The sequence below is a fragment of the Rothia nasimurium genome, from assembly GCF_928391935.1.
GTDB lineage: Bacteria > Actinomycetota > Actinomycetes > Actinomycetales > Micrococcaceae > Rothia > Rothia nasimurium_D.
The window spans coordinates 1-57,671 of record NZ_CAKMTD010000011.1 but is presented as its reverse complement, the minus strand read 5'-3'; the positions used below and the strand labels follow the sequence as shown (position 1 = coordinate 57,671).

The window sequence follows — 57,671 nt, the reverse complement described above, 5'->3', positions numbered from 1 at the left end:
CAGGGGGTCAGAACCAAGAGCTACGGAGGCCCCAGCTGCCAGGGCCCGGCTGAAGGCTTCTGCAGAGGCGTCAAAGTCTGAGCTGAATCCCAGGGTGACCTGGAGGTCCTTGGCCTGGGCCAGGTGGTCGTCGGAGAGCTGGGTGAGTCCGTCCAGGCGGGGGCTGATTCGGATCCTGCTGATGGGGTCCAGGCTGGCTAGCCGGTTGAGGTAGTCCCCAATAGCTTCGGGGCTTTGCAGGGCAGCTATCAGGTTGAGTCGGAGCGTCGCCAAGTGGGTCAGGACGCCCTCGGTGAGGTCGGCAGGGTCGGTTACGTAGACTCCGCCCACCTGCTCCAGCTCTAGGTGGCCCAGGCCGTCAGGGGCCAGGTCTAGGTCCAGACCTGCAAGGGGCAGGTAGTAGCGCAGCTCAAGGGCTGGGTGCTGGGGGTAGGTGCGCCCAGGTTCGGGCAGGAGCAGGTGAGCTACCCCGTACCCTGCTGCTGCCAGTTGGTCGCAGAGGGCGGGGGCGTCCTGCTCAGTTACTGCCGCCGCAGCCAGCCCAAAGCTGGGGGCAACCAGACGGCCAGCAAGCTCCGTGAGCTGCATGGAATCGTCCAGGATTGAGCGGGCCCCGGCGTCCTGCCCCACCCATTCCACCTGCCCCTCGTTGATCACGAGGGCTGTTGCAAAGGGGTCTGCAGGGCTATACACAGAACCGTCTAGAAATACGTGAGCAGGCACCGGTGCCGTCCTTTCTGAAGTGGGTTAGAGCTGGGTTGCGACGACGCCGCGTCGCACAAGATTGATGGCAGCCTCGCACTGGGTGCGGAGCTGGGCGTCAGCGGAGGCCACATGGGCAATTTGGTCGAGGCTGTCAATGACCTGCTTGGCCCAGCGCACAAAGTCGCCGGCAGCGAGGTCGGTGGCGTCAAGGGCCTGGGCCAGGGACTTACCGCGAGCCCACTTATACATGGGCCAGACCATCCCAAAATCGGGTGAATCGGTCAGGGGCAGGTGGTGAAGTTTTTCAGCCTCGTTGAGCTTGTTCCAGTGCTTGAGCATGCTCATGAGGGCGGCCTCCACCCCCTGACCAGGGTAGCGTGAGAGCAGGCCCAGTTCGTCCCGCTTGGCCTCATAGACCAGGGCTGACACGACGGCGGCGGTGGCAGCCGGGTCAAGACCCGTGAGTACCCCGTCTTCCAGGCAGAGCGAAGTCAGCAGGTCCTTTTCCCCGTAAACCCGGCGGAGAGAAGCCCCCTTAGCGGTCAGCACCCGGCCGCCGCCCTCAACTGTCTCAACATAGCCGTAGGAGGCCAACAGCTGGGAAATCCGGTTGAAGACCTGGGCTATGGTATTGGTTCGCCGCTCAATCTGGCGGCGCAGGCCGTCCGTGTCCCGGCTGAGCCAGTGCCACCGCTCAGCCCAGCGGGCATGGTGCTCCCGGTCAGAGCAGCCGTGGCAGGGGTGGTTGCGAAGGGCCCGGCGCAGCTCCTCAATCTTCTGTTCGTCCCCGCGCTCGCGCTCATTGAAGTACTTCTTCTGGGAGCCAGCCCGGGCAGGAAGACCCTGATAGAGAGCCTCTCGCATGCGGGAAGCCATATCCCGGCGGTCCTTGGGGGTCTTACCCGTAAACTTCTTAGACACCTTAATCTTGGAAACTGGTACGACGGGCCCGTCCAAATCCCGGGGATCAAGGCGGCGCAGCTGGGCGGCCAGGGTGAGAATGGAGGGCCTGGGGTCGTCCAGGGACTCGGCCCTGGCCAGCACCAGGGCCGGGCCCGCGTTGCGTCCGCGCGGAATCTCGATAATATCGCCGGGAAGCAAATCAAGGACGGAGGCCACCGCCTGGGACTGCCGCAGGCGGCTACGGCCCTTCTCGGCTTTCTTCTCTAGGTCAGACAGGTCACGGCGGATCCGGGCGTATTCAGTGAAATCCCCCAGATGGCAGGTCATAGCCTCCTCAAACCCCGCCAGGGCTTTCTCATTCTTCCGCACCCGAGAGGCAACCCCTACCACCGACTTATCCGCCTGGAACTGGGCAAAGGAGCTTTCCAGTATCTTCTGGGTACGCTCAGTACCGAACTGGGCTATCAGGTTGGCGCTCATATTGTAGGTGGGTTTGAAGGAGGAATTGAGCGGGTAGGTGCGCTTGGACGCCAGACCAGCTACCTGCTGGGGCTCTAGCCCCGGGCGCCACATGACCACCGCGTGACCCTCAACATCAATACCGCGGCGGCCCGCGCGTCCGGTCAGCTGGGTGTACTCCCCCGGCGTGATATCAACGTGGGATTCCCCGTTAAACTTGGTGAGCTTCTCAAGCACCACCGAGCGGGCCGGCATATTGATCCCCAAGGCCAGGGTTTCAGTGGCAAAGACCATGCGAATCAGGCCCTCAGAGAAGAGGGTTTCCACCACTTCCTTAAAGATCGGCAGCAAACCAGCATGGTGGGCCGCCACCCCTCGCATGAGCCCCTCCCGCCACTCATAGAAACCGAGCACGGCCAAATCTCCAGTGTCCAGGGAGGCCGTAGCCTCAGCAACATAGGCCCGAATAGTCTGGGCTTCAGCATCTGTGGTCAGACGAATATCAGCGTCAATACACTGGGACACCGCCGCGTCGCACCCCACCCGGGAAAAAATGAAACAGATACCGGGCAGTAGGCCCGCCCGGTCCAGGGTCTGAATCATCTCCGGGCGGCTGATACGCTGGGGACGCACCGGAGCCGACGAATCCGAAAAATCCCGGTTCCAGTCCCGTCCTTTCTCAAACCCCTGGGGCCGGGACCGCTTCCCCTTCCCCAAGCGGGAAAAAGACTTACCGCCAGGGCCCCGCGACGGACGGGGACGTCGCCCCACCCTCACCAGCTCAGGGTTCACCTCAGGCATGTCCCGGGCGTTAGCGGCATCCTCCACCGTCGTATTCCCAGCAAACAGATCCATCAGGTGCTTCCCCACCAGCACATGCTGCCACAGGGGCACCGGGCGGTGCTCAGACACAATAATGTCGGTAGAACCCCTTACCGTATCAAGCCAGGCCCCAAACTCTTCAGCATTAGAAATCGTCGCCGACAGGGCAATAACCGCCACATGCTCCGGCAGGTGGATAATACACTCCTCCCACACAGCCCCCCGCGACCGGTCAGCCAGGTAATGAACCTCATCCATCACCACAAAACCCAAATTAGCGAGGGTAGCCGAATCAGCATAGAGCATATTCCGCAGCACCTCGGTGGTCATCACCACCACCGGAGCCTCAGAATTAATCGAGGTGTCGCCGGTCAACAGACCCACGGCGTCCTCACCGTAAGCGGCCACAAGGTCGTTGTACTTCTGATTACTCAGGGCCTTAATAGGCGTCGTATAAAAGGCCTTCTTCCCCTGGGCAAGAGCCAAGTAAATCGCGAACTCCCCCACAATGGTCTTACCCGCCCCGGTCGGGGCAGCAACCAGCACACCCCGCCCGTCCTCAACCGAAGTACAGGCCTGCCTCTGAAAATCATCGAGGTCAAACCCCAGGGTCTGCTCAAACCGGTAGAGGGCCGTCTTGGATTGGGCGGTGCGCTGCTTAGCGCGTAGGTACTGTTCAGCATAACTAGCCATATACACCATCTTAGGCGCTCGCACCGAAGTGCCCCTACCGCACCTGGCTTTTCAGTGCCGGGCGAACAACCCCTCCCGATGAAGACAAAAGCCCCGCACCTCATCTGGTGCGGGGCTCTAGCCAGAAAGCATTAGTTCCGGCCGAGTTTGTCTAGCTCTTCGAGGCTGGTGGCCCGGTTTAGCTCGTCTGCGCTCAAACCGGCTTCAAGGCGGGCCCGACGCTTAGCCCGGCGCTTGTCGTTCAGTAGGGAGATACCGATTGCCGTAAAGAAGAAGAAAAGGAGGGGAACCATGAGGTAGACCATGGACATGATCTCACCACCGGGGGCAGCCATAGCAGAGATAATGGCGACAATGAGCACCACCCAGCGCCAGGACTTCAACATAGCCTTACCACTAATCAGGCCAATAAAGTTCAGGCCAACCAGCAAGACCGGCAGCACGAAAGCGATACCGAAGGCAAGCATGAACTTAACCACGAAGCTGATATAGACGTCAGCAGTGAGCAGGTTAGTTGCCCCGTTCGGGCTGAACTGAGTCAAGGTTGCAATAGCGGTCGGAAGGAGCCACCAGGCCAGCCCGGTGCCCAGCAGGAACATGGGCAGGGCGGTAAAGGTAAAGCCCAGGGTGTAAAGCTTCTCCCGCTTATACAGGGCGGGGGTAATGAAAGCCCACAGCTGGTAGATCCAGACGGGGCTAGCAATGACCAGACCGATGTAGAGGGAAATCCTAATCATCTGGTCAAAGGGGGAAATGGCAGTGGAGTAGTTAAGGGCAGCGGTTCGCCCCTCTTCAGTGTTGAGGGCATACACCGGTGCGCTAATTGCGTCCATGAAGGGCTCATAGAGGAAGAAACCACCGATAGCACAAATCACGGTTGCTACCGTCGCTTTAATCAGACGGTTGCGGAATTCGCGAAAGTGCTCGCTCAGGGCCATAGCGGCCTGGGGGTTCTTCTTTCGGCTGGTTGTTTTAGCCATCGCTGCCTTCTATAGAAACTCTGAGAGCCCGCAAACCCGCACCCTGGGAGCCAAGGCACGGGTTGGGCTGATAACTCACGAACGCTCTAGGGTAAGAACCTTAGTTCTGGGTTCCCTTGTTCTGGTCAGGGTTGTTGATTACTTCACCTGAAACAACGGTGTCCTGGGCGTTAGCGGTGTTGTTCTTCTGGTTATCGCTCTTCAGGCCGTCAACTTCGGACTTGAAGATACGCATGGACTGGCCGAGGCTACGGGCCATGCCGGGGAGCTTGGGGGCACCAAAGAGGAGAATGACGATTACAACGAGGACGACCCAGTGCCAACCTTGAATGTTCATGTATGTCACCTTTCTTGGAGACGCTTAATGTCTCCGACGAGTTGGGGCTGACCGAGTTCGTCGCGACGCTGGGAGCGTCGTCGGGCTCGATCGAGCGTTCGAGTGTTTTTGCCCTGAATGTAATCCGAATAAGCCTGACCAACCGGGGTAAAAATTGCGGGCTGGTGCGGCTCGCGCAGGGGCTTCAGGACGGAGGCTGACCCCAGGGAATCTGTAATTTGTGATTCCCAGTCGGTTGCCGCGTCCAGACTTCCCATGGCTTTGCGGAAGACCAGATACAGTAGCCAGGCTAGTAGGCAGAGGGAACTCAATACAAGTACGCTCCACAGGACTATCCAAAACCACCAAGGCATAGACCCCATTATATAGGGAAGAGCTCTAAGTTCCTGACCTTATTCCCTGTCGGGGTTCTCTCTTCTCATTCCATAGTCGGTTCCCGGTGGGAGGCTGAGTAGTTCCTGCACCTTTGGGATCAGGTGGTTAGGGTGAAGGATGCGGACCGTCGGCCCGAGCCTCACCACTAGGCTCAGGGCCCAGTCCTGGTTGGCAAGGGGAACCCTGTAGAAATGCCAGCCGCCTGCCTGGGCTGTTGCTGTGGAATACCGCCTCAATTCAAGGTCAACAGCTTCTCTAACATGGCTGGGCTGCTCCCCGTCTAGGGCCAGTACCATGAGCTCACTGGGGTGGCGACCTGCCTTGAGCTCACTGAGCCAGGTGCCGGTTTCACCCAGATCATCCAAGCGGTCGCTAAAGGTCTCGTCTTCACACAGAGTCATAGTAGTGATGGAGTCCAGGGAAAAATGACGGTAGCCCTGGGCTTTCCGGCACCAGGCAACCACATACTTGGGCCCATTGTTCACAATCAGCTTGAGGGGTTCAATGACCCTGACAGTTTCCCCGCGTCGGGACCTATAAAGAATCTCTAGTGGTATTTTTTGATCCAGGGCCTGACGGAGAACAGGGTTGATGTCCACCGGTGCAACAGCTACACAGTGCGGGTTGAGGGATTTCCCGTCCGCGTCGCCCAGTGAATCCCATAATTTTGCCCGGACGAGGTTGCCCAGGCCACTTCCATGGGAGCACTTCATTAAATCCAAGGCTAGACCCAGGACAAGAACTTCTACCTCGGTCAGCTTCACACCGGCCGAGAGGCTTGTCTCCCGGCCTACTTCCACGAAGAGGTCGTCGTCGATGGATAGGTTCAGTGACTCAAAGCCAACACTAGCAGCTAGGCCTTCCAGTTGGTTTCTGGCCTTAGTGGGGGTGGTGTCGAAGAGGTCGGCGAGTTCACCAAGATTCATCCCACCTGTTGTCTGTACGACGGCTACCATGGTAAGCAGTCTGATGAGTTGGTCGGACGCACTCTCCCGCACTCGTTGAGGGGCAACAGGTTTCCAGGCTGATGTCTTCACGGGCATATCGCACGCGTAAGGTTCCCCGTGCCAGGCGCCCAGGGAGAGTCTCAGGGCAGCTTCGGCTTCAGCGGCAGCGTCCTGATAACCAGAATCTACCCCTTCAGGTAAAGCCTGGGAGGGTGGGAGGAAGTGGGTTCTCCCCTGTATCACAGCCTGGAGCACCGACTCTTCAAGGCCAAAGCTGGGGAGGGCGCGGACGTCCTCACCCCACCTGTGCTGGGACCTGCCACCGTGTGACGGGTGGATGGTTGTTGCCAACAGCGGAACAGCATCGGGTTCTAAACCTGCAAGGGAATCAGCAATCGAATAGGTCTCTGGTGCAGCCGGCCCTTCTGCCGTCACCAGGGTTAAACCAACCATGCGATCTAGGCGGAAAAGCCGGGAGGCCTTCTTGCCCTTATCCCAGCCCTCGACATACCAGTGGCCAAAACGCATCCCCACACCCCACGCCACCACTGTTCTAGGGCTCTGGGCATGAGAACGGTACCGGAACCTGAGAGCCTTACCATCTGCCACAGCCGACAAGCATTCAGCTAACCCAACCCGATCCACAAACCGGGCAGACAAAGACGCCTGTTCAGGAAACTGTGAACGCCCTGCCTCAATCTTCAACAGGGCAGTACGAGCCGTTCGCTCTAGCTCTGTCCCTTCCCAAGCCAGGGCAGCAGTCGCCAGGAGGGCACGCTCAGCTGGGGTGAAGTCAGGACTTCTACCCGGTGAATTCTCAAGCCGGTAGATAAACCCGGACTCCTCGAAAGGCACCCGTTCAGTGACTAGGTCAGACCCCAAGGCCCTCAGCACCTGTTTGTCCCGCTCGAACATCCGTTCAAAGGCACTGTCTGTTCCGGCCTCGTCATAACCTGGCACCCTGAATCTAATCTCATCCCGGGTGATTCCATGGGGCCGTTTGGTAAGGACGTCAAGAAGGCTTACGGCACGTTCAACAGCTTTGCTAGTCACATACATAAAGATAGCCCCCGGCTCTCACGAACCGGGGGCTCAACACATCAGCTATGCATCGAAAATCTGAATTATCGCTTGGTTACATCGACCAGGTCAACAACGAAAATAAGAGATTCGTTGGGGCCAATGGCTGCACCAGCACCACGGGAACCGTAGGCCATATCGCTGGGGATTTCGAGACGGCGACGGCCGCCTACCTTCATACCCAGCAGGCCCTGATCCCAGCCCTGAATCACCATGCCGACGCCCACCTGGAAGCGCAGGGGTTCGCCGCGACCCCAGGAAGAATCAAATTCTTCGCCGCTAGAAAAGGCAACGCCAACATAGTGGGCAGAGACGGTATCGCCAGCCTCAACGACATCACCGGCGCCTTCAATCTCGTCGATGATGACGAGATCTTCAGGGACGCCGCCTTCGGGGAAATCAATTTCAGGCTTGGTACGATCAAGCTTACGCTGACCAAAAGACATAGTGTCTCCTCTACGAATCTAGGGGTTACTGGTTGGCGGTTTCTGATGAAGTTGCGGTTGCCTCAGCAGAGGGAGTCGCTGAAGCAGACGGTGCGGTGCGCTCAGGAGACGTTGCAAGAATATCTACAACGAAGACCAGGGCACCTGCGGGCTGGCCGGTTTCACCGGTATCTTCACCGTAGGCCATCTCGCTGGGGATCTGGAGCAGGACGCGGGAGCCAACGGTCTTGCCTTCAAGGCCCTTCTGCCAGCCCTCAATAACGCTGTTCAGCTTGAAGTTGATGGGGGACGCACCGAAGTTGCCGTCGAACTGCTCGCCATCAGACCACTTCACACCAACGTAGTTGACGTACACGGTGTCGGTAGCTGCAACAACGGCGCCATCGCCCTTAATCATTTCCTCGGACTTCAGTTCGGTAGGTGCATCGCCGCGGTCATCTGCCAGGGTCAGGGTCGCTGCTGACCCCTCGGGGGCAGAGAACTCCTTCAGGATGGGTGAGTTCAGCTTGGTGTCTTCACCGGTGGCCTCCTTCAGGAGCTTACCGGTGACGGTGTAAACCTCAAGGTTTGTTGCGGTACCGGGTGAAACGGTAGGAGTTGCCTCTGCGGTAGAGGTTGACTGAGCGTCAATATTTGTGGAGTAAGAGAAAGCTACTCCAACCTTTGAGCCCTTCAGCAGGTCGTAGAGTTCAGGAGCTGCTGCCTTGAGCTGCTCACCCACGGGTATAATCATGGGGGCTTCGGTGTAGGTTGAAGCAACAGAGGTCAGGTCTTCACCGCTGAAGACGGTTGCATCAACCAGCAGGTTGTCGCCGTCCTGGATAGCTTCGCCCTGACCGTCCTCAATCTTGTAGGCCTCGGTGCCGGTCGCTGCAAAGGGGGTCTCCGCTGCAACTGAAGGCTGGGCGGTTGACCCGTTCATGGTGTACTCGACATCGGACAGCTTGCTACCGGAGCTAGAACCGCCACAGGCGCTCAGCACCAGAGTAAGGATTGCTGCGCTCGAGGCAAAATATACTGACTTCTTCTTCACAAAATTCACTTTCCTTGGGTTGCGCCCACGGGTTAGGCGCTGGTCTTCACCGGCTCAATACTAGCCGATAGAACTGGACAAGAGCTGATAATGCCCTGTATGACGCTGGGTACCCCCTCACCGGGATCAGCTTAGATAAAAGGTAGGTTCTGTTCTGGGCTGAGGCGGTCAGCGAGGCCAGCTTGGGCGAGGAGGGCCTCCATCTGCTCGCTGTGGGTCGCAAACGGATCCTTGCACATCACAGTCAGGTGAGGGTGGTTGTTAAGTTTCAGGTGAACCCAGTCCACGGTGAAGGGCTCCCCCGCTGCCCGGGCTGCCTGAATGAACCTACCTCGAATAGCGGCGCGGGTCGCTGGGGGCCGGGTGGCGGCGTCCTCAATGTCACCGGCGGTGACGACCTTCCTGACGAGGCCCTTCTTACTGAGAACCCCGAAGACCCCTCGGTCCGGATCAATATCGTGGTAGGCCAGGTCAATCTGCTGGACCTTGGAATCCTCGTAGCCGCTGGCCCCCCGAGCAATCAGGGTATCGAGCAGCTTCTTCTTAATAGCCCAGTCGATCTCGGTGTCAATCTGGGAGGTGTCCCTTGACTCCACCGCGTCCAGGGCCCGGCCCCACAGATCCAACACGTAGGCAACATCGGGGTGATGTTCCCCCTTGTCCCCCACATAGGTGAGGGCAGCCTGATGGTAGTGACGTTGCAGGGTCAGGGCGTTGGTTTCGGTTCCGTCAGCCAGGGGGAAGAGGGCAGTTCCGGTCATATCGTGGGAGATGACGCGCAGGGCTGTTGCGGTGTCTTTGATTTCAAAGTTCCCCAGGGGGTAGTAATCCTCCAACATACGCAAAACCAGGTCGGTTGCTCCCAGTTTCAAGAGGGTGGTGGCCTGCGACATGTTGGAATCCCCGTTAATGACGTGCATACGCCGGTAAAGGGAGGCGTCGGCGTGGGGCTCGTCCCGGGTGTTGATAATAGGACGGGCCCGCGTGGTCGCCGTTGAGGACCCCTCCCAGATGTAGTCAGCCCGCTGGGAGAAGGAGAAACTGGGCTGACCTGCCGGAGCCAGGGCACGCCCAGCCCATTCCGGGGGGCCATCCGGGTGGACCTTCCCCGCCCCCACCATGATCTGGCGGGTAATCAGGAAAGGAATCAGGGACTTGACCAGGCGGGAGAACTCAACCTTCCGCTCCAGCATGTAATTCTCGTGGGACCCGAAGGAGTTACCTGCTGAATCGACATTGTTCTTGAAGAGGAAGATACTGCCGTCATACCCTTCAGTCTCAAGTTGGTCCTGGGCCTGATTGACCAGGTCATTGAGGAGCAGCTCCCCTGCCTTGTCCTGAATCAGGGCATCACGGATGGAGGCGGTTTCAGCGGTGGCGTATTCGGGGTGGGAGCCTACGTCCAGGTAGAGCCTGCCACCGTTGGGCAGAAAGACGTTGGAGGAGCGCCAGGTGTCAACGATGGGTTTGAAGAGTTTACGGGCGGCCTCCTCGGGCCCCAGCGGGCCTAAGCCCTTGGGGATATAGCGAATACCGAACTCAGTTTCGATCCCAAAGATTCTGCGTTCCATCTCGTCCTTTCTGCGGTGGGGCTGAGCGGGGGCCTACTGGCCGCCCTTTTGGACGAAGCCCTTGACAAAGTCTTCTGCGTTTTCTTCTAGTACACCGTCGATTTCAGCCAGCAGATCGTCAATCTCTGAGACTGCCTGCTGGTTAACCTCGGTGGCCTGGGTCTGCAGGGTGACTTCTTCAACCTGCTGGCCAGCAATGAGTTGGGTGTCTTGGCGTTGGATACGTTCCATGGGAATTACCTTTCAGGGTGGATGGGTTTAGGGGGTTGGACGGGTGGAGAGGCGGGCAAAGAGCTGGTCGGCGTGTTCCAGGGTGAGCAGGGGCTCGACAGTCTCTGCGGTAAAACCTGCTGGTTCGTCCAGGTTGAGGCGGTGAAGGTCAACGGAAAGGGGGTTGCGGACGGAGAGGGTGTCCCAGTTAGCCCCAACAACCTCCTCCGGCCAGGTAGTAATGAGCTTGCCGCGGAGGTAGGCGCGGGTGTCCCGGGGTGGTTCGCTCGCTGCCTGGGCTATCTCTTCTGGGCTGAAGAGGGTTTTCATGCGCCCCAGGGCAACGAGCTTGTGGTAGAGGCCCTTGTCGGGGCGGACGTCCGAGTATTGGAGGTCAATAGCGGCAAGTTTGGGGTCGTCCCAGCTCAGGCCCTGGGCGACGTACGACCTCATCAGGGCGTATTTGGCAACCCAATCCAAGCGGTCAGCCAGGCTCAAGGGGTTTGTGGCCAGGGCGTCCAGAACGTCCTCCCACAGCTGGAGAATCTCAGCGGTAGCCTCATCTACCTCAGCTTCCAACTCCTTGGCGGCATCCAGATAGGCCCTCTGAATGTCAAGAGCCGTCATGCTTCCTCCACCGGCCAGGGGCAGCTGGGCAGTCAGGGTCAGGTCATGGCTGACGGTGTGCATAGCAGCAACCGGGTCGGCCAGACGGATCGGCGGGGCGGCCTTGGCCTCAATCAGGTTGAGCACCAGGGGCATGGTGCCAAACTTCAGCAAGTTGGAGGTATGAGATAAGTTCGCATCACCTGAGATGACGTGCAGGCGACGGTACTTCTCGGAGGCAGCATGGGGTTCATCCCGGGTATTGACCATGGGACGACGGATCGTGGTCTCCAACCCAACAGTCCGCTCAAAGAAATCAGCCCGCTGGGATAACTGAAAGCCTGGCTGCTCCCCTGCCCGGCCGATACCAACCCGTCCAGCCCCAACCATGATCTGCCGGGTGGCAAAGAAAGGGAGGAGAACCAGGGTGAGGTACTCAAAATCAACTGACCGGGGCAGCAGGTAGTTTTCATGGGAGCCGTAGGACTGTCCCTTGCCGTCGGTGTTGTTCTTATACAGGTTAACCGGGGGCATGGAGGACTGCCCCCCGGCCGCTACCTGGGCGATCGTTGCGACCGTCTGGGCGGCAATGTGATCGCCAGCAGCGTCCCACAGGACGGCCGCGCGGGGGCTGGTCACCTCCGGTGAGGAGTACTCGGGGTGGGCATGATCCACGTAGAAGCGGGCCCCGTTGGGCAGGATGGAGTTCATGGTGACAGCGTCCCAGTCAATGCGCTCCGCAAAATGCCCGGCCTCGCTCAGGGCTTCGGCGGCGATATCCTCACTGGTTAGCTCCCGGGCGGTATCGGTCAGCTGGGTGGGGTGGGCCTGGGCCCGGGGCATATCGAACCCCCGGGCGTCGCTCAAGGGGCTCTCGGAGCGGTACTCCCAGCGAGTCTGCAACCTGGCCGAGAGATCCCGCTTGAACAGGGTGTCGTAGGTATTGACCACAAAGGCCGACAGCACAGTGGGGTTAGCTGACGGCTTCTCGGGGGCAAAAACCCCGTATTCCGTCTCTGAACCCATAATCCGGCGTACAGTCATAGCGCCCTCCTAGGACCGATCTCTGCTACGGGCCGGCGTCACTTTCACAACCCGCATACGGATATTCAAGGTGGCCAGGACGTCCTCAATTTCAGCAGCCTGGGGGACCTCAACCTGGTCCTCAAACTCTGAGCGGACGGCCTCCAGCAGGTGCTCACTGGTAATACCTTCAGTTCCGGTAGCCAGGAAGTCCTTAATGGCCTGCTTCTTTGCCTTATCAACGATATTGCGAATCACAGCACCAGAGAGGAAGTCGCCCCTAAACAACCAGCGGCTCACCCCGTTCTCAAGGTCAATCAGGATATACCGGTTAGCCGGATCAGTAGAAAACAGACTATCGGCAACCCGAGTCACCATAGCCTCAACTGCGGCAGCCTTAGACCCGGCCTTCTCAATTTCTAGGGCGCTAATGGGCAAATCTTCAGTCAGGTAGAGGCCAAAAATCTCTGCAGCCCCCTGGCGGTTCGGCCGGTTGATCCGGATCTTGACGTCCAGGCGGCCCGGGCGCAAGACGGCAGGGTCAATCATGTCCTCCCGGTTGGTTGCCCCAATCAGGATCACATTATCCAGGCTTTCAACACCGTCGATCTCAGCCAAAAGCTGGGGGACAATCGTGGTTTCAACATCCGAGGACCGGCCCGACCCGCGGGTGCGGAAGAGCGATTCCATCTCGTCAAAGAAGACCACAACAGGGTGACCGGCCCGGGCCTTATCGCGGGCAGCCGAGAAAATCTCGCGAATCTGACGCTCCGTCTCACCCACATACTTATCCAGCAGCTCCGGGCCCTTGATATTCAAGAAGTAGCCGGTCTTCTTCTCCTGCCGGTCAGCCCGCTCAGCAGCCCGGGCGGCCAGGGAATTAGCCACCGCCTTAGCAATCAGGGTCTTACCGTTGCCCGGAGGGCCGTACAAGAGAATACCCTTGGGGGGAGACAGCCGGTACTGACGGTAAATATCAGGGTGCAAGAATGGCAGCTCAACCGCGTCCCGAATCAAATCAATCTGATCCCCCAAACCACCGATATGGGCGTAGGTAATATCCGGGACCTCTTCAAGCACCAGCTCCTGGGCGTCCGTATGGGGCACCAGGGAGGTCACCATCTGAACCCGAGAATCATAGGTCACCGTATCGCCCACCCGCAGGGCAGAAGCGTCCACAGCCCCCGAAAGGCGGGCAACAATCTTAGCCTGATTCGGTAACTCAACCACCAAGTGCTGGGAATCAAGAACCTCCCGCACCATCACGACGTCCCCGTACCCCTCAAACCCGAGGGACACCACAGCCTGAGAATAATCATTGAGCAGGACGGTCATACCCGGCTGAACCTGATCCAGCGGCAAGAGCGGGGAGCAGGTAATCCGCACCAGGCGGCCCCCCATCATCACATCCAGGCTCTCCTCAACCTCAGCGGGAGTCTTGCCCTCAGCAAGATCCTGGTAGGTCATCTTCGCCCCATTCACAGCCACCACCAGGGCAGAGTTCAAGGGCGGGGCGACCTCCTGGGCCAGGGCCATCCGCATATGCTCGATTTCATTTTTAGCCCGGGTCAGGGCAGTGACCAGCTTTTGATTCTTATCACCAGCCGCCCTCAACTGACGGTCAAGGTGCCTGCGATTATCGTTAGCAATATTCAGCTGACGCAGAATCCGCTCATAGTCAGCCGATGACACGCTGAGGTTCTCAGCCATCACACTTCCCCTTCCACTACCTCACACCCCATCTGGGGCGGGAAAGCCGGGGCAGGTACGTCCTGCGGCCCCACCCCGGCTCCACTTCAACTAAACTTCTTCGTTTTCAGCAGCAGCCCGGGCCTCAGCTGCCTTATCTGCCAGGTTCAGGGCGTCGCGTCCAGCCCGGCGGAGTTTGCGGTCTGAGACGTTGCGCTCGCCGAGGGCGGCAGGGGTCCAGGCGTTCATATCCTCTTCTGAGAAATCAGTCTTGGAGGCTCGACGCTTAGGAGCCAGACGCTCAGCCCCATCAGCCAGACGGCGGGCGGTAATCAGGAAGCCGGTGTGGGCCACCATGCGGTGGTCAGGGCGAACTGCCAGGCCCTCAACGTGCCAGCCTCGCACCATGGTTTCGTGGGATTCAGGCTCGGTGAAGCGGCCGTCAGCGCGTAGGGCCTCGGCGACGCGGGAGAGCTGGGTGACGGTTGCAACATAGCAAATGATGACGCCACCGGGGGCCAGGGCGGTAGCGACGGCGTCCAGGCACTCCCAGGGGGCCAGCATGTCCAGGACGGCGCGGTCTACGCTACCGGGTTCTTCAACCTGTCCCAGAGCCTCGGCTAGATCACCCAGGGTCAGGGACCAGGCGGGGTGCTCCCCACCGAAAAAGGTTTCAATGTTTCCTCGGGCGATGTCAGCGAACTCTTCCCGACGCTCAAAGGAGCGCAGGTGGCCGCCGTCGCCCACAGCCCGTAGCAGGGCGATGGACAGGGCACCGGAACCGACCCCGGCCTCGATGACGCGGGCACCGGGGAAGATATCAGCCATGGTCACGATCTGGCCGGCGTCCTTGGGGTAGACAACTGCAGCGCCCCGAGGCATAGACAGGACGAAGTCCTTATACAGGGGGCGGAGGGCCTGGAACTTAAAACCCTCGGAATTTTCAATGACAGTACCTTCAACGTGGCCAATCAGCTCAGAATGTTTAAAGAAACCACGGTGGGAATGGTATTCACCGCCTTCAGCCAGGGTGATAGTGGTCATGCGGCCACGTTCGTCAGTTAGCTGGACCCGTTCACCAGGACGGAAGGGGCCACGACGGTTGATGCTACCGGTTGGGTTGCTCATACTGAATAATTCTCTTTTCAATCAAAAGGTGTCATACCCATTGTCTCAGAAAAATAGGGGCAAGGGGTATGAATCTATCAGGGCTTACTTTCCTGCAAGATCAAGGATCTGGGCCCGTAGGGCCTGGGCTGTGACAAGCCCCACCGGACGGCCAGAATCCTGCACAATCCAGGCGACAACGTCGTCCCGATCCTCCTCAGGCAGCCTGTGGTAGGCAAAACCGTTAAATTCGTCAACCGTATCCAGCAAGCCTGCCCGAACGTCCATCGTCCGGGTGGCCAGGGGCTGCCCCAGGGCAGCAAGCGGCTGGGAATCAAGAGTGCCGACGGCGGCATCTAAAGCATAGGGTAAGACAACGGCACTGGGCTCAAGGCCACCTGCACCCATATTGCGAAGCAGAACGAGAGGCGATTTCCCATCCCACTTTTGACCAGCCTGGCCAATCAGCTCGTCAGCCGCCGCAAACTGCACAGGGACCATGAGTTCTGACGCCCTCAGGGGGTGGGCCGGGTTACGGTCCTCCCCCAGCCTCCGCAGGGAGTGGGACGCCCCCGTCCACAGGTAATAGCCAAGGAAACCAGCCGCAACAAGTGCAAACAAGGACTGCCACGCACCTGTTGCCAGCAGGAAACCCACCACCAGGGCAATCAGGAGAAGACCGGAGTAAGCAGTCACCCGTATGGCAACCGAACGACGACCAGTCATGAGGAACACCAGGGCTTCCAGGGCGTGACCGCCATCTAGGGGGAAGGCCGGAACCAGGTTGAAGATACCCACAGCCAAGTTCACCTGGGCAGCCAAGACAAAACCAAAAAAGTCAGCAGTTCCAGTGTTGACCCAGACCAAATAGCAGAGGGCAGCGACCACAAAATTTACCAGGGGCCCACTTACCGCCACCCAGAAACTCGACACGGCTGAGGAGGTCTGCATCTTGGTATGCCCGCCCCACATGTTGACGTTAATCGCCTGCACCCGAATTCCCCGCGCATGGGCCACTGCAGCGTGAGCCAGCTCGTGCAAAAGGACGCCAACAGCAAGAGTCACAGCGGTAATAGTGGCAGCCAGAAAACCTTGGGCAGTGGTCAGACTACGCCAGGACGCCAAATTAAGACCGTACCCAAGGATGACAACTGCCATCAGCGGGAACCAGGACGGCTTCACCACAATAGGAGCACCCACAAAACGACCGATGCGGATACCAGAACCCACAACCATAGAACAAACCTTCTCAGATCTACAGACTGGGCCCTAATAAGCCCATACGCACCCCTAGTCTATGCAAAAACCGTCTCCCACAGTGAGCTGAAAGCCCATCAGGTAAGATATGGGGGTGATGAATGAACCGCTTCCCGTCGATGCCCTCGCCCATTTCAACTCGCTGAACCCAGGACCAGCCCACGCCCCAACCGTCCTGCTGGTAGCTTTTGATGGGTGGAATGACGCTGGTGAAGCTGCCACTGAGGCGGTCAAGACCATCAGCTCCCACTACCAGGGGTCCCCAGTTCAGGGCTTTGAGCACGAGCAGTACTACTCCTTTACCGAAACCCGGCCCCAGCTCTCCCCCAACCAGACCGGGGGAACAGAATTAATCTGGCCTGAACTGAAATGTACTGAGTCGCTAACCACTAGCGGCACAAGAATCCTTACCCTTACTGGCCCGGAGCCCTCCCTGGGGTGGAAAGCCTTCTGCGACGATTTCTTCGCCTTCGCGGCCCAAGAGCAGGTTGATCTGGTTGTGCTCATCGGTTCCCTCCTGGACGAGGTCCCTCACACCCTGCCCCTCCCCGTTGGGATCACCAGCTACTCACCCGAGGCCCTGAAACTTCCCGGTGTTCAGCCCTCAACCTATAGCGGTGAAACCGGCCTTATTGGCGTCCTGGCCCACGAGGCCCCAAAACACTCGGTGAACACCATCTCCCTTTGGGTCTCTGTCCCCCACTACGTGGCCCACCCTCCCCAGCCCAAGGCATCCTTTGCCTTGCTGTCTACGCTTGAGCCCATCCTCAAATTCCCGATGCCCCTCGAACATTTTCAGAATGAGATGATGCGCTGGGACCGCGACGCCGACGACTTGCTCGACGAGGAACCTGAGCTCAAGGCCTACGTACACAACCTGGAATCTGCCGCAGAAGCCGAACGGGATATCAACGATTTCAGCCAGTTCGATATCGCAGCAGAGTTCGAAAAGTTCCTCCAAGATCGCAATGACGACGGCCAGGATACGGCCCAAAGCTAACAAGGAAAACCCTCCTGCGATTACGGTGCAACGAGAAAACCGCCCTCCCTTGAGCATGTGTACTCTCGGGAGGGCGGTTTTTCAGGCGTGGGGGGCTAGGACAGGCTGATTCCCAAGCGTGCCATCAAAAGATCAGCGACGAGCTGACCTCCTGCTCCACCGTTTTCTAGGGTAGAAAGTGCCCACTGGTCTATGGACACCAGGGCTGCCGGGGTATTCAGGTCGTCTGCTAGTTGCTCGCGGACGGTGTTCACCAGGGCAAGGGCGCGGTCGTCGGCTTCACCGGGGGCTGCAGCAACAGCAGACCGGTACAGTTCAAGCCGCCCCTTAGCTTTCTGCAGGAGGGAATCCTCCCAGAACCAATCCGTGCGGTAGTGGTTATCCATAATAGCCAGGCGAATAGCGGCAGGTTCTACCCCTTCGGCCCGCAGCTTGGATACCAGAACCAGGTTCCCCAGGGACTTACTCATCTTTTCGCCGTCAAGCCCCACCATGCCGGTGTGCATGAAGTGACGGGCCATGGGCCGGCCGTTCAGGGCATAGGAATGGCTCGACCCCAAATCGTGGTGGGGGAAAATCAGGTCAGACCCGCCGCCCTGCACGGAGAAGGGGGCACCCAGATACTGGCTTGAAATCACGCTGCACTCAATATGCCAACCGGGACGGCCACGCCCTAACTCCCCTGCCTCCCAGGCAGGCTCACCGGGACGCTCAACCCGCCACAGGAGGGGGTCAAGGGGGTTACGCTTACCAGGACGCTCCGGGTCGCCTCCCCGTTCCCCAAAAATTGTGAGCATCTCATCGGCATCATAGTGGGCTACCTGGCCCAGGGCCCAGGCCCCGGGCTTGCCCGCACCTGCGGCCTCAGCTGCCTCAAGATCAAAGTAAATGTCCCCGTCCGGGTGGGTGGTGCCGTCCTCGGCCGTAAAACCAGGAACACGGTAAGCAATCCCATCCTCCAACAGGCGGTTAACAGCGTCCGCAACAGCAGGAACCGAATCCACCACGCTCACGTAATGATCGGGGGCAATCACGTTCAAGGCCACCATATCCGTGCGGAAGAGGTCCGTCTGCTCCTGGGCCAAAACCTGCCAGTCAACACCAGTGGCCTCAGCTCGCTCTAGCAGGGGGTCATCCACGTCAGTCACGTTCTGGACGAAGGTGACCGGAATACCAGCGTCCCGCCAGGCCCGGTTCAGCACATCGAACGCAACATAGGTTGACGCATGGCCCATATGGGTCGCATCGTAAGGGGTAATGCCACACACATATAGCCCAGCCTTCTCCTCCCGCTCCAGGGTCACCCGACCACCGGCAGCAGTATCAAAAACAGTAGGCAGGGGGGCCTGACCAGGTAGGGACGGAATGCTGGGCTGATCCCAAGCTCGCATGAACACCTCGCGTTCGTCGGGGCTTCATACCGAAGCCAAAATTCTTTCTAGCTAAAACAATACCTGCCCGGAAAACCTTCCAGGCAGGTATCGAAAGTGACTCAAGTCTTAGGCAACCAAAACGCCAAGACCCAGCAGCAGGTAGAGCACCAGGCCCAGGGCAATGCGGTACCAGACGAAAATGCTGTAGCTCTTGTTAGAAACGTACTTCAAGAACCAGCCAATGATCAAGTAACCAACCACAAAGCTCACAACCGTTGCCAGCATGGTCGAGCCAAAACCGTAGTAACCGGTAAAACCCTCAGAAATGCTGCCAGCCAGCTTGTAAAGACCCGACGCGAAAACCGCCGGAATTGCCAGCAGGAAGGAGTACCGGGCTGCAGCTTCACGGGTGTACCCCATCAGCAAACCAGCCATGATAGTACCGCCAGAACGGGAGACACCGGGAACCAGGGCCAGCGCCTGGGCGAAACCAAAGAGGACGCCGTGCTTGACGGTCAGATCCTTAATCTCTCGCTGCTCCTTGCCAATCCTGTCTGCAATACCCAGGAAGACAGCAAACACAATCAGCATGGTTGCGGTAATCCAGAGGCTACGGAAGGTTGAATCAATGTAGTCTTCCAGCAGCAGGCCAAGAATAGCAATGGGCAGGGAGCCAATAATGATGAACCAGCCCATGCGAGCGTCCGGGTCCTTCTTATCAACCTTGCCGACCAGCGACCCGAACCAATTCTTAATAATGCGAACGATGTCCTTCCAGAAGAACACCAAAACAGCCGCCTCAGTACCCAGCTGGGTGATAGCGGTAAAGGCCGCGCCAGGGTCCTCCCCGTTGGGCAGGAACTGCCCCACAATACGGATGTGACCCGATGACGAAATCGGCAAAAACTCAGTTAAACCCTGGACGAACCCCAGGATAATTGCTTGTATCCATTCCACAACCAAAAACTCTACGCGAGACAACGAAAAAGCACAGCACCGCACGCGGTGCTGTGCTTGGAATAACAGGTTATCCCCGCTCTGCAGGTCTACTTGTCATCGGCCTGGTAGTACTCAACCTCATCGGTTTCGTCGTCTTCGAAGTCATAGTCGAAATCGTCGTCCTCGTCGTCGTCTTCAATGAAGACCTCCAGCGGGGTGACTTCTTCGTAGGCTTCGAACAGGGCTTCTTCGTAACGTTCAAAGGCGTTGGCAATAGCGACATAGGCGTTATCGACAGAGGCATCGTGATCGCCTCGGCTGTTCACGATGGAGTTCAGGTGCTCTTCAAGAGCTGATACGAGGTTGGCCAGTTCGGCACGAGGGTTAGTACTCATACAGTAGACGTTACAGCCTTTTATCACACAAAGAAACATCAGGGGGCAATGTCACAGTTTGAGGTGGCTGCTCAGCAGGCTCTCGCTGCCCTTGCTCGCTGTGGCCGGTAGGGGTGGCTGCCCCTGGCAGGAAAGAAAGTGCCCCGTGCTCATGAGCACGGGGCACCTGCTGGAAAACGCTCGGTTCAGAGAACCTCACTAGGGGACTTTCAGTATATTAGAAACCCAGTGATGCCAATGAAGCATTGATGGCGTTAGCTGAAGCACGCAGACGCTCAACTTCTTCCTCAGTCATGGGGACGTCGAGGACGCGCTTGACGCCGTCGCGGGAGACAACGGAGGGCAGGGAGAGGGCGGCTTCACCTTCAATGCCGTAGCGGCCACGAATCTGGGTTGCGACGTTCAGGACGGCGTCCTGGCCGTGCAGGATGGCTTCTGCGATACGGGTTGCTGAGATACCGATGGCGTAGTTGGTTGAGCCCTTGCCTTCAATGACCTTGTAGGCAGCTCGCATGGCCTGCTCGGCCAGTTCTTCCTTGACCTCGTCGGTGAAGACCTTTTCGCCGGCGTCGTTGGTCCACTCGTCCAGGGGTACCATGCCGATGTTAGCTGCTGACCAGACGGGGAACTCTGAGTCGCCGTGTTCGCCCACGATGTTAGCGTGAACGGACTTGATGGAGACGCCGGCCTTTTCGGCGATCAGCCAGCGCAGGCGGGAGGAGTCAAGGACGGTGCCGGAGGCGAAGCAGCGTTCAGTGGGCAGGCCGGTGATCTTCTGGGCTACAACGGCAAGGACGTCACAGGGGTTGGTGACGATCATGAGGATAGCGTTGGGGGCTACCTCCATGACCTTGGGGAGCATGGACTTGAAGATGTTGACATTGGCTTCTGCCAGTTCGAGGCGGGGCTGGCCGGGCTTCTGGCGGGCGCCGGCGGTGACGATGATGAGGTCGCAGTCTCGCAGGATTTCTACGTCGCCTGAGCCTGAAACGGCTACTTCGTGGGCGAACATGGTGCCGTGGGCGATGTCCAGGCCTTCTGCTTCTGCGCGTTCACCGGCGATGTCGTAGATGACGACCTCGTCTGCTGCGCCGCGGAGGGTTGCTGCGTAGGCGGTTGCTGAGCCAACGCCACCTGCGCCAATTACGCCGAGCTTGGTGTGCTTCTTTTCCAGTGCCATGAGAGGGTCCTTTCACAGAATCTGTGAGTGATTGTGTTGTTTGGTATGACACCAGTATGCCAGAAAAAATGAGTGTTTATGTGGGTTTATGTGTTATTTATTTGGGGTTACCCCAACCTTAAGGGGGTATTTCCCCACAAAACCAAATATGTTTGTTTTGACCCTTTGTGTAAGGTCACACCCTACTCGGGTGACTACCGCGACCTATACCTATAGCGCACGCCACCCCCACCAAGGCTGATTTTTTGCAGAACTGCACCTAAGCTTAAGAAGTTCGCGAACCCAAGACCTACCCGCCAAGCCGCCCACACCGCGTCCTTGCCCGTAGACCAAGCAAAACCGCGCGAACCCACCACCACCCCAAACCAAAGGTTCGTCATGTCTACAGCACCAGCTACCCCGGAGCAGACAGCCGCCACAGGCCAACCCCTCATGACCCAGCGGCAAATCATGCTGGTCATCGTCGGCCTCATGGCAGGCATGTTCCTCTCCTCCCTCGATCAAACCATCGTCTCAACAGCCATCAGGACGATCGGCGACGACCTCCACGGCCTCGAACAGCAGGCCTGGGTCACCACCGCCTATATGATCACCTCCACGATCACCACCCCCATCTACGGCAAACTCTCCGACCTCTTCGGCCGCCGTCCCCTCTACCTCTTCGGTATCGTCGTCTTCATTCTGGGTTCGCTTCTTTCTAGCTTCTCCACTTCGATGATCATGCTGGCAGCTTTCCGAGCCTTCCAGGGTATCGGTGCTGGCGCCCTGATGTCCCTGCCCATGGCGATTATGGGCGACATGCTGGCCCCCCGTGAGCGTGCCAAGTACCAGGGCTACTTCCTGGCCGTCTTCGGTATCTCCTCCGTCCTCGGCCCCCTGACCGGCGGCCTCTTCGCCGGGGCAGACCAAATCCTCTGGGTCACTGGCTGGCGCTGGGTCTTCCTCATCAACGTCCCCATCGGCCTGATCGCTCTGGGCATGGTGTGGAAGTTCCTGCACCTACCCCGAATCACAGACGCCACACTCAAGCCCCGCGTGGACTGGTGGGGCGCAACCAGCGTAGTTGTCGCCCTCGTCCCCCTACTTCTCGTGGCTGAACAGGGCCGCGAATGGGGCTGGACTTCCCCCAGCTCACTGACCTGCTTCACCCTCTCCGCCCTGGGCCTGGCCGCCTTCCTCATCATCGAATCCAAGATGGGGCAGGACGCCATCATCCCCCTAGCCCTCTTCCGCTCAGGTGCTTTCTCCATGTCGTCCATTCTGGGCTTCCTGGTTGGCTTCGGCATGTTCGGCGCCATGATGACTATCCCCCTCTACCTGCAGATCGTCACCGGCCTCACCCCCACCGAATCAGGCTTCGCCACCCTGCCCATGATGGCAGGTATAATGACGGCCTCGATCGTGTCTGGCCGACTCGTCGCCAGCACCGGCAAGTACCGAATCTTCCCCATCCTGGGCACCGCCCTGATGGTGGTGGCCTACTACTACCTGACCTTTATGACGGCTGACCGCCCCCTCTGGTTCCTCATAATCGGCATGTTCATCATGGGCCTAGGCTTGGGTCAGCTCATGCAGTCCCTGACCCTGGCAGCGCAGAACGCCGTCTCCCCCGCCTACATGGGTGTGGCATCCTCTGCCTCCACCTTCTTCCGCCAGATTGGTGGCACCATGGGCACCGCCGTGCTGCTGTCGGTTCTCTTCTCGGCTATGCCCGGCAACATTATGAAGGCTATGGGCGACGAAGACGACCTGCGGGCGGGTCTGGACGCCGCCTTGACCCCTGCGGTAGCTTCAGCCCCCGCTAACCAGGGCATTATGGAGCAGATGTGGAACCAGGTGGTTTCACCGGCCCAGGCTTCTATTACCAGCCAGTTGTCGGCGGCCTCCGACCAGGCCCGGGCTACTGCCGATGAGGCGGTCTACCAGCAGGTTTCCGCTGCGGTTCAGGCCCAGGTGGACGCTGGCACCCTACCTGCCGATCAGACTCAGACCCTGATTGATGCCCAGGTTGCTGAAGCTACACCGGCGGCTGAAGAAGCTGCCCTAGCCACTGCTGCCGAGCAGGCCCACGCTTCTGTGGTGGATGGGGTTCTGACGGTTGATTGGTCTGATCAGGCCCAGCGTTCCTACTGGGTTGATCAGCTGGCTCCAAGTATTGCTGAGCAACTTGCTTCAACCTCTACCGAGGGTGCAAGTTCTGAGGTATCTACCTCTGATACCTCCTACCTGATCGGGGCAGACGCCCGCCTGACCCGCCCCTTCATGGTTGGGTTTAATGCCTCAACCCTTTCGGTCTACTGGGTCGGTTTCTTGGTGACGGTTCTGGCCTTCGTACTGGCCCTCTTCTTCAAGACTCCCCCGCTGCGTACTGCGTCGGGCCTGCAGGAGAACGCCCAGAAGGCTGGCCAGGCTCAAGGAGCCGACGAGCAGGTGACAGGTTCTGGCGCTGAGACTCCGGCCTCCCGGGATGTTCTGGAAGCCCAGTCTGCAAGCACCGGGGCCCTGCCGGTGAGAGGGGTGGCTACTGCCGGTGGTGAGTCTAATCGTCAGCTTGAGAGTGAATCTTCTCTAGGTGTTTCAGACTCTACACCTCAGTCTCAGAGTGAAGATGTTGAGGCTGGTGGGCTGGGGTCTTCTGCACCTGCGCCGCAGACGGACGCTGGTGCGTCGCGTCCGGGCCTACGTCTGGCTAGCCTTGCGGGGCTTGCTGCCGCTGGTGCTGCCCTAGTGACCTGGGCCCGCCGCCGCTCCCGCTAACCTCTGACAAATAGGGCCGGGGCCAGCTCTTCCCATGGTGGGAGCAGGCCCCGGCCTTTTTATGTAGCACACTTGCCTCCGGCTAGGTTCCGCAAAAGCTCGTGAAGTAGCGTGACTCTGGCGGGGCAGTTTCTAGGTCCTCGTACCCTGGCCGGCGGTCAAAGGGGGAGGTCACAACGTCCAGCAGGCGCAGGATTGGCTCCTTGTTCCCGGCCTCCACCTGGCGCAGGGCAGCTTCAAGGGCCAGATTACGAGGGATATAGACAGGATTATGGGCCTCCATCAGCTCCTGGGCCCGGTCAGGGCTCGTGGCAGTGGCGTGACGGAGCACCTCCACCTGCTCACCCCACACCTGGCCGTCCTCCCCCGAGATCAGGCAGGTACCCTCAGTCAGGGCTCTGAAGAAGCCCGTGAAATCCAGGGCATGGCGTTCCATCAGGCCCAGGGACCCCTGCCCCAAGCGCCCTACCTGGGCGCGGACGTCCTGCCCCGCCCCCGTCGTATCGAGGCCTAGCTTGGCTGCAAACAGGTTAATCTGGTGGTCAACTACGTCCTTTTCGAAGCGGGTTATTACCTCTGTGGCTAGCTCAATCGCCCGGTTGGGGTCCTCTGGGTCTATCAAATCGAGCAGGGTTTCAGCAAAGCGCGACAGGTTCCAGGCGGTGATACCGGGCTGGTGGTTGTAGGCGTAGCGGCCCTGCCGGTCGATAGAACTGAAAACCTTACCCCGCTCAAATACATCCAGGAAAGCGCAGGGGCCAAAATCGATAGCCTCCCCCGATATCGTGACGTTATCGGTGTTGAGCACCCCGTGGACGAACCCCAGGGCCTGCCACTGGGCAACCAGCCTGGCCTGGCGGTCGGCGACCCCACCCAGCAGGGCCAGGGCCCGTTCCCCAGGGGTGCCACCGAGGGCTAGGCCAGGGTAGTGACGCTCCAGGGCGTATTCCACCAGTCGGCTGCGGAGCTCTGGGGTGGCATGGTACTGGGCGTACTGGAACGTTCCCACACGCAGGTGGCTAGCTGCCACCCGCACTAGCAGCCCGGCTGGCTCCGGTTCGGGGGCGCGACGCTGCACCCGCTCCCCTGTTTCAAAGACAGCCAGGGCCCTGGTGGTCGGCAGGCCGAGCGCATGCAGGGCTTCCCCCATGACGGCTTCGCGCCACGCTGCGCTGAGGGGGGCCTTGCCGTCCGAACCGGGGCGGGAGAAGGGCGTCCGCCCGCTGCCTTTCAGGTGCAGGTCCCGCCGGGTGGGGTCAGCGAGTTCGCCGACGAGGTGGGCCCGGCCGTCCCCCAGCACCGGGGACAGCTGGCCGAACTGGTAGCCGGAATAGGCTAGGGCGTAGGTGGGGGCCGACCCCCTGCCTGTGAGCCAGGCCTGCCCTTCGTCGGTTGCAAGCCAGTGGGGGTCGAGCCCGAGTTCTTGGGCTAGCTGGTTGTTGAGCCAGGCCAGGCGGGTACCGGCAGGGATTTCTGGCTCGGCTGGTTGCGCTAGGTCAGGGAAGCTGCCGGTGTAGGTGTGCTCCAGGGGCGGTGTGGACGGGCTGGCTGGGGTTGAGTGCATAGGGCCAGTCTAGCGCCCCGTCTGAGGCTGAAAGGACGTGCCCGTAGCGGGGAGTTGCCCCGTGGCTAGAAAATTCTTCAAGGGCGCCCACCAAAAATAATCAGTTTAACTGATAAGTAACATTTATGGTTGATGGGGCGAAAGAAGATAGACAAACCCTGGAAAATGCATTCAGGCTACCCCTGACGAGGCATAAACACCTATGTTAACCTAGGAAACAAAGCCCTCCTCAGAGCACCCCTCTACGGCGACTTCCTCAAGGAAAGATTCAAAAATGGCAACACCAATGCACTATCTCGAAAGCGATGATGTCGCAGCAATGTACATCAACTGCGCTGCGATAGACAACGCACCGGAAGAAGCCAAAAAATATCTCCATGAACCAGGAGGCCAGGGGGACACCGACTACATGATCACAGACTCCATTAGAGTCATCGACCACTTCAACATCCCCATCCCCCCACGCGCCTGGGTCGCCTGGCGCAACACCCACCCCCTCCCCTACAACTCCCAATGGCCCCCCGCGCTAGACGCAATCCCCCGAATCAAAAACATCGACGCCCGGCCCGAAATGCAAGCCGAATTCAAACGCCGCGGACTCACCCCCCAATAAAAACCTCAAACCCCAGCCCAAGAGCCCCTACCGAACACCGTTCGATAGGGGCTCTTGCCATGCACCCAGGATGGGCCGGATTGCACCCCTACCGCTGGCCCGTCCTGAGCTTTTAGCTCTGGGCTGCAGTGTGAGAATAGAAAAATCCCCGGCTCGTGTGAACCGGGGATTGTTTGTGCGCGAGGGGGGACTTGAACCCCCACCCTCTAATACGAGGACTAGCACCTCAAGCTAGCGCGTCTGCCTATTCCGCCACCCGCGCAAGGTGTCTTGCAGACTTCTTCCGAAGCCGTGCTGGCAACGAGTAATAACAATACACCAGCCCCAGATAGTTTGCAAATCACCCAGTGGGTGGGCCAGCACCCAACCTCCACCCCACCTGCCACCACCCCTCAACCGCACCCCCAACGTCCGCGCCGAAAGCCCAGGTGAGAGCTAGACCAACCTCCACCCCAGACGTTAAGATGGTGATGTGAATAACGAAAATTTGACTCAAGAAGAAGCAGCCCTGCGTGCTTCCCTCATTGCAATTGACAGTTACGACGTCCACGTCGACCTCACCAACGCTGGTGAAGAATTCGAAACCTACCCCGTGGCCACCACCGTCCGGTTCACAGCTGAGCCCGGTTCGACCACCTTCATCGACTACATCCACCAATCCATTGACTCCGTCAAACTCAACGGCGAGCGCCTCCCCCTTGACCAGGTGGTTGAGGGCTCCCGTATTGCTCTGCCGGGTTTGCAGGCGGAGAATACTCTTACTATCAAGGGCCGGTCGTACTTTAGTCGGTCGGGTGAGGGTTTGCACCGGTATGTTGATCCGGCTGATGGCAGGGTTTATTTGTATACCCAGTATGAGCCTGCTGATTGTCGGCGGGTTTTTCCGTGTTTTGAGCAGCCTGATTTGAAGGCTGTGTTCAACTTCCGTATTACGGCTCCGAAGAGTTGGGTGGTGAGCTCTAACGGTGAGTTGGAGCGGGAGATTGATGATCCGTCTGATGCGTCGATTTCTAAGCGGGTGTTTAGGCCGACGGCGCGTATTTCGACTTATATCACTTGTATTGTTGCGGGTGAGTATTTTGCGGCTTTTGATACTTATACCCCGGCGTCTGCTGTGAATTCTGGGCCTGTTCCGCTGGTTGCCTATTGCCGTCAGTCCCTCAAAGAACATTTTGACTACCAGAATATTTTTGCTGTGACCAAGCAGGGCCTGGATTTCTTCCAGGACCTCTTTGATTATGCTTACCCCTACCCCAAGTATGAGCAGGCTTTTGTGCCGGAGTACAACCTGGGGGCGATGGAGAACCCGGGTTTGGTGACGTTTACTGAGGGTTATATTTATGTGGCTGGGGCTGATGAGTCGCAGTTGGAGAGCCGGGCTAATGTGATTTGCCACGAGATGAGTCACATGTGGTTTGGTGATCTTGTGACGATGAAGTGGTGGAATGACTTGTGGCTCAAGGAGTCTTTTGCTGACTTCATGGGGCATTTGGGTGCTGCTGAGGCGAATGGTTTTAAGGACGCCTGGGTCACCTTTGCGAATTCGCGGAAGGCTTGGGCTTACCGTCAGGATCAGTTGCCGACGACTCACCCGATTGTTGCTGATATTCCCCACCTTGAGGCTGCCCGTCAGAATTTTGACGGTATTACTTACGCTAAGGGTGCGAGTGCCCTGAAGCAGCTGGTTGCCTATGTTGGGTTTGATCAGTTTGTTGAGGCTGCGCGGGTGTACTTTAAGCGTTTTGCTTGGGGTAATACGACCTTGGATGATTTCTTGGGTGTGCTTGATGAGGTTTCTGATCGGGATGTGCGTACCTGGGCTGAGGCCTGGTTGCAGACGAGTGGTTTGTCTGAGTTGTCGTGTGAGCGTGTAGCTGGTGCTGATGGTTCGGTGCAGTTGGTGGTTCGTCAGCAGCTGCCTGTGGGTGTTCCTGCTGAGTTGGGGCGTCCGCATGTGTTGAAGATTGCCCTGTTTGTTTCTGAGGGTGGGCGTCTGGTGCCTACGGGTGTGGTGTCTGCTGATATTCCTGTGGGTCAGAATGAGGTGGTGGTTGAGTTGACTGAGCAGGAGCGGGCTCTTGTGGCTGCTGCTGATCTGGTTTTGCTCAATGCTGAGGATTTGACCTATGCCAAGGTTGCTTTGACTGAGGATTCCGGTTTGGCTTTGGCTTTGTCTCAGGTGTCGACGATTCAGGATTCTTTGTCTCGTGGCTTGGTGTGGGGTGCCTTGTGGAACATGGTGCGTGATGGCCGTCTTGAGGGGTCACGTTTTGTTCAGGCGGTTGGGTTGGCTGCGGCGCAGGAGAAGTCTGCGACCTTGCTGTCTAACCTGCTGGATCAGGCTCAGGCTGTGATTAGTTTGTATACCCCGGAGGGTCAGCGGGAGTTCTTGTGGGATTCCTTGTTTACTGCTGTGTCGCAGGCTTTGGAGTCTGCTGAGGCTGGTAGTGATGAGCAGTTGATTATGGTGCGGGCTTTGCTTGCTGTGTCTGCTCATTCGGCTTTGGGTCTTGAGTTTGCTCAGGAGGTTGCTCGTGGTGCTCGGGAGGATGTTGTTGGTTTCTTGCCGGGTGCGGACGGGGTGAAGTTCAGTCAGACTTTGGGGTGGAAGGCTCTGGGGGCTTTGGCTGTGCAGGATCAGGTGGGCTTGGAAGATCTTGAGCTTGCGCGGGCTTTCCGTCCGTCGGCGACGGCTGAGCGCGGGTTTGCTTTTGCTCAGGCTGCTTTCCCGACGGCTGAGGCTAAGGGAGCTGCCTGGCAGGCTGTGACCGAGGATCAGGCCCTGTCGAATGAGTTGTTGACTGCTACGGCTTCGGGTTTCCAGCATGGGCCTGAGTCTCTGCGTCGGGAGTACCGTACAGCCTATTTTGACTTGTTGGCTCCTACCTGGGCTGAGCGTTCTGGTGGTATGGCGACGCGGGTGATTCGGGGGTTGTACCCGAATGTTGAGTTAGCTGAGGGTTCTGTGGGTGAGCACCCGGTTGTTCTTGCCACCCAGGCCTGGCTTGATGCGCACCAGGATGCCCCCTCTGCCTTGCGCCGGTTGGTGATTGAGCTGCTGGATGATGCCCAGCGTATCCTTCGCGCCCAGGAAGCTAATCTTCAAGCAGGTTAGGCCGGTAACGAGAGGTTGATTACCTCCTCTTAGGTGTCTACCTCAAAATAAGGGAAGAAAGCCGGTTTTGGGTCGTTAGTGTGCGAACCAAAACCGGCTTTTCGTGAGAAGCTATAAAGAGTAAGTTTTGCCGTCAAAAGGAGCAGGCTGTGGCCGACTATGTGCTGGGCGATCGTGGCAGCGTCACCATCATCACCGATGATTTCTATGATGCCGAGATTCTTCAAATTTTTGAGGAGCTACACATTGATCGCGAAAAGGTGTGGCACGGTGAGGCCCATCTTGTGCCTGAGCCTGATAACCCCTATCAGCCTAATGCGATTGCCGTGTACGTTGATGATCTGAAGGTGGGGCGTTTTTCTCCTGAGTCTTCTGCAGCCTATTGGGGCCCGGTAACCCGGGTTGTGGCCTCTGGCTACTCCCCTGTTGCCCAGTTGCAGCTCTCGGCTGTTCTTCGTGGTTCGACCGGTGAGACCCATATTGAAAGTAGCGGGGTGCTTTCTTTGAGCGCTCCGGGGTCTCTTTTCCCCCTCAATAACGCCCCAACCCAGGCAACCTTGCTGCCCCAGGGGCCGTCCATGAAGGTGCTGGACGAGAAAAACCACTCTGAGTATCTGCATTCCATCCTGCCTCCTTCGGGTGAAGGCCGGGTTATTCTGAGCCTTGAAAATAATCAGATTAAGCTGGCGGACGGCCGTGTGGTTGACTCCGTGGATGTCCTCCATGACCGTAAGGTGGTGGGGCGGCTTTCCACCCAGATTTCTGAGCAGCTAGCACCTGTTATTCGCTACGCCTATGACCACCACAAGTTGACCAGCGCCTGGGGCACTATTCGTGGTAATGCCTTTGAGCTTTCCCTGACTGTTCAGGCTGTTCGCGCAGCTGATATTCCTAGCGACTGGTTCCAGGAGCTGCCCAACTACCTGCCCGAGCTCCTGGCTCCTGCTGCCTCCTACGATGTTCCTGATGCCTATGTTGCAACTGAAGGAGAAAATCTTCGGGGTTCAGCCCCCAAGAAGAAGCGCACCCTGCTTCCGACCCGGGCCGGTTCCCCAGCCCCGTCGGCAGACCCAGCTGATCAGGCCGACGTCGCTGACGGCGCTGAAATCCACCAGCCTGCCTCCCTTGGCCTTCAAAGGATTTCGGTGCTCCTTGGCATTGCTGGGGGCTTGATTCTTGCGATTGGTCTAGTCACTATTTTCTACAAGCCCATGCTCGGTATTCTGTGCGTGGTGCTGGGCGCCTCGGTGGCTTTTGCAGCCCTTTTCTTTGGTAGGGACAACTCCTACACAGAAGAAGAGGTCTCTGAAGACCCCTTAGAAAACTAACCGCTTATCTGTTGCGGGGGTGCCCACCTAGCACCCCCGCTTTTTTGTGCCCAGGCTGCCGGGCGAGAAGGGTGTGTGAGGGCAAAGAAGCAGGGCAGGCTACCTAAAAGGTAACCTGCCCTGTGGAATAACCTGCCCTAGTTGGGCCCTCCCCTTGCTGTTCTTAGTCGGCGCCGTAGGTTGCCACGAAGTTACTCATGGTTCCGGTCTGAAGCGCCTGGGACATAGCCCCAGTAGCTGCAGAATCAAGCACCACAATGGACTGGCCATTCCAGGACCAGCCGGTACCGGCATTAGGCAGGGTCATGGTAACCAGCTGGGTGTTGCCGTTCGCCAGAACAGGCTGGGCAATACCAACAATCTGGCTGGGAGTCAGGCCTGAATCTACACTCATGTAGGGGGCAACAGACTGAATGACGGGCAGCAGGCTTGCTGCAGAAGACATTGCACCTTGCGAACGCAGCTTGGAGTAGACGCCACGGATGAAGGCCCGCTGGTTGATCACGCGCTGGTAGTCACCGTTAGAGAAGGTGTAACGCTCACGCACAAAAGCCAAAGCCTGGGTGCCATTCATGGAATTGACACCCGCTGAGAAGGTGTAGGGAGTAGCGCCGGAGGTCGTGAAACCAACGGGGACCTTGACGTCCACCCCGCCGAGGGTGTCCACCAGGGCTTTGAAGCCCTCAAAATCAATTTCAGCAACGTGGTCCATGCGGATGCCCAAAAGCTGCTCAATCGTGGCAACCTGCAGGGCGACACCACCGTAGTTGAGGGCGGCGTTTACCTTGGCAGAGCCGTAGCCGGGGATATTGACCCAGGTATCACGCATGATTGAAATCAGGTAGGCAGCTGACCCATCAGCAGGAATATGCAGAACCATGATGGAGTCAGCGCGAGCTCCACTCACCCGGGCAGCTGCTGCACCTGAACGCTGGTCAGAGCCCAGCAGCAGGATGTCGGTGGATGCGGCGTCCACCGGACGGGAAGTTACCTGGCCGCCGGATACAGCGTCCAGAATACCGTCGCCGTTGGTGTCATCTTCAGTAATGTTGGCTTCGAGGCTGACCTCAGGAGTCTCTTCGTTCTGAATTTCCTCGGTGACCGCAACGTTCTCTTCAACGAGTTTCTTCAGTTCTTCTTCACCGACGGGATCGACCGTTGCAACAGTGCCATCCTCATTAGGCATGGCGTTTTCAATGGTCTGGGCCTGATTCCAGGCGCTGTTGAGCATGAAGAGGTAGCCGCCAGCTCCCAGCAGGGCAACGAGCACCAGGGACAGTACAATCCACAGGAACGGCTTACGACGTTTCTTTTGGGGTTCTGCAGGGGTAGTTGACATGGTTCCTTCCTCCGGCTAAAGGTGTTTTTCTGCGGCTCTGTGGGCGTCAGGGAGCGCAGGATTCGAGTGCAATTAGGTCAATTCTAGTTCTATAGGACACAAAACACCCCGGTTTGGGTGAGAAGTCACTCAAACCGGGGTGTGATATTTCGCGACTACCGTGAAGATTAAGCGGTAGTGCGTGAGCAAGAAAGACTAGGCCTTCTTGCCACCGAAGCCTGCGAAGCGAGCGTTGAAGCGCTCAACACGGCCGGCGGCGTCCATGATGCGCTGCTTGCCGGTGTAGAAGGGGTGTGAAGCTGAGGAGATTTCAACTTCTACGAGGGGGTACTCGTTGCCGTCTTCCCACTTTTCGGTCTTCTGAGAAGTCATGGTTGACTTGGTCAGGAAGGTCTCGCCTGAAGCGAGGTCGCGGAAGAGAACGTAGTTGTATTCAGGGTGGATGCCAGCCTGCATAATATTTTTACCTTCTTCGTGCCCTGGATTTTGCCAGTGCATATCTTGTTGCTACCGGGGCGGGTGCCGACCGGTGGTTGCGGTTTACAACCGAGGGTCTACTCTACCATCTTTACCCCGGTTTATGGGCGGGGGCAGGACGGCGGTTCGGTTAGCTTCTTCACTCAATAGACTCGTTCCCTGGGCCGGGTGGGCCTATCGGGGCCGGGTTTCCCAGAAGGCAACGGCTGAGGCGGCCGCTACGTTCAAGGAATCTACCCCGTGGCTCATGGGGATCATGACGGTGTGTTGGGTGGCTGCCAGCGTGGACTTGGCCAGTCCGTGCCCCTCGGTTCCTAGGATCAGGGCCAGCTTCTCGTCCTTGCGGTCTGCTAGTTCGGTGAGGCTCAGGGAGTCTTCCTCCAGGGCTAGGGCGGCGGTGGTGAAACCGGCTGCGTGGAGGGTGTCGAGGGCGCCGGGCCAGGAGTCAAGCCGGGCCCAGGGCACCTGGAAGACGGTTCCCATGGAGACGCGGATGGATCTACGGTAGAGCGGGTCGGCACAGCGCGGGGTCACCAGCACCAGGTCAACATCCAGGGCAGCTGCCGAGCGGAAGATAGCCCCAACGTTGGTGTGGTCCACGATGTCTTCTAGGATCGCGACGCGCCGCACTCCCTCAAGTAGGGTCTGCAAGGGGGCGGGCTCGGGCCGGGCCATGGCGGCCAGGGCCCCGCGGTGCAGGGCAAACCCGGTGACCTGCTCCAGCTCATCCTCACTACCCACATAGGCGGGCACCTCGGGGTGCTCCTGCAGTACGTCAATGAGGTCGTCGGCCCATTTTTCACTCATGAGAAAGGAGAGGGGCCGGTGCCCGGCGGCGAGCGCCCGGCGGATCACCTTGGAGGATTCTGCGATGTAGATTCCCCATTCGGGTTCTTTGATAGAACGCAGTTTGACGTCAGTGAGGTGGGTGTAGAAGCGGGTGGCTTCGCTCGGGGCTGTGCTGAGCGGGCGGGTGTTGGGCAGGGCGGTGACGCGGGCTGAGCGTTCTGCGATTTGCTCTGCGGTGAGTTGTTTGGGTTTCATGCGCGGGTGTTAGCGGGCGAAGGCTGAGTAGCGGCCTGACTCGTGAATGGTGAGGTCGAGATCGAGGCCGTAGGTAGCTGAGACGTTGGCCTGGGTGAGGGTTTCTTCGATGGGGCCTGCTGCTACAATTTCGCCGTTGCGCAGGAGCAGGGCATGGGTGAAGCCTGCGGGGATTTCTTCGAGGTGGTGGGTGACCAGGATAGTGGCAGGCGCGTAGGGGTCGAGAGCCAGGTGGGTCAGTCGCTTGACCAGATCTTCCCGCCCGGCAATATCCATACCAGCACCGGGTTCATCGAGAATCAGCAGTTCGGGGTCGGTCATGAGGGCGCGGGCGATCAGTACGCGCTTTTTTTCGCCTTCGGAGAGGGTGCCGAAGGGGCGGTCGGCCAGGTGGGCTACTCCCCAGGCGTCGAGGAGGGCTAGTCCCTGGTTGTCGTCGAAGGAGTCGTATTCTTCGTTCCAGCGGCCGGCGACGCCGTAGGCTGCGGTGATGACGACGTTGAGGGCGGTTTCGTTGGCGGGGATTTGGGCGGCGACGGGGGCGGATGAGAGGCCGATGCGGGGGCGGAGTTCGAAGACGTCGACGGCGCCGAGGATTTCGTCGAGGATGTCGACTTCGCCACGGGTGGGGTGCAGGCGGGCTGAGGCGATGGAGAGGAGGGTGGTCTTGCCCGCGCCGTTGGGGCCAAGGACGACCCAGCGTTCGCCTTCTTCTACCTGCCAGGTGATGTTGTGGATGAGGTTCTTGCCACCACGGGTGACGGTGACCTTGTTGAATTCAAGAACTGATGCCATGGTTCACAACTTTAGTACGTTTTGGGGTGTGGTGCCTAGTTCTTGTGGTCTGGTGGGCAGGTGCCGGAGGTGGGCTTTTCAGCTGGCGGGAAGCTGGGGTGGCGGGTGTGCGTGTTGGGCTCTGGTAGGGCGGTAGCTGGGGGCTGGAGCCCTAGAATTGGGGGTATGAGTGTTTCTGTGAATATTGTTGCTATTTCTCGTGATGACGCCCCGGAGCTGGCTTCTGAGGAGCAGCTGGTTGCTGCCTTACAGGCGGTTGAGGGTTTGGTGCTTGAGTCGGGTCTTTTGATGGAGGTTCCCGCTTCTCACGTAGAGCGGGAGGCTGAGGGCCCAGCCTATACGGTCTATATTGCTGCGGCTTCGTGGGAGCGCGGTGGTGTTGAGGACGCCCGGGGTGCCGTGGGTCTGTTAGATGGGCCGGGTGCGCTGGGCTTTGACCTGAATGTGGTTCCTGCTGAGCTGGCTCATGATGAGAAGAAGCTGCTCATTATGGATGTTGACTCTACCCTGATTCGCCAGGAGGTCATTGACGAGCTGGCTGCTGCGGCAGGTCGTGGCGCTGAGGTTGCTGAGGTGACTGAGCGGGCCATGCGCGGGGAGCTGGATTTTGAGGCGTCCCTACGCGAGCGCGTAGCTGCCCTGGCTGGTTTGGATGAGTCGGTAATTGGGGAGGTGGCCTCTAAGGTTCTTCTCTCCCCTGGTGCCACCCAGCTGGTTGAGGTTTTCCTGGCTGCCGGGCATGAGGTTTGTGTGGTCTCGGGCGGGTTTGTGCAGGTTCTTTCCCCGCTGGCAGACTACCTGAATCTTTCTAAGGCGCGGGCTAACGTCCTTGATATAACTGACGGCAAGCTGACCGGTCAGGTCTCTGGCCGGGTCATTACCGGGGAGGTGAAGAAGGAGTCCCTGCAGGAGTGGGCCCGTGAGTTCGGTATTAAGCCCTCCCAAACCATTGCCGTGGGCGATGGCGCCAACGATATCCTCATGATTCTTGAGGCGGAGCTGGGTGTTGCTTTCAAGGCCAAGCCTGCCCTGCGTGAGGTGGCCGACGCCCAGATTAACACCCTGCGCCTGGACGCTGTGCGCCACTTCGCTGGGCTCTAGCAGAGGTTAGGGCTCACCAGCCCGTGGGTACGCAGAAAGGACGCTTGTAGTTACCTACCAGCGTCCTTTCTGCTTTTGCGAGAGCACCCCTTCCTTTGGACCATAATCAGCTCAAAAATCCCCTTAAAATGGCCTGTTTTTGAGCTGGTTGTGGTCCAAAGTTTCGGTGGCTACTTGATGAAGCCGCCTGCGCCGCCGACCAGCTCGATGTGGCCGGTTTCGACCTCGGCAGTTACCATTGCGGCAACCTCCTGGGCGAACTCGTTGACGGTGTAGAGTTTGCCAGCTTCTTCGCGGCGGGCCTCAATGGCGCCGGGGTGTAGGCGGTTGAGCAGGGCCGCGGTGACGGTACCTTCAATCATGTCTGCGGAGACAACCACCAGGGAGATACCCTTTTCGGTGAGGACGGGGATTTCTGCTAGCAGGGCGTCCTCCCCGGCACGCTTGGACTCAGCAACCGGCTTGTACTCGGGCATGGTCTCTACTTCGCGGATGAAGTGGGCCTGGTGGCTGGTTACGAAGACGATGCGGCCGCCCTCGGGCATTTTCTCGGCGGCCAGGCGGGCCAGGCGCAGCTGGGAGTCGCGGTTGAGCACCATGGCGTAGTCGTCGGGCATGCCGGCTTCCATGCCGCCAGAGGCGTTGAGAATGAGGTAGTCCAGGGAGCCGAAGTTCTCGATGGCAGCCTCTACCAGGGCGGCAGCGTCCTCGGCCTTGGTGACATCGCCCTGGACAGCAACGGCCTTGCCGCCGGCTTCTTCAATGGCGGCAACAACCTTGGTGGCGCGGGGTGCCTTGGAGCGGTAGTTGACGATAATGTTGGCCCCCTGGGCGGCAAGGATCTGGGCGGTATCTGCGCCCACTCCGCGGGAGGAACCGGTGATGATAATGGTCTTGTTCTGAAGTGACATATCTAAGATCTTTCGTGAGCTAATTTTCAGGGTGAGTGAGTGAGCGAGGGGGTGTGACCCCGCCAGCCAGCGCGTGGATCGGGCCTGGCGATGAATTTCGACGAGCGCCCCGCGCGAGGAGAAAGAACGGTTGCGCGGCGGCGGGAGTCATACCCCCGCTCAGGCGTACACAGCAGCCTGGGAAGGTGTGTTGCCCCGTCCGCTGGCTCTGGGATGAAGTGCCCGGGTGCGAGCGCGCGAGCACACAGGAGGGCACGGAATGTGATTCCCCTTAGTGCCCCATACCCAGACCACCGTCGACGGGATGGAGTGCCCGGGTGCGAGCGCGCGAGCACTCAAGAGGGCACGGAATATGATTCCCGTTAATGTCCCATACCCAGACCACCGTCTACGGGAATCACGGCACCTGAGATGTACCCTGCGGCGTCGGAGGCGAGGAAGAGGGCTACGTCGGCGATTTCTTTGGGTTCGGCGAAGCGGCGGGCGGGGATGGAGTCGGTGTATTGCTTTTTGAGGTCGTCGGAGAGGGCGTCGGTCATGTCGGTTTTGATGAAGCCGGGGGCGATGACGTTGGCGGTGATGTTGCGGGCGCCGAGTTCGCGGGTGATGGAGCGGGCCATGCCGACGAGGCCTGCCTTGGAGGCGGAGTAGTTGACTTGGCCGGGGTTGCCGTAGAGGCCAACAACGGAGGAGATGAAGATGATGCGGCCGCCCTTGTTTTTGAGTAGGCCCTTGGTGGCGCGTTGGGCGACGCGGAAGGCGCCGGTGAGGTTTGTGTCGATGACGGAGGTGAAGTCGTCTTCTTTCATGCGCATGAGCAGGGTGTCTTTGGTGATGCCTGCGTTAGCGATGACGACGCCGACGGGGCCGAATTCTGCTTCGACGGCGGTGAAGGCTGCGTCGATGGAGGCTGAGTCGGTGACGTCTGCTTTGACGGCGAAGAAGTCGGCGGGGGGTTCGCCGCTACGGTAGGTGATGGCGACGTTGTAGCCGGCTTTTTTGAATTCGGTGGCGATGGCGTAGCCGATGCCTCGGTTGCCGCCGGTGATGAGTACGGTGGGGTTGGTCATTGTTTCACCTTGTTGTGGGGTTTTGGTTCTGTTCTATCTTACGCTCTTGAGAAATTTGTGGGGGTTTGTTCAAGTAGTAGCGTGTTATTTGACCTGGCTGGTTTGGTTAGTGTGGTGGGGTGGTGGGGGTTGGGTCGGGGGTAAACTGGTGGGGTGAGTGTGTGCCTGGGTCGAGGAGGTTTCCGGTGGCGCAGAAGTATTGGACGGCTGAGGATTTGCAAGCTGCCGGGTATTCATCGGGTGAGCCTGATGTTTTTGAGATTACGGGGGCGTCTGAGCGTCAGTCTGCGGGTGTGAATTCCCGGGCCAAGGTGTATGCGTTGAAGATGCTCTTGCGTGTCTTGTGTATTGTTGCTGCGGTGCTGTCTGATGGTGTGTGGCAGTGGATTTTTATTGCTGGTGCTGTTGTGTTCCCCTGGTCTGCTGTGGTGGTTGCTAATGGTAATGCACGGCAGGGTGGTGGTTCCTTTACCTCCATGTTGCCGCCTGAGCAGCAAGTTGCGATTGAGGCGGCGCAGGCTGAGCGGGTGGCTCGGTCTGAGGCTTCGCGGGGCCAGGACGGCGGTGGCTCGGCCGATGGGGGCCAGGCTGCTGGGTCTGAGGAGGCTCCTGATGCTTTCTTAGATGGGGAGCCAGTGATTATTGAGGGTGAAGTGGTGTTTGATGAGGCTGGTAAGGAGTAGCTGGTGGATATATTAGGTTCTTTGAATCAGAGCCCGGCTGATGCTGGCCAGGGACCTGGGTTTGTGAAGTGTAGCCGCAAGGGCTGCCAGGCTGAGGCACAGTTTGAGGTGCTGTGGAATAACCCCAAGATCCATACACCTGAGCGGCGCAAGAGCTGGGCGGCGTGTGAGGAGCATGTTCAGTATTTGCAGGATTTTGTGGTGGCTCGTGGTTTCTGGAAGGATACAGTGGCTTTGGCCTAGGTGGTGTGTGTGAAGAAGTATGGTTTTTTGCTGTCGGGCAAATGGCTGGGGATTTTTGCCCTGACCGTTGCCGCTTCTCTGGTGTGCTTGTATTTGGCGAGCTGGCAGATGGGGCGGAAGGAAGCTCTTGATTTTTCGAATGAGCGGATTAGTTTGAACTATGATGCTACTCCCCTGGCCTTGTCTGAGAACCCTGATGTGTTTTCGTCCTCTCGGGCGGATTTGCGGTGGCACCCGGTGACGATGACGGGCACCTACCTGCCCGAGTACCAGTATTTGGTGCGGAATCGCCCCTATAAGGGTTTGAATGGGTATGAGGTTTTGGTACCTTTCCAGACCGACCAGGGCCAGGTTGTGGTGGTGGACCGGGGCTGGATGGAGGCTGCCTTTGGGGATGCTGGTGCAACAGCCCGTCAGGTCCCGGCCCCTCCTGCCGGTCAGGTAACAGTGACTGTGCGCCTGGTGGAGGGTGAGATCGATACGGGCTCATCCCCCCTGAGCGGTCAGGTATCTAGTATTGACCTGCCGGAGCTGAAGGAGCTAACCGGCCTTGATCTTGCTACTGCCCAGTACGGGGTGCTGGCCTCTGAAAGCCCGGCACCGGCGTCCGCACCGGTGGCCAAAGATAAGCCAGAAGAGGATTACGGGCCTAATCTTTCCTACTCGGTGCAGTGGTATTGCTTTGCCATCATGTTCTATGTTGCCTTCTTCTGGTCTGCCCGGCAAAAGGTTCGCAATGACGAGCTGGACGCCCAGGTAGCCGCTGAGCTCATGGCCTACTATGGTCAGTTCTACGATGAGGACGGCACCTATATTGGCGATGAGGACGAAGAGATTGTGCGGCGGCGCATGGAGTTCGTAGACGATATGCCAGCCCACATGAAGTCCATTGTGCGGCCCAAGCTACCCAAACGGGGTAAGCAGCTGACCGATGAAGAGATTGAGGACGCCCTCATCGATGGGCACATCTACCGTTAGCCTCTGTGATTGAGATAGAACATGCTCCCCTCCACCTGTTCAGGTGGAGGGGAGCATTTCTTTCGCTTTTCGCTGTGCTACTGGGTTTGTTCTACTTCGTGGGTGAAGACGACCCCGTTATCAGTGAAGTGGTCGATCATGGCCAGGGAATAGACGTCATAGCCGCGCTCGCGGAACTCCTGGCCACCGCCCTGGAAGACCTTTTCGATGGCGATTCCGTAGCCGACCACCGTCGCCCCGCCCTGTTCGCAGAGGTGGGTGAGGCCGTGCAGGGCCTGGCCGTTGGCGAGGAAGTCATCAATAATGAGAACCCGGTCTTCTGGGGTGACGAACCGTTTATCGATGCGGATGTCGTATTCGATTTTCTTGGTGTAGGAGAAGACCGTGGAGTGGTAGGTGTCGGTGGAAAGCGTCTTGGAGGAAATCTTCTTGGCAAAGACCATGGGCACGCCCAGGTGGAGGGCGGTGGTCATGGCCATGGAGATTCCGGAGACTTCGAGGGTCAGGACGCGGGTGATTCCGGCGTCCTTGAAGTGCTCGGCGAAGTCACGGCCCATCTCCATCATGAGGGCTGGGTCGACCTGGTGGTTGAGGAATTGGTCTACTTTGAGGATGTTGCCGGGCAGGATTCGGCCGTCGCGGCGGATCCGGTCTTCGAGGAGTTTCATGCGTTTGTCTTCTTTCGGTCCGTGAGCAGGACGTTGAGTAGGAGGGCTGCTAGGGTGCCCGTGGAGATTCCGGAGGAGAGGATCATCTGCAGGGCTGAGGGCAGGGAGGCGAGCATGTCGGGGCGGACGGTGACGCCAATGCCGAGGGCCAGGGAGATGGAGACGATCAGCAGTTCCCGGTCACCGAGTTCGATGGAGGCCAGGGTCTTGATACCCTGGGCGGCCACCAGGCCGAACATGATGACGCCTGCCCCGCCGAGGACGGGTTGGGGCATGACGGAGATCAGGGCGGAGAGTTTGGGGAAGACGCCGAGGGCGACCAGGATGATACCGGCCAGGATCATGACGCGACGGGAGGCTACCTTGGTGAGGGTAATGAGGCCGACATTCTGGGAGAAGGCGGTGTTGGGCCCTGCGCCGAAGACACCGGCAAGGGCTGAGCCAACGCCGTCCGCTAGGACGCCACCGGAGACCTGCTTGTCGGTAACCTTCGTCTGGCCTGCCTGCCCGATGGCCATCATGATGCCAACGGTGCCAATCACAGAGACGATGTAGGCAGGAATAAAGGCCAGGGTTGAGGCCAGGTCGAAGTGGAATCCGTAGGCAAAAATATTGGGCAGGGCGAACCAGGCGGCATCTGAGACAACCGAGAGGTCAACCAGGCCCAGGGGAATACAGATGAGGTAGCCTGCCACCATGCCGATAAAGACGGCTGCGGTTTTGAAGATACCGCGCCCGTAGTGGTTAAGGGCTAGGGTCAGGGCCATGACGCCGAAGGCGATAGTGAGGTTTTGCAAGGAGCCGTAGGTATCTGAGCCGACGCCACCTGCGGCCCAGTCCATAGAAACAGGCAGCAGGGTGATACCGATGAGGGCAACGACGGTGCCAGTGATCAGGGGCGGGAAGAAGCGCATGAGCGGTTTGATGAACCGGGAAAGCACAATCTCAACCAGGGAGGCGCTGATGGTAGCCGCCACGATTCCGGCCATGCCGAATTGGGAGCCGACGGCGATGGTGGGGTTGACGAAGGTGAAGTCGGTGCCCATCATGCCGGGGACGCGGGCGCCGATAGGCCCGATACCTCGGGATTGGATGATGGTGGCTAGACCGGCGACGAAGATGGAGGCGCTGACAATCAGGGAGGTTTGGGCGACGTTGAAGCCCAGGGCGTTGGCAACGACCAGGGGCACAGCGATAATACCGGCGAAAGCGGCCAGGATGTGTTGTAGCGCCAGGAGGACGGAGGTGCCCGCAGGCGGGGTGTCGTCGATCCGGTAGAGCATGGTGTTTGAAGTTTCGGCAGGGGCCTGGTCTTCAGGCCCGTGAGTACGTTGGTTCAAACCAGTTTCTTTCAGTATGAAGTTGTGTATGGGAAGGAGTGCCGTTACAGTGTGGTTCTTCAAAAGGGCACAGTTCCAGTGTAGCCGGACAGGTGTACCCGCGAGGCGATCGAGGGGTGGTAGGGGGCTCACACCCCCAGCAATAGAACATATATTCGATTACTGTGCTAGGGTATTAGGTGCCTACGACCAGCAGTGTGATACGAGGATGATTGACCATGATGGGGTATTCCCATTCAGTGAGTGCGGCCGCCGCCTGGCTGGCTCTCAACGAAGCCGGAGTGGTAGGGATTGAAGATCCCACCACCCTGGCAGTAACGACGCTGGCGGCAGCAGGGGCGGGCATGTTCCCTGATGTCGACCACCCCAAGGGGACGATTGCCCACTCCATTCCGCCCATCAGCGGCTGGGTAGCCCGGATCGTTGCAGCACTTTCAGGCGGCCACCGCAAGGGAACCCACTCCCTGGTTGGCCTGGCAGCCTTTTGGGCTCTGGCCTTTTTTGCCGACCGCCTCACCTACGCAGGGATTCCCATCCTTGCCCTGGCCCTCGCAGCCTTTGCTGGCGGCCTAGCCCTTCGTACCTTCAAGGCCCCTGGCGGCTGGGCCGGTGCCGTCCTGATGGTTCTGGCAGTCTGGAGCACCGACTCCCTCGCCCACATGCCCTGGGCTATTTTGACCGGCGTTGCAACCCACCTTCTGGGGGACGCCTTAACCACACGCGGCATCAATCCCTTGTGGCCCCTGACCCTCAAGCCCCTCGTCCCGTCCAAGCTCTGGCGCAAGAGCGGTTACATGGCCCTACCTATTCTCGGCGACGCAGGAAGCACCAGGGAAAAAATCCTCACCCTGGGCCTCACCTGCTACATAATCCTCTTTGCACTCGCAGCCCTGGGGTTCACCCAGACTTACCCAGCCCAGCTCCCAGCCCTGCTAGCCACAACTTTCTAAACCGCTTTGACAGGGACAATAAAGGAGCCAGGTGCTTTCATGCACCTGGCTCCTTGTGTAATCACCCTTTATCACTTCATGTAGTCACTCATGAAAGGCGGGCGGAAGGAAAACTTTTTGTTTTTCGCCTCAGCGAAGAAGGGTCTTAGTCTTCGGTCCAGTAAACGTCGACCTCTACGCCTTCTTCTGCAGCGATTTCAGGGTAACGTACGTCGTGTGATTCCAGCATAGAATCATCCTTTCTTCTACACCCAACGTCGGTGTTGGGTCTCGAGGTTCAGTTCAACCGTGAACTGCTTTCTGTTCAACCGTGGATATCCACTGTCCAGGGATTTCCTTGGCTGTTTTCAACTCTACTCCCCTGGTTCAGGCAGCTCCACCCCCTACCAGGCCGTTATCATTTCGTGACCTTTGTTTAGGGAACCAAAACCCACAAAACACACGGGCCTATTTTTTCAAGCGTGACAGGCCCTACAGTGGGTTTAAGTCAAAAACCTACACAAAAGCGGGTTGGTACGAACCAACCCGCTGTGTGGTCAACAGTGGAGGACTGCCGATACCGCTAGGCCAAGGAAATGAGGTCCTGGTATTCCTTACTCCAGAGGTCTTCCACAGCATCGGGCAGCAGGAGCACGCGCTCGGGATCCAGAGCCTCCACAGCCCCCTCGTCGTGGGACACCATGACGATAGCCCCCTGGTAGCTTTTAAGGGCGTTCAGAATCTCCTCACGGGAGGCCGGGTCCAGGTTGTTGGTGGGCTCATCCAGCAGCAGAACATTGGCGGACGAGGCCACCAGGGTCGCCAGGGACAGACGGGTTTTCTCACCACCAGAGAGCACCCCGGCGGGCTTATCGACGTCGTCGCCCGAGAAGAGGAAGGAGCCGAGGATAGTGCGGACCCGGGTGTCATCGAGGTCAGGGGCAGCTGACTTCATGTTTTCAAAGACGGTGCGGTCATGGTCCAGGATTTCGTGCTCCTGGGCAAAGTAACCCACCTTGGCCCCGTGGCCGTAGATGACCTCACCGGTATCAGGCTCGGTGCTCTTAGCTAGCATACGTAGCAGGGTGGTCTTACCGGCACCATTGAAGCCGAGGACCACCACACGCGAACCACGGTCAATGGCCAAGTCAACGTCGGTGAAAATTTCGAGGGAACCGTAGCTCTTAGACAGTCCCGTCGCCGACAGGGGCGTCTTACCGCAGGGGGCAGGGTCGGGGAAGCGGATAGCCGCAACCTTATCAACCTGACGTTCCTCTTCAAGGCCGCGCATGAGCTTTTCGGCCCGCTTAATCATCTGCTGGGCAGCAACAGCTTTGGTGGCCTTAGCCCGCATCTTATTGGCCTGCTCCATGAGAGCTGAGGCCTTCTTCTGGGCATTAGCACGCTCGCGCTTGCGGCGGGCCTCGTCCTGCTCGCGCTGCAGCAGGTAGTTCTTCCAGCCCATGTTGTAGATGTCAATGACGCAGCGGTTGGCGTCCAGGTAGAAAACCTTATTGACGACCAGTTCCATGAGTTCCACGTCGTGGGAGATGACCAGAATGCCACCCTGGTAGTTCTTCAAGAACTCGCGCAGCCAGACCACTGAGTCGGCGTCCAGGTGGTTGGTAGGCTCATCGAGCAGCATAGTGTCTGCATTAGCAAACAGGATTCGGGCTAACTCGACGCGGCGGCGCTGACCACCAGAGAGGGTGGAGAGGGGCTGGTTGAGGACGCGCTCGGGCAGGTCAAGGTTTGCGGTGATAGTAGCTGCCTCAGACTCGGCCGCATAACCGCCACCGGCAATAAACTCAGCTTCAAGCCGGTCGTAGCGGCGCATACCCTTGGCGTGTTCTGCCGGGTCTTCGCTGGCCATCATCTCCTGGGCCTGACGCATTTTGCGGGCCACCCCGTCCAGGCCTCGGGCTGAGAAAATGCGGTCCTTGGCCAGCTGGGTCATGTCATCGACCTTGGGGTCCTGGGGCAGGTAGCCGATGGTGCCACTACGGGTGACGGTGCCGTCAGCAGGCAGGGTGAGCCCGGCCAGCACCTTGGTCATGGTGGTCTTGCCAGCGCCGTTACGGCCTACCAGGCCCACCTTATCGCCCTTGTCGATTCGGAAGGTGACATCTTCCATGAGCAGGCGAGCGCCAGCTCGTAGTTCGAGGTTGTTGACTGCAAGCACGGGGCAGGGTTTCCTTTGTGTCTTGTGATGGGTGAGGCCAGGTTCTCATCTTACCTGCCCGCATATTTTTGAACAGTGTTCAAATCCTGTTTATAGTTATGCTCATGACTACATCTTCCTCTTCCCAGCCCCGGGCGCGTCAGTCCCAGCCCGGCCGTGATCTTGCCCTGATTGCTGTTTTTGCCGCTTTTATTGCCGTCTGTGCTCTTCTACCTGCGATTCCGGTGGGCCCGGCGGCTGTTCCCATTACCCTGCAGACCCTGGCGATTTATATTGCGTCCCTGACCCTAGGTGGTAAGCGGGCGGCCTTGGCTGTTGCCCTCTATGTGGTGGCTGGCCTGCTGGGACTGCCGATTTTCTCTGGCGGCAAGGGCGGTTTAGGCACCCTGGCCTCCCCCTCCTTTGGCTACCTGGTGGGCTTCATTCCCGGGGCCTTCCTGGCAGGTGCCCTGGCCTATGGTTTCCTCCGCAAGCCTGCTGGTCCCGCAGTTCGTTGCGCCCAGCTGGTGCTCCCAGTGCTGGCTGGCTTTGCGGTGATTCAGGTCTTGGGGGTCGCTGGCATGATGATCAACGCCAAGCTAGAACTGGGTGTTGCTACCGCCGCTGCCCTGGTCTATGTGCCCGGTGACCTCATCAAGTGCCTGGTTGCTGTGTTTGTTGCCCTGGCTGTCCACCGGGCCTTCCCAGCCCTGGCCCGCTCCTAGCACGTCGGGTGCAGGTAGTATCGTCCCGTGTTCTTTAAAAAGAAAGCTCCTGTCACAGCCTCAGCCCCGGCCCAGTTTGAGCCCGGGGCTGGGCTTGAAGCCCACGAGGCTGTGGTAACCGTTGAAACCGGCGCCGGGCCCCGCACCCTCCTGCACGGTATCACCGTCCAGCTTACTGCCCACCGCACGGCCGTGCTGGGCCTGAACGGCTCTGGCAAGTCCACCTTCCTGCGCCTCTTCAACGGCCTATCGCCGGTTGAGTCCGGGCAGGTTCTGATGCACGGGGTGCCTGTGGCTGAACAGGTGGGGGCGGTGCGCTCGCGGGTGGGCCTGCTCTTTTCTGATCCCGGTGCCCAGCTGGTGATGCCGACGGGGGTTGAGGATGTTGAGCTGTCCCTGCGGCAGATTAAGGATAAGGACGCCCGCCGCGCCGCTGCCCTGGCCGCCCTGGCTGAGCGGGGGGTTGAGCACCGGGCCTTTGATTCGGTCTACAGTCTCTCTGGGGGCGAGAAGCAGCTGACCGCCCTGGCGGCTGTGCTGGCCACTGACCCCAGCGTCCTGCTCTTAGATGAGCCGACGACCCTCTTGGATTTGAAGAATAAGTTGCGGCTGATTCGGCTCCTGGATACCCTTCCCCAGCAGCAGGTGATTTCCACCCACGATTTGGAGCTGGCTGCCTCCTGTGATGAGGCACTAGTCATTCATGAGGGTCATCTGCTGGCCCAGGGGCCGGTGGATGAGGTGTTGGCCCAGTACCGTCTGTGGTGTGCTGAGGGCTTCCCCCAGGAGGGCCCCTGATGGTGAGCCCAGCCCAGAACCTGCTGGGCACCTTTCAACCCCTGGATACCCCGGTTCACCGTTGCCCCCTCTGGGTCAAGGGCCTGACCCTGCTGGCCCTGGGGGTTGTTTTGGCGGTGACAACCGGCTGGTTACCCGGGGCTGTCTGCCTGGCCCTGGCCCTGGTGGCCGGTCAGCTGGCCAGGATTCCGTTAGCTACCTGGGGTAGGGCCTTGGCCTCCCTGGCCTGGCTCCTGCTGGTTCTGGGGGTCTACTATGTGGTGTCGGGCAAGTACGCCCAGGGCGCGGACGTCCTGCTCACCCTGCTGACCATGGTGGTTGCAGCCCGTGTGCTGCTCTGGTCTACTCCCCTGCCGGTGATTGTGGATGGCTTTGTGGCCCTGTGTGCCCCGCTGCGTCTGGTGGGTGCCTCCCCTGAGCGCATTGGCCTGGCCCTGGCCCTGATGGTGCGCTCCGTACCGGTCATTCTGGACCACTGGCACCTAATCGGCCAGGCAGTTGCAGCCCGCGGAATCAAGGTCAATCAGTTGCGGCTCTTTATCCCCCTGGTCCTGGCCACGATTTCCTACGCCAACGACACCGGCGACGCCCTAGCCGCCCGGGGTCTGGACAAATAAAGATGATTTACTGAGTAAAAAAGAAGAGGAGCCAAACCTGGCTCCTCTTCGTAATTATCTTGTGCTAAAGGGGGAGAAAGCTAAACTGCTTCCAACTAAATCCTCTAGCTTCGTGAAACCAACTTTATACTAGAACCATGCCTGAAGCAACCAATTTAAGCATTGACGAGCTTACCAAGGTACTCAGCGCACCACGTCTAGAAACCTACCAGCTCGCCTATGAACAGCTCGGATTTTCAGATGTCACTGGGCTTTATGCATGGAACGCAAAAGTCTCAGCAGCGCTCATACTGCCAGCCCATTTTGCTGAAATATCAATCCGCAACGTTGCAGATGAGGTTCTTACCACCGTGTACGGCGAAAAATGGCCCTGGTCACCGGGTTTTCTGCAATCGTTACCGCACCGACAGAGCCAAGATCTCATACGTACTAGGTCAAGTTATACAACAACTGGCAAAGTGATTGCCGAGCTCAAGCTTGTGTTCTGGCAGCAACTTTTTACGCAACGCCACGATAACCGTCTTTGGCTCCCCTATCTTGCACCGGCAATGCCACATAGCCCTACTCATGACCCCCGGCTTCTCCGGTCAGAGATTCGTGAAAGTATCGAAAGAATACGAACCCTTCGAAACCGGATCGCACACCACGAACCTGTTTTCACCCGAGACCTAACTGAAGATTTAGCCGTCATGTTGAACCTTATCTCGTATCGTTCTGAGGCCATAGGAAACTGGGTAAAAAGTTTAGAAGAGGCCAGCTTTTTCATCTCAACGTTACCGGTTTCACCTACATCTAGCCGCTCTACCTAGGGCATAATAGAAGAAACAAAGGTGCAGAGATGCACCTTTTTTTCTTTGACGAAAACGCCCTAGGATTCCATGAAAATCACCCACTTCATTCACCGGCGAGAATGGCTCCTCGTCCTGGTGGCGGTACTGTCCATCGTGGCTCAGGTCTACCTTGACCTCAAGGTTCCCGAGTACATGGAGAACATCACCCTCACCATTTCGACCCCCGGGTCAGAGCTCAGGGATGTCGTCTCAGACGGAACCCTCATGCTAGCTGCTGCGCTGGCCTCCATGGTCTGTGCCATTATCACCGGCTTCTGTACCGCTATTTTCGGCACGACCCTTGCCAGACGCCTGCGGGCCGGGGTGTACAACAAGACCTTTGACCTCTCCAGCGCTGAGGTTAACCAGATTGGCACCGACAGCCTCATCACCCGCTCCACCAACGATGTCACCCAGGTGCAGATGTTTGTGGTCATGGGCCTGCAGATGAGCATTAAGGCCCCCATCATGGCGGTCTGGGCTAGCTCCAAAATCGCTACCCAGTCGCTGACCTGGACCATCCCCACCGGGATTGCCGTCCTCGCCACCCTGCTGGTGCTGGGCGTCGCCATGGGCCTGGCCATCCCCCGCATGATGCGCATGCAGAAAATTACCGACCGCCTCAACCGGGTGACCCGTGAGCACCTGACCGGTCTGCGCGTCATTCGGGCCTACACCACCGGTGACTTCCACGAAGAGCGTTTTGAAGAGGTCAACACCGACCTGCGCAACACCACCCTCTTCGTCAACGCCACCATGGCCTTCATCATGCCCCTACTGACCGCCATCATGACGGGCCTGTCCCTCTCTATCTATGTGCTGGGTGCTGTGCTGATTGACGGCACCGCCGACCTGACCGAGCGCGTCACCCTCTTTGGGCAAATGGTGGTCTTCTCCACCTACGCCCTGCAGGTGGTCACCAGCTTCATGATGATGACCGTCATCTTCGTGATGGGTCCGCGAGCGCTGGTTGCCTGGCGTCGTATCCGCGAGGTGCTCTCCACCGAGCCTGCGATTGTGGACGGCGGGGCGAGCGCCGGGGTTGCCCCGGCAGGTTCCCTGGAGTTTAGGGATGTGTCCTTCCGTTACCCCGAGGCTGACGGGGACGCCCTGCATTCGATTTCCTTTACGGCTGCCCCGGGTGAGACCGTGGCGATTATCGGCTCGACCGGCTCGGGTAAGTCGACCCTGGTGAATCTGATTCCGCGTTTTGCCGATGTGCGTAAGGGGTCGGTACTGGTGGACGGCATTGATGTGCGCGACTGGAACCAGAAGGACCTGCGCGACCGCCTGGCCTACGTGCCCCAAAAGAGCGTGCTCTTCTCGGGCTCGGTGGCCTCGAACCTGGCCCTGGGTGAGGGCCTGCATCCGATCACCCCCGAGGACGTGGTGGCGGCAGCTCACGCTGCTGCGGCGGCTGAGTTCGTGGGGAAGAAAGAGGACGGCTATGCCTCGGCTGTTGCCCAGAACGGCAAGAATTTCTCGGGTGGCCAGCGGCAGCGCCTGTCCATGGCCCGGGCCTTTGCCCGCGGCGGGGAGATCATGATTTTTGATGACTCCTTCTCAGCCCTGGATTATAAGACCGAGCGGGATATCCGCAGCCAGCTCAAGAAGACCGCCAAGGGGGCGACCATTGTGGTGGTAGCCCAGCGTATCGGCACGGTGCGGGAGGCCGACAAGATTCTGGTGCTCGATAAGGGCCGCCTGGTGGGATCTGGCACCCACGAGGAACTGCTGGCTACCAACGAGGTCTACCAGGATATTGCCCTGTCCCAGCTCTCTGAGGAGGAACTTCGCTCATGAGCCAGTCACCAGTCTTTACTCCCGAAGAGCTAGAATCAGCCCGCCGGGGCCTAGAATCTGCTGAGCAGCTGCGCGATAGCCAGCTCAAAAGCGAGAAGGCAGGACGGCCAGGAGGTCACGGCGGGCCCGGCGGCCCACCACGCGCACCCCAACCGGGGCAGGCGTCCGCCCCTTTTAAGCAGACTATAGGCAAGCTCCTGGCCTACCTGCGCCCGGTGCTGCCGGGTATGGTGGTCGCTATTGTCGCTGCCGTCATCGGGGTCATTCTCACCATTGTTGCCCCGCAGTTCCTCTCGGCAATCACCGACGAGATTCAGAAGGGCTTCACCGGCCAGCTGGATATGGGCGAAATCTACCGCCTGATGTGGATTTCAATCGGCATGTTGGTGGCCTCCCTGCTCTTGAGCCTGGTGGAGGGGCAAATTATGGCCCGCTCGACCGTCTGGGTATCGCGCTCCATGCGCCACGACCTAGACCGCAAAATCGACCGGATGCCCCTGGCCTACATGGATAGGGGCTCAACCGGCGATACCCTCTCGCGCGTGACCAACGATGTGGACACCCTGCAGCAGACCCTCAATAACTCCCTGGCCACCACCATCACCGGTGTGGTCACCCTGGTGGGCTCGGCCGTCATGATGTTTGTTACCGACTGGCGCATGGCCCTAGCCGCCATTGTTGCATCCCTGCTGGGTATCGTCGCCTCAGGCTTCGTGCTGGCCCGCAGCCAGAAATACTTCGTGGCCCAGCAGCAGCTCCTGGGTAAGCTCAATGGCCACATTGAAGAAACCCTCAGCGGCCACTCCATGATCCGCGCCTACAACGGGGAGGCGGACACCCGCGCCGAATTTGCCGACCGCAATAGCGACCTCTACCGGGTGGCCTGGAAGTCCATGTTCTTCTCGGGCCTCATGTTCCCCCTCATGGGCTTCATCGGCAACCTGGGCTATGTGGTGGTCTGTGTGGTTGGTGCCGCCCTAGTTCTCAACAACAGCATCACTTTCGGCGTGATTGTTGCCTTTATCGTCTACGTCCGCCTCTTCACCAACCCCCTGGGCCAGCTAGCCCAGTCGGCTACCTCTCTGCAGTCGGCGGCGGCTGCGGGCGCTCGCGTCTTTGAGTTCTTGGAGGCCGAGGAGCTGGCGGACGAGTCTACCAAGAGCACTCCCCTGCCGAAGCCTTTGCGCGGCGCTGTGGACTTTGAGGACGTACGGTTCAGCTACGAGCCGGGCAAGGAGATTATCCACGGCTTTACCGCCTCGGTGGCTCCTGGCCAGAAGGTGGCGATTGTGGGCCCGACCGGGGCCGGTAAGACCACCCTGGTCAACCTGCTCATGCGCTTCTACGAGCTGGATTCGGGCCAGATTCGCATTGACGGGGTGCCCACCACCGACCTGACCCGCGAACAGGTGGACTCCCTCTTTGCTATGGTGTTGCAAGATACCTGGCTCTTTGAGGGTACCCTGCGGGAGAATGTGGTTTACGGGGCTGGTGAGGTCAGCCAGGAGCGTCTGGATGAGGTCATGGCCTCGGTTGGCTTGGACGAGCTGGTATCGCAGCTGCACGACGGGTACGACACGGTACTGACCGACCAGACCCAGCTTTCTGCCGGGCAGAAGCAGCTGGTCACTATTGCCCGCGCCATGGTGGCCCAGAAACCCCTGCTGATTCTGGATGAGGCGACCTCATCGGTCGATACCCGCACCGAGCTGCTGATTGCCCGGGCTCTGGGCCAGCTGGCCGTGGGCAAGACCTCCTTCGTGATCGCCCACCGCCTCTCGACCATCCGGGACGCCGACGTCATCTTCGCTATGCGTGACGGCGACATCGTCGAATCCGGCTCTCACGCTGAGCTGCTGGAGCGCGGCGGCTTCTACGCCGAGCTCTACAACTCTCAGTTCGCGGGGGCGGACGAGTAAGCCCCACCCCCTTCCCGCAAGGGAGCTGATACCCACACAGGGACCGCAGAAGTGCGGTCCCTGTGTGTTTGAGGTCCCCCTGCAAGCGCTGGCCAGGCTAAAATATGTGTGATTGCACCTACACCTTCTCGCACAGTCACGAGGCGCTATGTCTAACTTTGCTTTTGTTCATCAAGCTTTGCCGGAGCTCTACCAGGATTGCGCCAAGGCTGAGGGTTATTTGGTGACGGACGCGCCCACCGCCTGCTTCTACGCCCGGCGGGCTATCGAGGGTTTGGTTGAGCATATCTACCGGGTGCGGGGTATCTATCGCCCGGAGCAGGCCACGCTGGCGACCTTGACCAACAATGAGGCTTTCTCAGTATTTCTTGATAATGACAAGCGCCTGAAGTTCAAGACTATCCGCCACCTGGGCAACGATGCAGCCCATAACTCCCGGAAGATCCTTTCTGAGCTGGACGCCGAGCGGGCTATTACCGACCTATATCACCTGATGGTCTGGGGTGTGTACAACCATTCGGCAAACCCAGCCCTAGCTCCTGTGGGCAGGTCTTTTGACCGCCAGCTGATTCCCACGCTGCGCCGCCAGGCGGAGCAGCGGGCTCTGACCCAGCAGCGCATGGCTGAGGCTGAGGCCGAGCGCACGGCTGAGCTGGAGAGACTGGCTGCTGAGCACCAGGCGCGGGTTGACGCTATGGACGCCGAGTTGGAGCGTCTTCGTGCCCAGTTAGCTGAAGCCCAGGCCGCTAAGCCCCTACCCGATACCCACGACTATAACGAGGCTGAAACCCGCGACTACTTCATCGACCTGCTCCTGGGTGAGGCTGGCTGGCCCCTTGCCAACACGCGGGACCGGGAGTACCCGGTGACGGGCCTGCCCACCCCCAGTGGGTCGGGCCGGGTTGATTATGTGCTGTGGGGTAGGGACGGCCGCCCCCTCGGCTTGGTTGAGGCCAAGCGGGCCCGGGAGTCGGTGGATGTTGGCCGCGACCAGGCTAAGGCCTATGCGGACGCCCTCCAGGCGGCGACCGGCGTCCGCCCGGTTATTTTCTATACCAACGGCTATACCCACTACCTGTGGGATGACGCTGCCGGTTACCCGCCGCGCGAGGTGCAGGGGTTCCTCACCGAGGATGAGCTGGCCCTTTTGATTGAGCGCAGGACCAGCCGCCAGCAGTTGAGCGGGCAGCAGGTAAACACAGAAATTGCTGGGCGCGGCTATCAGTTGCGGGCTGTTGCGTCGGTGGCTGAGTCATTTGACGCCCGCCGCCGTAAGGCCCTGCTGGTGATGGCAACCGGTTCAGGTAAGACCCGCACAACCATCGCCCTGGTGGATTTGCTGTCGCGGGCCGGGTGGGTCAAGCGTGTGTTGTTCCTTGCTGACCGCACCGCCCTGGTCAACCAGGCTGTCAAAGCCTTCAAGGCTCACCTTCCCAACCTGGCTACGGTGAATCTGGTGGAGGATAAGCAGGCCAATGGCCGGGTTTATGCCAGCACCTACCCCACCATGCTAAACATCATTAACCACACCCGGGCTGAGGGCGAAGCTACCCTGCGTGAATTCGGCCCCGGCTATTTTGACCTAATTGTGGTCGATGAGGCCCACCGGTCGGTCTATGCCAAGTACAAGGCAATTTTTGACTACTTTGACGCCTTGCTGGTGGGGCTCACCGCTACCCCTAAAGACGAGGTTGATTTCAACACCTATGCCCTCTTTGACCTAGAAGCCGGGGTGCCAACCGATGCCTACACCCTCGATCAGGCGGTCAGCGACGGCTATCTAGTACCGGCGCGGGGCTTTAGCGTGGGAACCCGCTTCTTGCGCGAGGGTATCAGCTATGACCAGCTCAGTGAGGCTGAGCAGGAGCAGTGGGAGTCTGCCGACTGGGGCGATGCCGTTCCCGATGAGATTACCAGCGAGGCCCTGAACCGCTTTCTTTTCAACGCCGATACGGTCGATAAGGTGCTGACCACGCTCATGGAGCACGGCTACCGGGTAGCTGACGGTGAGTTGCTGGGCAAGACCATCATTTTCGCCAAGAACCAGGCCCACGCTGATTTTATCTATGAGCGGTTTAACGTGCTCTTCCCCGGTTATGGCGGCTCCTATGCCCAGGTGATTACTAACCGCACCTACGCGGCGGAGTCAGCGATTGAGAAGTTCTCTGAGCCGGAGTCTCTGCCCCGCATTGCTATTAGCGTGGACATGCTCGATACCGGCATTGATGTGCCCGAGATTCTGAACCTGGTCTTTTTCAAGCTGGTTCGGGCGAAGACCAAGTTTTGGCAGATGTTGGGGCGCGGTACCCGCCTGGCTCCCGATGTTTTTGGCCCCGGGGCCGATAAGACTGACTTCTTGGTTTTCGATTTCTGCCAGAACCTGGAGTATTTCAGCCAGGATCTGCCCGGCTCTAAGGGGCAGTTGGCTAAGTCTGTCTCCCAGCGGGTGTTTGAAACCCGGGTGAGGCTGGCCCGGGCCCTGGTGGGCTCTGGAACCGTGAGTACTGGGGACGATTACGCGGTGGCGGTGCGCTCTGACCTGGCTGCCTTTGTGGGCAAGTTGGATATGGGCAATGTGCTGGTGCGCCCACACCGGGCAGCGGTGGAGCGTTTTTCATCCGCGGACGCCTGGGCGCAGCTTTCTGAAGCAGAGGCCGAGTTGGCGCTGAGTTTGGGGGCTGTTGCCTCAACGGTGCCGGTCGAAGGAACCCTGGAGGCCAAGCAGTTTGACCTGCTCATGCTTGGTGCCCAGCTGTCTGCCCTCACCGGTGATTCTGCCGCCCTAGCCCGTACCAAAGAGGTGGCCCAGACCCTCGCTGAGGATCTGCTGACCAAGGCAGCGGTTCCTGCTATCGCGGCCGTCCTGCCCCACCTGGAGCAGCTGGCCGCAGATGACTGGTGGGTGGATGTCTCCCCTGCCCTGCTGGAGTTCATGCGTAAGAAGCTGCGCGGTGTCACCCACCTGCTCGATAGGGGCCAGAAGAAGATTGTCTACACCAATTTTCAGGACGAGCTCATTGACCCGGTTGAGGTCGAGGTGGTGCGTACCCAGGTGGGTATGAACCAGGAACGGTTTGAGCAGAAAATGCAGGAGTACCTGCGCGAACACCTAGACGCTGTGGCTGTGCAGAAGGTTCTTCGCGGCAAGCAGCTGACGGACGAGGATTTTGCGGCTCTGGCTGATTTGATTGACGCTTCGGGTATTGGCGGGCCTGTGAATGTGCAGGTGGCGCGTGAGTATGGAGGTCTGGGTGTGTTTGTGCGCTCGCTGGTGGGTTTGAGCCGGGACGAGGCCCGGGCGGCATTTGCGGTGTTTTTGGATGAGTCGCGGTATTCTGCGACGCAGATTCGGTTTGTGCAGCGCATTGTGGATGAGCTGAGTGAGAATGGCATGGTTGACCCGTCGCGTCTCTACGAGGACCCCTATGTGAGTTTGGGTGACCCGTTTGAGATGTTCGGCGACGATGACGTGTATGAGATTGTTTCGATTCTCAACCGAATCAGGGCTACGGCGGAGGTGGCTTAAGGGAAATCTTTTAGCAGATGGTGACTAGGTCTTTCTTGGCTTCTGCTGAGATTTTCTCTCGCAAAACTGTGGGGGTAACAACGTCTACCCTGACGCCTAAGAGCCGTCTGAGTGATTCTGAAATTCCAGCGAGTTTCATGATGGTTGCGCCTTTGGTGTCATCAATGTCAACCATGATGTCGATGTCGCTCTTTGAATGAGCGTCCCCGCGTGCGACTGAACCGAAAAGCCTGGGGTTGGTGGCTCCATACTTGCGGAAGATTGCGCCGATAGCGTCGCTGTTATCAGCAATGAGTTTCTGTAGTCTCAGTGAATCTGCGCTGGCTGTCATGTTCCCTAGTCTACGCAAGGTTTGCTTCCCTGGGTAGAGGCTGCCGAGAGGTATAACCCCATATACTTAGAGCTATGGCTATTGCAATCTCGGGCGAGACTAAATCGCGTATTGATCGTATTTGGAATGATTTTTGGTCGGGCGGTATTTCTAACCCACTAGAGGTTATTGAGCAGATGACTTATCTGCTGTTTATTCGTCGTTTGGATGATGCGCAGACCCGTGCTGAGAAGAAGGCTCGGTTGACTGGCCGCCCGGTGGAGAACCCGGTTTTCGGTGAGGGTCAGGAGTTGTTGCGGTGGCAGAATTTTAAGAATCAGGACCCGCAGGTCATGTTTGACCTGATGAATACTGGCATTTTCCCCTTCTTACGGAATTTGGGTAGCCAGGTGGGTGGTGAGACGTCCACTTATTCGCAGCATATGAAGGACGCAACTTTCCGCATTCCCTCCCCTGCCTTGCTGGCGAAGGTGGTTGATCAATTAGATGCGATAGCTCTTGATGATCTTGATACGAGTGGCGACTTGTATGAGTACATGCTGTCGAAGTTGGCAACGTCGGGCACGAATGGCCAGTTCCGCACTCCGCGTCACATTATTGAGTTGATGGTGGCGATGATGGCGCCTGATGTTGAGGACGTCATTGTGGACCCTGCCTGCGGTACAGCTGGTTTTTTGGTGGCGGCTGCTGAATGGGTTCGTAAGAATCGTGACCCGTTTACAAATGCCAAGCACCGGGAGCATTTCCATGGGGGTATGTTCCACGGGTATGACTTTGATTCGACCATGTTGCGTATTGGGTCGATGAATATGATGTTGCACGGGGTGAATAACCCTGATATTCGCTACCGTGATTCTTTGAGTGAAGGTGCCAGTGATGACGCCGAGAAGTACTCTTTGATTCTGGCAAACCCGCCGTTTGCGGGGAGCTTGGATTATGAGGCGACGAGCCAAGATTTGTTGAAGGTTGCTAAGACCAAGAAGACTGAGTTGCTGTTTTTGGCTCTGTTTTTGAAGTTGTTGAAGCCCGGTGGGCGGGCTGCGGTAATTGTGCCGGACGGTGTTTTGTTTGGGTCGTCGAAGGCTCATAAGGACGTTCGCCGCGCCTTGGTTGAGGACCAGAAGCTGGATGCTGTGGTGAAGTTGCCTTCTGGTGTTTTTAAGCCTTATGCGGGTGTTTCGACCGCGATTTTGTTTTTTACGAAGACGAATTCGGGTGGCACTGATGAGGTGTGGTTTTTTGATGTTGAGGCTGATGGGTTCAGCCTGGATGATAAGCGGAACCCGGTTGAGGCTAATGACCTGCCGGAGGTTCTGAAGCGTTGGGCTGAGCGTGATGGGGCTGAGCGTGAGCGGGCCCGCACGGAGAAGTCTTTTACGGTGCCGAAGAGTGAGATTGTGGGGCAGGGCTATGACCTCTCTATTAACCGCTATAAGGAGCTGGTTTTTGAAGAGGTGGCCTACCGTTCCCCTGAGGAGATTATTGCGGAGCTGGAGCAGACCCAGCGCGAAATTGGCGAGCACATTGAGCAGCTGAAGAAGGTGATGGGGCTGTGAGCGAGACAAGGACGGTCAGGCTCGGCGATGTCTGCCAGGTAACTATGGGACAAGCCCCCAAGGGAGATACATACAACACAGATGGTGAGGGCTACCCTCTGATTGCTGGTGCTGGGGACTTCGACAAGAAAGGTGGTATTTCTGTCTCAAAGTTCACCACTGCTCCCACTCGACTTTCAGAGCCTGGGGATATCATCATGAGCATTCGTGCTTCTATTGGAGCTACTGTTTGGGCAGATAAAATTTACTGTCTTGGTCGAGGTGTAGCGGGATTGAGGCCAGGGCCAGAGTTAGATTCGCAATTCCTTTGGTATTGGCTTCCAACAGTTGAAAAGCTTCTACTCTCTAAAGCGCGTGGTGCAACGTTCGTTCAGGTGAATCGCAAAGATGTGGAAGAGCTACCGATTGAACTTCCGCCATTAGACGAACAGAGAAAATTTGCCGAAGAGCATCATCTAAAATTCCTAATTCAACAAAAACGTGAGCGCCAGCAGGAGCTTTTCGAAGAACTAAAGTCTTCCTTATTTCAGTCAATGCTTGATGATGATAATGAAACAGTAAATTTAGGAGATGTAGCAAGTTTTATTGGAGGGTCATCTCTGCCTACTGGAGAACCCTTTACAGGACAAGAGGGTGGCGTTCTCCTCATGAAAGTATCAGACATGAACGCCCCAGGTAATAAAAACAAGATACACCATACTTCACTCTGGGTTTCTAAGCATGGAAATGAAAATCAAATTGTTCCCGCTGGTTCAGTTGTAATACCTAAACGTGGGGCCTCTATCGCAACTAACAAGAAACGCCTCATTACACGCCCCACTGCCCTAGATCCGAATCTTATGGCTATCACCCCAAAAAGTGAAAAATTGACCTCTCAATTTCTTTATCACTGGTTTCTGCAATTCGATCTAACCTCTATCACTTCCGGAAGTTCAGTTCCACAATTAAACAAAAAAGACTTATCCCCACTAGAAATTAGTATACCCAGTTTTCAGCACCAAATAAATTTCGCAAGAATTATTGACACAATCAAATATTAGTATTTCAAGTTAACTCATCTCCTTCCAGCACTCTAGTCTTAGAAACTCATTTAATTAGGTAGTGACTTTTATTGGAAAAAATTAATGGCAACTTCGAGACAAATGTATCATCTAAAGATCCCCCTAGAGCGCCTGATTGAAATACTTTCGGGTCTGTCAGATTAACGGTGTAAACCCACAACAAATCTAGCGACCAGCCACCTGCGGCAACCGATCACCAAAAACAATAGCAAAAGCATTCAACGCCGGCTTCCACCGAGTCATCCACCGCCGAGCACCA

The 57,671-nt window shown here is 58.5% G+C and carries 47 protein-coding genes and 1 tRNA gene (1 of these 48 running past the window's edge); 18 read left to right on the top strand and 30 right to left on the bottom strand.

Annotation, left to right across the window (positions count from 1 at the left end; all coding sequences use genetic code 11):
• From L7A15_RS09855 to L7A15_RS09790, 14 genes are all read right to left on the bottom strand, one after another.
• A protein-coding gene (locus tag L7A15_RS09855; protein ID WP_237212479.1) for an amidohydrolase family protein crosses the window boundary here: on the bottom strand, positions 1-693 show its 5' portion. 342 nt of this gene lie to the left of the window's left edge; only the first 693 of its 1,035 coding nucleotides appear in the window; it begins with the start codon at positions 691-693; its stop codon lies beyond the left edge, outside the window.
• Positions 694-747: 54 nt separating this feature from the next.
• Positions 748-3,582 (bottom strand): DEAD/DEAH box helicase, encoded by a 2,835-nt coding sequence (locus tag L7A15_RS09850; protein ID WP_237212478.1) that lies wholly within the window; start codon positions 3,580-3,582, stop codon positions 748-750.
• A 131-nt stretch (positions 3,583-3,713) separates the two neighbouring features.
• Complete coding sequence (tatC, locus tag L7A15_RS09845) at positions 3,714-4,562, bottom strand: twin-arginine translocase subunit TatC (RefSeq protein WP_237189088.1); 849 nt, start codon at positions 4,560-4,562, stop codon at positions 3,714-3,716.
• A 100-nt stretch (positions 4,563-4,662) separates the two neighbouring features.
• Positions 4,663-4,899 (bottom strand): Sec-independent protein translocase subunit TatA, encoded by a 237-nt coding sequence (gene tatA, locus L7A15_RS09840; RefSeq protein ID WP_237189087.1) that lies wholly within the window; start codon positions 4,897-4,899, stop codon positions 4,663-4,665.
• Between the two features lie 5 nt (positions 4,900-4,904).
• Positions 4,905-5,210, bottom strand: a complete 306-nt coding sequence (locus tag L7A15_RS09835; protein ID WP_237200873.1) for a hypothetical protein — start codon at positions 5,208-5,210, stop codon at positions 4,905-4,907.
• 81 nt (positions 5,211-5,291) lie between these two features.
• On the bottom strand, positions 5,292-7,136 hold the full coding sequence (locus L7A15_RS09830; RefSeq protein ID WP_237208859.1) for a helix-turn-helix transcriptional regulator: 1,845 nt from the start codon (positions 7,134-7,136) through the stop codon (positions 5,292-5,294).
• 209 nt (positions 7,137-7,345) lie between these two features.
• A complete protein-coding gene (locus L7A15_RS09825; protein ID WP_237208856.1) occupies positions 7,346-7,747 on the bottom strand; it encodes an FKBP-type peptidyl-prolyl cis-trans isomerase in 402 nt (133 codons plus the stop codon).
• 25 nt (positions 7,748-7,772) lie between these two features.
• Complete coding sequence (locus tag L7A15_RS09820; protein ID WP_237212477.1) at positions 7,773-8,789, bottom strand: FKBP-type peptidyl-prolyl cis-trans isomerase; 1,017 nt, start codon at positions 8,787-8,789, stop codon at positions 7,773-7,775.
• Between the two features lie 122 nt (positions 8,790-8,911).
• Positions 8,912-10,351, bottom strand: coding sequence for a Pup--protein ligase (gene pafA, locus L7A15_RS09815; protein ID WP_237208854.1), 1,440 nt, complete (start codon positions 10,349-10,351; stop codon positions 8,912-8,914).
• A 33-nt stretch (positions 10,352-10,384) separates the two neighbouring features.
• A complete protein-coding gene (locus L7A15_RS09810) occupies positions 10,385-10,588 on the bottom strand; it encodes a ubiquitin-like protein Pup (protein ID WP_237189091.1) in 204 nt (67 codons plus the stop codon).
• 21 nt (positions 10,589-10,609) lie between these two features.
• Positions 10,610-12,211 carry a depupylase/deamidase Dop gene (gene dop / locus L7A15_RS09805; RefSeq protein WP_237208853.1) on the bottom strand — a complete coding sequence of 534 codons (1,602 nt, stop codon included), beginning with the start codon at positions 12,209-12,211 and terminating at the stop codon, positions 10,610-10,612.
• A gap of 9 nt (positions 12,212-12,220) precedes the next feature.
• On the bottom strand, positions 12,221-13,900 hold the full coding sequence (arc, locus tag L7A15_RS09800) for a proteasome ATPase (RefSeq protein ID WP_237200869.1): 1,680 nt from the start codon (positions 13,898-13,900) through the stop codon (positions 12,221-12,223).
• Between the two features lie 90 nt (positions 13,901-13,990).
• A complete protein-coding gene (locus tag L7A15_RS09795) occupies positions 13,991-15,007 on the bottom strand; it encodes a tRNA (adenine-N1)-methyltransferase (RefSeq protein WP_237208852.1) in 1,017 nt (338 codons plus the stop codon).
• An 84-nt stretch (positions 15,008-15,091) separates the two neighbouring features.
• Positions 15,092-16,222: a site-2 protease family protein gene (locus L7A15_RS09790; RefSeq protein WP_237200867.1), complete on the bottom strand. Its 1,131-nt coding sequence runs from the start codon at positions 16,220-16,222 to the stop codon at positions 15,092-15,094.
• Between the two features lie 118 nt (positions 16,223-16,340).
• Here L7A15_RS09790 and L7A15_RS09785 point away from each other — a divergent pair, with 118 nt between their 5' ends.
• On the top strand, positions 16,341-17,243 hold the full coding sequence (locus L7A15_RS09785) for a PAC2 family protein (RefSeq protein WP_237189078.1): 903 nt from the start codon (positions 16,341-16,343) through the stop codon (positions 17,241-17,243).
• Positions 17,244-17,338: 95 nt separating this feature from the next.
• On the opposite strand, the gene mshC is transcribed toward L7A15_RS09785, so the two are convergent.
• From mshC to L7A15_RS09765, 4 genes are all read right to left on the bottom strand, one after another.
• On the bottom strand, positions 17,339-18,634 hold the full coding sequence (mshC, locus tag L7A15_RS09780; RefSeq protein ID WP_237208851.1) for a cysteine--1-D-myo-inosityl 2-amino-2-deoxy-alpha-D-glucopyranoside ligase: 1,296 nt from the start codon (positions 18,632-18,634) through the stop codon (positions 17,339-17,341).
• Between the two features lie 108 nt (positions 18,635-18,742).
• Positions 18,743-19,573 (bottom strand): undecaprenyl-diphosphate phosphatase, encoded by an 831-nt coding sequence (locus L7A15_RS09775; protein ID WP_237208850.1) that lies wholly within the window; start codon positions 19,571-19,573, stop codon positions 18,743-18,745.
• 89 nt (positions 19,574-19,662) lie between these two features.
• Entirely contained in the window at positions 19,663-19,950 is a 288-nt protein-coding gene (locus tag L7A15_RS09770; protein ID WP_237189075.1) for a hypothetical protein, read from the bottom strand.
• A gap of 217 nt (positions 19,951-20,167) precedes the next feature.
• Positions 20,168-21,130: an L-lactate dehydrogenase gene (locus L7A15_RS09765; RefSeq protein WP_237208849.1), complete on the bottom strand. Its 963-nt coding sequence runs from the start codon at positions 21,128-21,130 to the stop codon at positions 20,168-20,170.
• Positions 21,131-21,508: 378 nt separating this feature from the next.
• Between L7A15_RS09765 and L7A15_RS09760 the strand changes: the two genes are divergently transcribed.
• Positions 21,509-23,887, top strand: a complete 2,379-nt coding sequence (locus L7A15_RS09760; RefSeq protein WP_237208848.1) for an MDR family MFS transporter — start codon at positions 21,509-21,511, stop codon at positions 23,885-23,887.
• Between the two features lie 82 nt (positions 23,888-23,969).
• On the opposite strand, the gene L7A15_RS09755 is transcribed toward L7A15_RS09760, so the two are convergent.
• Positions 23,970-25,451 (bottom strand): protein adenylyltransferase SelO, encoded by a 1,482-nt coding sequence (locus L7A15_RS09755; RefSeq protein WP_237208847.1) that lies wholly within the window; start codon positions 25,449-25,451, stop codon positions 23,970-23,972.
• 274 nt (positions 25,452-25,725) lie between these two features.
• Here L7A15_RS09755 and L7A15_RS09750 point away from each other — a divergent pair, with 274 nt between their 5' ends.
• The gene (locus L7A15_RS09750; protein WP_237208846.1) at positions 25,726-26,064 is read left to right on the top strand and encodes a hypothetical protein; all 339 of its coding nucleotides are present in this window, start codon (positions 25,726-25,728) and stop codon (positions 26,062-26,064) included.
• Between the two features lie 176 nt (positions 26,065-26,240).
• Here the strand turns inward: L7A15_RS09750 and L7A15_RS09745 are convergent.
• Positions 26,241-26,326 (bottom strand) — tRNA-Leu (locus tag L7A15_RS09745).
• A 210-nt stretch (positions 26,327-26,536) separates the two neighbouring features.
• Between L7A15_RS09745 and pepN the strand changes: the two genes are divergently transcribed.
• Both pepN and L7A15_RS09735 read left to right on the top strand, forming a co-directional pair.
• Entirely contained in the window at positions 26,537-29,179 is a 2,643-nt protein-coding gene (pepN, locus tag L7A15_RS09740) for an aminopeptidase N (RefSeq protein ID WP_237208845.1), read from the top strand.
• 149 nt (positions 29,180-29,328) lie between these two features.
• Entirely contained in the window at positions 29,329-30,507 is a 1,179-nt protein-coding gene (locus L7A15_RS09735; protein ID WP_237208844.1) for a hypothetical protein, read from the top strand.
• 163 nt (positions 30,508-30,670) lie between these two features.
• Here the strand turns inward: L7A15_RS09735 and L7A15_RS09730 are convergent, their stop codons facing one another.
• From L7A15_RS09730 to L7A15_RS09715, 4 genes are all read right to left on the bottom strand, one after another.
• Entirely contained in the window at positions 30,671-31,846 is a 1,176-nt protein-coding gene (locus tag L7A15_RS09730) for an LCP family protein (protein WP_237208843.1), read from the bottom strand.
• Positions 31,847-32,041: 195 nt separating this feature from the next.
• Positions 32,042-32,302, bottom strand: a complete 261-nt coding sequence (locus tag L7A15_RS09725) for a type B 50S ribosomal protein L31 (RefSeq protein WP_237189067.1) — start codon at positions 32,300-32,302, stop codon at positions 32,042-32,044.
• Between the two features lie 195 nt (positions 32,303-32,497).
• Positions 32,498-33,367 carry a TrmH family RNA methyltransferase gene (locus tag L7A15_RS09720; protein ID WP_237208842.1) on the bottom strand — a complete coding sequence of 290 codons (870 nt, stop codon included), beginning with the start codon at positions 33,365-33,367 and terminating at the stop codon, positions 32,498-32,500.
• A gap of 9 nt (positions 33,368-33,376) precedes the next feature.
• On the bottom strand, positions 33,377-34,162 hold the full coding sequence (locus L7A15_RS09715) for an ABC transporter ATP-binding protein (protein WP_237200856.1): 786 nt from the start codon (positions 34,160-34,162) through the stop codon (positions 33,377-33,379).
• Between the two features lie 165 nt (positions 34,163-34,327).
• Here L7A15_RS09715 and serB point away from each other — a divergent pair, with 165 nt between their 5' ends.
• Positions 34,328-35,263: a phosphoserine phosphatase SerB gene (serB, locus tag L7A15_RS09710; RefSeq protein WP_237212476.1), complete on the top strand. Its 936-nt coding sequence runs from the start codon at positions 34,328-34,330 to the stop codon at positions 35,261-35,263.
• A gap of 170 nt (positions 35,264-35,433) precedes the next feature.
• On the opposite strand, the gene L7A15_RS09705 is transcribed toward serB, so the two are convergent.
• Positions 35,434-36,174: an SDR family oxidoreductase gene (locus L7A15_RS09705; RefSeq protein ID WP_237212475.1), complete on the bottom strand. Its 741-nt coding sequence runs from the start codon at positions 36,172-36,174 to the stop codon at positions 35,434-35,436.
• A 362-nt stretch (positions 36,175-36,536) separates the two neighbouring features.
• Positions 36,537-37,244 (bottom strand): beta-ketoacyl-ACP reductase, encoded by a 708-nt coding sequence (locus L7A15_RS09700; RefSeq protein WP_237212474.1) that lies wholly within the window; start codon positions 37,242-37,244, stop codon positions 36,537-36,539.
• Positions 37,245-37,429: 185 nt separating this feature from the next.
• Between L7A15_RS09700 and L7A15_RS09695 the strand changes: the two genes are divergently transcribed.
• Both L7A15_RS09695 and L7A15_RS09685 read left to right on the top strand, forming a co-directional pair.
• A complete protein-coding gene (locus L7A15_RS09695) occupies positions 37,430-37,927 on the top strand; it encodes a DUF3099 domain-containing protein (protein WP_237212473.1) in 498 nt (165 codons plus the stop codon).
• A gap of 252 nt (positions 37,928-38,179) precedes the next feature.
• A complete protein-coding gene (locus tag L7A15_RS09685; RefSeq protein WP_237208836.1) occupies positions 38,180-39,148 on the top strand; it encodes an SURF1 family protein in 969 nt (322 codons plus the stop codon).
• 77 nt (positions 39,149-39,225) lie between these two features.
• On the opposite strand, the gene L7A15_RS09680 is transcribed toward L7A15_RS09685, so the two are convergent.
• On the bottom strand, positions 39,226-39,816 hold the full coding sequence (locus tag L7A15_RS09680) for a xanthine phosphoribosyltransferase (protein ID WP_237208835.1): 591 nt from the start codon (positions 39,814-39,816) through the stop codon (positions 39,226-39,228).
• Complete coding sequence (locus L7A15_RS09675; RefSeq protein ID WP_237208834.1) at positions 39,813-41,156, bottom strand: nucleobase:cation symporter-2 family protein; 1,344 nt, start codon at positions 41,154-41,156, stop codon at positions 39,813-39,815. The genes L7A15_RS09680 and L7A15_RS09675 overlap by 4 nt, the downstream gene beginning before the upstream one ends.
• Before the next feature lie 218 nt (positions 41,157-41,374).
• Here L7A15_RS09675 and L7A15_RS09670 point away from each other — a divergent pair, with 218 nt between their 5' ends.
• On the top strand, positions 41,375-42,106 hold the full coding sequence (locus L7A15_RS09670) for a metal-dependent hydrolase (protein ID WP_237208833.1): 732 nt from the start codon (positions 41,375-41,377) through the stop codon (positions 42,104-42,106).
• Positions 42,107-42,668: 562 nt separating this feature from the next.
• Here L7A15_RS09670 and abc-f read toward each other — a convergent pair.
• On the bottom strand, positions 42,669-44,267 hold the full coding sequence (abc-f, locus tag L7A15_RS09665) for a ribosomal protection-like ABC-F family protein (RefSeq protein ID WP_237208832.1): 1,599 nt from the start codon (positions 44,265-44,267) through the stop codon (positions 42,669-42,671).
• A gap of 104 nt (positions 44,268-44,371) precedes the next feature.
• On the opposite strand from abc-f, the gene L7A15_RS09660 reads away from it, so the two are divergent.
• The 7 genes from L7A15_RS09660 (at position 44,372) to L7A15_RS09630 (ending at position 54,464) form a co-directional block, all read left to right on the top strand.
• Complete coding sequence (locus L7A15_RS09660; RefSeq protein WP_237208831.1) at positions 44,372-44,971, top strand: biotin transporter BioY; 600 nt, start codon at positions 44,372-44,374, stop codon at positions 44,969-44,971.
• A gap of 27 nt (positions 44,972-44,998) precedes the next feature.
• Positions 44,999-45,769, top strand: coding sequence for an energy-coupling factor ABC transporter ATP-binding protein (locus L7A15_RS09655; protein ID WP_237208830.1), 771 nt, complete (start codon positions 44,999-45,001; stop codon positions 45,767-45,769).
• Complete coding sequence (locus L7A15_RS09650; protein WP_237208829.1) at positions 45,769-46,386, top strand: energy-coupling factor transporter transmembrane component T family protein; 618 nt, start codon at positions 45,769-45,771, stop codon at positions 46,384-46,386. The genes L7A15_RS09655 and L7A15_RS09650 overlap by 1 nt, the downstream gene beginning before the upstream one ends.
• A 137-nt stretch (positions 46,387-46,523) precedes the next feature.
• Positions 46,524-47,195: a hypothetical protein gene (locus tag L7A15_RS09645; protein ID WP_237200842.1), complete on the top strand. Its 672-nt coding sequence runs from the start codon at positions 46,524-46,526 to the stop codon at positions 47,193-47,195.
• A gap of 69 nt (positions 47,196-47,264) precedes the next feature.
• A complete protein-coding gene (locus L7A15_RS09640) occupies positions 47,265-49,019 on the top strand; it encodes an ABC transporter ATP-binding protein (protein WP_237208828.1) in 1,755 nt (584 codons plus the stop codon).
• Entirely contained in the window at positions 49,016-50,938 is a 1,923-nt protein-coding gene (locus L7A15_RS09635; protein WP_237208827.1) for an ABC transporter ATP-binding protein, read from the top strand. The genes L7A15_RS09640 and L7A15_RS09635 overlap by 4 nt, the downstream gene beginning before the upstream one ends.
• A 148-nt stretch (positions 50,939-51,086) precedes the next feature.
• Positions 51,087-54,464 carry a DEAD/DEAH box helicase family protein gene (locus L7A15_RS09630; RefSeq protein WP_237212471.1) on the top strand — a complete coding sequence of 1,126 codons (3,378 nt, stop codon included), beginning with the start codon at positions 51,087-51,089 and terminating at the stop codon, positions 54,462-54,464.
• A 10-nt stretch (positions 54,465-54,474) separates the two neighbouring features.
• On the opposite strand, the gene L7A15_RS09625 is transcribed toward L7A15_RS09630, so the two are convergent.
• Positions 54,475-54,795 (bottom strand): nucleotidyltransferase family protein, encoded by a 321-nt coding sequence (locus L7A15_RS09625; protein ID WP_237189047.1) that lies wholly within the window; start codon positions 54,793-54,795, stop codon positions 54,475-54,477.
• A 74-nt stretch (positions 54,796-54,869) separates the two neighbouring features.
• Between L7A15_RS09625 and L7A15_RS09620 the strand changes: the two genes are divergently transcribed.
• Entirely contained in the window at positions 54,870-56,351 is a 1,482-nt protein-coding gene (locus L7A15_RS09620) for a type I restriction-modification system subunit M (RefSeq protein ID WP_237189046.1), read from the top strand.
• On the top strand, positions 56,348-57,391 hold the full coding sequence (locus L7A15_RS09615) for a restriction endonuclease subunit S (RefSeq protein WP_237189045.1): 1,044 nt from the start codon (positions 56,348-56,350) through the stop codon (positions 57,389-57,391). The genes L7A15_RS09620 and L7A15_RS09615 overlap by 4 nt, the downstream gene beginning before the upstream one ends.
• Positions 57,392-57,671: the final 280 nt, after the last annotated feature.

Coding starts and splice junctions, on each gene's coding strand:
- L7A15_RS09850 (WP_237212478.1), bottom strand. CDS start 3,582: ATGGCTAGTTATGCTGAACAGTACCTACGCGCTAAGCAGCGCACCGCC.
- tatC (WP_237189088.1), bottom strand. CDS start 4,562: ATGGCTAAAACAACCAGCCGAAAGAAGAACCCCCAGGCCGCTATGGCC.
- tatA (WP_237189087.1), bottom strand. CDS start 4,899: ATGAACATTCAAGGTTGGCACTGGGTCGTCCTCGTTGTAATCGTCATT.
- L7A15_RS09830 (WP_237208859.1), bottom strand. CDS start 7,136: ATGTTCGAGCGGGACAAACAGGTGCTGAGGGCCTTGGGGTCTGACCTA.
- L7A15_RS09825 (WP_237208856.1), bottom strand. CDS start 7,747: ATGTCTTTTGGTCAGCGTAAGCTTGATCGTACCAAGCCTGAAATTGAT.
- pafA (WP_237208854.1), bottom strand. CDS start 10,351: ATGGAACGCAGAATCTTTGGGATCGAAACTGAGTTCGGTATTCGCTAT.
- dop (WP_237208853.1), bottom strand. CDS start 12,211: ATGACTGTACGCCGGATTATGGGTTCAGAGACGGAATACGGGGTTTTT.
- arc (WP_237200869.1), bottom strand. CDS start 13,900: ATGGCTGAGAACCTCAGCGTGTCATCGGCTGACTATGAGCGGATTCTG.
- L7A15_RS09795 (WP_237208852.1), bottom strand. CDS start 15,007: ATGAGCAACCCAACCGGTAGCATCAACCGTCGTGGCCCCTTCCGTCCT.
- L7A15_RS09790 (WP_237200867.1), bottom strand. CDS start 16,222: ATGGTTGTGGGTTCTGGTATCCGCATCGGTCGTTTTGTGGGTGCTCCT.
- L7A15_RS09785 (WP_237189078.1), top strand. CDS start 16,341: ATGAATGAACCGCTTCCCGTCGATGCCCTCGCCCATTTCAACTCGCTG.
- mshC (WP_237208851.1), bottom strand. CDS start 18,634: ATGCGAGCTTGGGATCAGCCCAGCATTCCGTCCCTACCTGGTCAGGCC.
- L7A15_RS09770 (WP_237189075.1), bottom strand. CDS start 19,950: ATGAGTACTAACCCTCGTGCCGAACTGGCCAACCTCGTATCAGCTCTT.
- L7A15_RS09765 (WP_237208849.1), bottom strand. CDS start 21,130: ATGGCACTGGAAAAGAAGCACACCAAGCTCGGCGTAATTGGCGCAGGT.
- L7A15_RS09760 (WP_237208848.1), top strand. CDS start 21,509: ATGTCTACAGCACCAGCTACCCCGGAGCAGACAGCCGCCACAGGCCAA.
- L7A15_RS09755 (WP_237208847.1), bottom strand. CDS start 25,451: ATGCACTCAACCCCAGCCAGCCCGTCCACACCGCCCCTGGAGCACACC.
- L7A15_RS09750 (WP_237208846.1), top strand. CDS start 25,726: ATGGCAACACCAATGCACTATCTCGAAAGCGATGATGTCGCAGCAATG.
- L7A15_RS09730 (WP_237208843.1), bottom strand. CDS start 31,846: ATGTCAACTACCCCTGCAGAACCCCAAAAGAAACGTCGTAAGCCGTTC.
- L7A15_RS09725 (WP_237189067.1), bottom strand. CDS start 32,302: ATGCAGGCTGGCATCCACCCTGAATACAACTACGTTCTCTTCCGCGAC.
- L7A15_RS09720 (WP_237208842.1), bottom strand. CDS start 33,367: ATGAAACCCAAACAACTCACCGCAGAGCAAATCGCAGAACGCTCAGCC.
- L7A15_RS09715 (WP_237200856.1), bottom strand. CDS start 34,162: ATGGCATCAGTTCTTGAATTCAACAAGGTCACCGTCACCCGTGGTGGC.
- serB (WP_237212476.1), top strand. CDS start 34,328: ATGAGTGTTTCTGTGAATATTGTTGCTATTTCTCGTGATGACGCCCCG.
- L7A15_RS09705 (WP_237212475.1), bottom strand. CDS start 36,174: ATGTCACTTCAGAACAAGACCATTATCATCACCGGTTCCTCCCGCGGA.
- L7A15_RS09700 (WP_237212474.1), bottom strand. CDS start 37,244: ATGACCAACCCCACCGTACTCATCACCGGCGGCAACCGAGGCATCGGC.
- L7A15_RS09680 (WP_237208835.1), bottom strand. CDS start 39,816: ATGAAACTCCTCGAAGACCGGATCCGCCGCGACGGCCGAATCCTGCCC.
- L7A15_RS09670 (WP_237208833.1), top strand. CDS start 41,375: ATGATGGGGTATTCCCATTCAGTGAGTGCGGCCGCCGCCTGGCTGGCT.
- L7A15_RS09660 (WP_237208831.1), top strand. CDS start 44,372: ATGACTACATCTTCCTCTTCCCAGCCCCGGGCGCGTCAGTCCCAGCCC.
- L7A15_RS09650 (WP_237208829.1), top strand. CDS start 45,769: ATGGTGAGCCCAGCCCAGAACCTGCTGGGCACCTTTCAACCCCTGGAT.
- L7A15_RS09645 (WP_237200842.1), top strand. CDS start 46,524: ATGCCTGAAGCAACCAATTTAAGCATTGACGAGCTTACCAAGGTACTC.
- L7A15_RS09640 (WP_237208828.1), top strand. CDS start 47,265: ATGAAAATCACCCACTTCATTCACCGGCGAGAATGGCTCCTCGTCCTG.
- L7A15_RS09635 (WP_237208827.1), top strand. CDS start 49,016: ATGAGCCAGTCACCAGTCTTTACTCCCGAAGAGCTAGAATCAGCCCGC.
- L7A15_RS09630 (WP_237212471.1), top strand. CDS start 51,087: ATGTCTAACTTTGCTTTTGTTCATCAAGCTTTGCCGGAGCTCTACCAG.
- L7A15_RS09625 (WP_237189047.1), bottom strand. CDS start 54,795: ATGACAGCCAGCGCAGATTCACTGAGACTACAGAAACTCATTGCTGAT.
- L7A15_RS09620 (WP_237189046.1), top strand. CDS start 54,870: ATGGCTATTGCAATCTCGGGCGAGACTAAATCGCGTATTGATCGTATT.